Raw genomic sequence first — 56,944 nt, 5'->3', positions numbered from 1 at the left:
ACGACTCCTACCAGGACAGCTTCCACGACCTGGTGAGCCTGTTGCAGAACAATTCGCGCTATCAAGAAGCGGTCAAGTCGGCCGATAACCCAGAGCAGTTTGCACGCGAGTTGCAAAAGGCCGGTTACGCGACCGACCCGGGCTATGCGAAGAAAATCATCAGCATCGCCCAGCAAATGCAGAAGACACCGCAATACGCCATGGCTGGCAGCACCACGAACCTTTGAAAGGACTAAATCATGTCGAGCCTGATTTCGATCGGCCTGAGTGGCTTGAGTGCCAGCCAGGCGCACCTGTCGGTCACCAGTAACAACATCGCCAACGCCGCCACCGGCGGCTATTCGCGCCAGCAGGCCATGCAAGTGGCCGGTGCCTCGCAGTACATGGGCGCAGGTTTTCTGGGCAGTGGGACCACGCTGGCAGACGTGCGCCGTATCTACAGTGCCTACCTCGACAATCAGTTGCAGACGGCGACGTCCCTGCAAGCCGATTCCACGGCATTCCGGGACCAGGTGACCGGTGTCGACAAGCTGCTGGCTGACCGGGATACCGGCATCAGCTCGGTACTGACTGCGTTTTTCTCGGCCATGCAAACCGCAGCGGCCAAGCCCGGCGATGTGGCCTCGCGGCAACTGTTGCTGACCCAGGCGCAGACCTTGAGCAACCGTTTCAATGCTGTCAGCACCCAATTGACCCAGCAGAACGATGTCATCAACTCCCAGCTCGATACCTTGGCGGGGCAGGTCAACAAGCTCACCAGCAGCATCGCCGAATACAACAAGCAGATCGTAGCCGCCAGCGGCACCGGCAGCACGCCCAACAACCTGCTCGATGCCCGCAGCGAAGCCGTGCGCCAGCTGAACGAACTGGTGGGCGTGACCGTTCAGGAGCGTGAAGGCAACTACGATGTGATCCTGGGCAGCGGCCAGTCGCTGGTGACCGGGAGCAGGTCCAACCCGTTGTCGGTTCAGCCGGGGGTGGCCGACAAAAGCCAGGCGACCTTGCGCATCAATTACGAGTCGTTCAGCTCGGACGTGACCTCGGTGGCCACCGGCGGCACCATCGGTGGCCTGTTGCGCTACCGCCAGGACGTGCTGACGCCTTCGATGAACGAGTTGGGCCGCGTGGCGCTGGTCGTCGCCGACAGCATCAACAGCCAGCTGGGCCAGGGCCTGGACGCCAACGGGCAGTTCGGCAGCTCGCTGTTCTCCAGCATCAACAGCGCCAGTGCCATCGCCCAGCGCAGCCTGGCCTCGTCGAACAACAGCGCAGGCTCGGGCAACCTCGATGTCACCATTGCCAACAGCGGCGCCCTGAGCACCTACGACTACGAAGTGAAGTTCACCAGCGGCAATCAGTACAGTGTGCGCCGCTCCGACGGCACCGACATGGGCTCGTTCGACCTCAATGCCGACCCTGCGCCGGTCATCGATGGTTTTAGCCTGTCCCTCAAGGGTGGTGCGCTGGCCGCCGGCGACAGCTTCAAGGTGATTCCTACCCGCTCGGCCGCCACCGGTATTACCACAGTACTCACCGATGCCAACAAGCTGGCGTTCGCCGGCCCTGTGAGCGCTGCCGTTGGCAGCGGCAACAGCGGCACCGGCACTATCACCCAACCTAGCCTTGGACAAGCGCTGGATATCTATGGCGGTGCCGACACGGCCCTGACGCAGCAGGCGATCAAGGACGCCATGCCGGTGCGCGTGGTGTTCGACGCAGCCAGCGGTGGGTCCCAGGGCTACAAGCTGTTTGATGCCAAGGGCGCGCAGATCGGCACTGGGACCGTGGTGCCAGGCCAGGACAATAAGCTCTCGCTGTCGATACCGATGCGTGATGCATCGGGCAACCCGATTCTCGACCCCAGCGGCAATCCGCGCACTTTTGCGCTGGAAACCACCATCGGCGGCAGCCCAGCGACCAACGACAGCTTTACCTTGTCGTTCAATGTCGATGGCAAGGCGGATAACCGCAATGCCAATGCCCTGTTGAGCCTGCAGACCAAATCGACCGTGGGGACCAATTCCGGTGGCGGCACCAGTTTCACTTCCGCCTATGCCGCCTTGGTAGAGCGGGTGGGTGCCAAGGCCAGTCAAGCGTCTATCGATACCACTGCAACGGCCGCGGTGCTCAAGTCGGCAAGTGAAAGTCGCAGCGCCGTCTCTGGGGTGAACCTGGACGACGAAGCCGCCAACCTCGTCAAGTTCCAGCATTACTACACCGCGTCGTCGCAGATCATCAAGGCGGCGCAAGAAACGTTCTCGACCTTGATCAACGCGCTATAAGGAGGCTGATCGTGCGAATTTCAACTGCCCAGTTTTACGAAACCAGCTCCAACACCTACTCCAAGAACTATTCGGATTTGGCCAAGATCACGGCCCAGGTGACCTCCAAGTCCCGCATTCAGACCGCAGGCGACGACCCGGTGGGCGCTGCGCGCTTGCTGTTGTTGCAACAGCAAAGCGCGTTGCTCGATCAGTACAGTGGCAACATGACCACCGTCAAGAACACCCTGCTGCAGCAAGAGAGCGTGCTGTCTACCATCAACGATGCGCTGCAGCGGGCAAGCGAGCTGTCGATTCAGGCGGGTAACGGTGGTCTGAGCGACGCTGACCGCACCTCCATCGCCAGCGAAATCAAGGAAATCGAGGCCAACGTGTTCGGCCTGCTCAATTCCCGTGACGCCAACGGGGACTACATGTTTGGAGGGTCCAAGAATTCGACCCCGCCCTACGTACGCAATGCTGACGGCTCCTACAGCTATCAGGGCGATCAGACCCAGATGAGCCTGCAGGTATCCGATACCTTGCATTTGGCCATCAACGACAGTGGCTTCAGCGTTTTCGACCAGGCCACCAACAACAGCCGCACGCAGTCGACCTTGCAGGCGCCGACGCCCAACGATGGCAAGGTGCTGCTTTCGGGTGGGTTGCTGACATCGGCCAACACCTACAGCGACAAGTTCGCTGCGGGCCAGCCTTATACGGTTACCTTCACCAGCGCCACTGAATACAGCATCAAGGACGCCGCCGGTAACGACATCACCCACGAAACTGCCGGTAAGGGCAAGTTCGATGTCAATACCGAAGGCGGAAAGATGATCTCGCTGCGGGGTGTGGATTTCGAGGTCAACCTGAACCTTGCAGAGGGTGACGATCCTGATGCCGTGGTGGCAGGGCATGTCTTCACCCTCGAAGCCAAGCCAGACACCCTGACCGCTACTCGCAGTGCAGGTAACCCCTCGACCTCTCAGGTCGTGGGCTCAAGCGTTACCGACCCCGATGCCTATCGCAGTACCTTCCCCAGCAACGGCGCAGTGCTCAGGTTCACCAGCGACACCGAGTATCAGCTCTTTGCGCAGCCGTACGATGCCCAGAGCAAACCGATTGCCTCGGGCACCGTGGGGGCGGGTAATGCCGTGACGGTAGCGGGTGTGACCTATCAGTTCGACGGGGCGCCGGCCCAGGGCGATCAGTTCTCCATCAATGCCAACACCCACCGCACGCAGAACCCGCTGGACACCCTGGGGCAATTGCGAAGCGTGTTGGAGAAACCCCTTGATACGCCTGAAGCGCAGGCTGCTTTGAAGGCCGCAACGGACTCGGCGATTTCCAACTTGGCCAGTGCGCGTGATCGCATCGACATTACCCGAGGCTCGATCGGTGCCCGGGCCAATTCGCTTGAGATACAGGCTCAGGAAAACGAAAGCCTAGGTCTTGCCAACAAGAGCACGCAAAGCGCAATTGGCGACACCGACATGGCGACCGCCACGATCCAACTGACCCTGCAACAGGCGATGCTCGAAGCCTCTCAGCTGGCATTTGCGCGAATATCGCAGTTGAGCTTGTTCGATAAGCTCTAAGTGAATCAGCGGGCGCGGAGCCAGGCTTCGCGCTCTGCTTCGTTGCAACCGACCATGGCTGTGATTGAGTGGCCTTGCTGGGTTGGCGCGCTCAAATGATGGCGCTGGCAGCGACGGGCGCCTCAAAAGCGAGCTTGTTTGAAACCTGCGGCTTTGTCCCTCAATGACGGGATATCCCCATGCACGGCGCGTGATGAATTCAACGTGCCACGCCCTCGATACCTGCCTTTCGTTGCATTTCAATGTGACCAATGAGTCAAAACGGTCATCTTCCCTGTATTCTATGCAGCAGCTGTTGCAGCATTTTGTTACCGGTGCGCAGGCAGGCTCTGCTTTATCCCCTCCCCAGGCGGTGACGCTCCGGTTTTTGGCGCCCTCAATCGATCGAGTGGTGGTCTTTGGCTGTTTTCATTGGGAAGCCAGAATGATTGGCATCAAGAGTATCGCGAGTTACGTGCCCACCGCTGGCCTGGACAACTACGTCCAGGGTGCGAAGTTCGGCAAGGACGAAGAGTTCATGTTCGGCAAGATCGGTGCGTCCTTCTTGCCACGCAAGGCCCCGGAGCAGGAAACCTCCGACCTGTGCGTGGAGGCCGCCCGGGCACTGTTCGCCAACAACCCCGACCTCGATCCGCAGTCGATCGACGCGTTGATCGTGGTGACCCAGAATGGCGATGAAGAAGGCCTGCCGCACACGGCCGCCATCGTCCAGAGCAAGCTTGGATTGTCCACCCGTGTGGCAGCGTTCGATATTTCCCTGGGCTGCTCGGGGTATGTGTATGGGCTGTATGCGATCAAGGGCTTCATGGAGGCGGCGGGCCTGAAGAACGGGCTGCTGATCACCGCCGACCCGTATTCGAAGATCGTCGACCCGGAAGACCGCAATACCACCATGCTGTTCGGCGACGCGGCCACGGCCACCTGGATGGCCGATGGCGCGGTCTGGAAGCTGGGCGAAGCACGCTTTGGCACTGACGGTTCGGGTGCCGAGCACCTGAAGGTGTCCGATGGTACGTTCTTCATGAATGGCCGGCAGGTGTTCAATTTTGCTCTGGTCAAGGTGCCGGCGCATTTGCACGAGCTGCTTGATGCCAGCGGCCTGCAGTCTTCGGACATCGATGCGTTCTGCATCCACCAGGGCAGTGCGGCGATCGTCGATGCGGTGGCTCGGCGGTTCGAGGAGCATCATCCGGAGAAATTCGTGAAAGACATGCTCGAGACGGGCAATACCGTGTCGTCCAGCGTGCCGTTGCTGCTGCAAAAGCACATGCTCGACGGTAGCTGGAAGCGGGTGGCTGTGAGCGGGTTCGGGGTGGGGTTGTCCTGGGCTTCGGCGATTCTTTATCGGGATTGATGGATTTAGACCAAATTCCAGGATCGCCCTGCGGACCAACGCGGCCGGTGCCAACATAAGCGGCGAAGCTGGAATCTTTGGGGCTGCTGCGCAGCCCATCGCGGCGCAAGGCCGCTCCCACACGACTTGTGTGACGCCTGAGTTGAGACTATTGCAGACCCTGGTGGGAGCGGCCTTGCGCCGCGATGGGCCGCGCAGCGGCCCCAACAATTCCTGACGCGAAGCTGCACGCCTGAAACCTCCGCCCCATTCCCGTTCGGCCTCTCGTTCGCCACGTCATTCATCAACGCCCTCCAAGACAGCCCCATCCCCCCATCACCCACCTGATGTGCTTTTTGACGCCAAAATTTCGCGCTTAACCCCTTGATTTTCCAGGGCTGGCCGCATGCCAGCATTTTTTTTTGCAAAAACCCCTCAAGCAACCGGGCTATCCGACGATAACCATTACGAAGGTTCTCTAGGCCACACCCGGCTGTCGCCAGGGCCGGAAGCCGCAGTATCCATACCACGAGGAATTCGTCATGGCTTTGACCGTCAACACCAACATCACCTCCTTGGGCGTTCAGAAGAACCTGAACCGCGCTTCCGAAGCGCTGGGTACTTCGATGTCCCGCCTGTCCTCTGGCCTGAAAATCAACAGCGCCAAAGACGACGCCGCTGGCCTGCAGATCGCCAACCGTCTGACCAGCCAGATCAAAGGTCTGAGCGTGGCAATGAAGAACGCCAACGACGGTATCTCGATCGCCCAGACCGCTGAAGGCGCCATGCAGGAATCGACCAGCATTCTGCAGCGTATGCGCGAACTGTCCCTGCAGTCTGCCAACGGCTCGAACAGCGATGACGACCGTACTTCCCTGCAGCAGGAATTCACCGCACTTTCGGGTGAGCTTACCCGTATCGCTAAAACTACTACTTTTGGTGGTCGTAATATTCTGGATGGATCCTTCCAAAATATTGGTTTTCAGATCGGCGCAAGCGCTAACGAAACCATCTCGTTCGGCATGACTGATATCAGTGCCACTGGTTTGAAAGGTTCTTACAGCGATGCCACTATCGCTGGGAATAAAATGGGTGGCTTAACGGCTACCGCCCTCGGTGATAAGCTCACTACACCTTCGCCAGCCATAGGTGCGGCTGTTGTGAACAGTACGTCTGTGCCTGATAAGCTTAAAGCGGGCGGGGGTGGTCTAGGGACAGATTCCGGTTTTGCTATTGGTAATCAGTCAGTACTTGTTGAAGCGGCGGATGAAGGCGCTGCTATTGCGGCCAAGATGCAAACGGCACTTCGGGATGCCACTGGCGACGCAACCGCGACTGTGACTTTTAGCGACGCTAACGGCTTCGAAATGAAAGCCATGGCGGATATCGAGATTTCCGGTGCAGGCGCCTCTATGGTTGGGCTTGCTACGGGCAAGACAGAAGCTATACGTGCAGGTACTCCATCCCCAGCAACCGGAGCCACTACTCTTGCTGCTGGCGGCGCAATCAAGGTCAATGATAAGCAAGTAACTTGGGCTGCAGGTGATGACATTGATAAAGTTCTCGGTCAGATTAATGGTATCGCTACAATTGATCCGGCAAAGACAAAAATTGATGCTGATGGTCGGATAAATATTGTCTCAAAGGACGGCAGTGATGTTCGCTTGTCAAATGATCAAAAAGGATCTTTGGCGCAATTGGGTTTAACTGCTGGAACGACTGAGGCCAAAACTAGCGCTGATACTTCGATTACTTTGAATGGAGTAGAGGTTAAGTTCGCCAAAGGTTCCACTGCGCAAAATATCGTTTCGTCGATTAATAGCGCTAGCACTGGTGTAACTGCTAGTTTGACAAAAGACGGCGAGCTCTCGCTTTTCTCTGATAAGGATATTACGGTTGCCGACGGCAGTGCGGGTACTGGTCTCGATGCCCTTGGCTTGGCAGGGAAAACCGGAGCTAGCGCCGTTGCGATGGAAACGACAGTCTCTAACTTGAGCATTACCGACGCTAAATCGTCCCAAATCGCTATCCAAGCTCTTGACGCCGCTATCGCTCAAGTCGACAGCCAGCGCGCTCAGCTCGGTGCCGTGCAAAACCGCTTCGACAGCACCGTTGCCAACCTGAACAGCATCTCGGAAAACTCCACCGCTGCCCGCAGCCGTGTACAGGACGCCGACTTCGCTTCGGAAACCGCCGAACTGACCAAGCAGCAGACCCTGCAGCAGGCATCCACCGCGATCCTGTCCCAGGCCAACCAGCTGCCGTCCTCGGTACTGAAACTGCTGGGCTAATTGCCAAAGCAGGCTAAGTTTGACGAAGGGTACGTTCGCGTACCCTTTCGTCTTTTCGTCACTTGAGGGTGTAAGTCGTGGATATAAGCATGAAGCTGGGCCTGTCCCATCCCGCCGCCATCACGCCGGACGCGCCACCCAGCGCGCGGCCAACCAGCGAGCCGGTCACGGCCGAGCCCGCCGACAAGGTTTCCAAGCCCGTAGCCCGGCCTGACCTGGAAAGCGCCGTCAGTGCCATCCAGGACTTCGTCAAGGCTTCGGAGCGACAACTGGATTTTTCGATCGACGACTCCACCGGCCAGGTGGTGGTCAAGGTCATCGCCCGCCAAAGCGGTGAAGTCATCCGCCAGCTGCCTTCTGAAGCTGCGCTTAAGCTTGCGGAAAACCTAAAAGATGCCAACAGCCTGTTGTTCAGCACCCAGGTTTGAGTTGGCACGGCATTTGTTTACCAGCGCACGGATGCTTTTTCGTCGGAATACCGGCGATTACGATAAAGGAGATGTGATATGGCAAGCTCGACCATCAATGGGCTTGGCTCTGGCCTGGACATCAGCGGCATTGTGAAGGCCCTGGCGAGTGCCGAGAAGGCGCCCAAGCAAACCCAGATCAACAACCAGACCACCACCGCCACCACCTCGCTTTCGGCCATCGGCTCCGTCAAGAGCGCGCTCGAAACGTTCCGTGCCGCAGTCGCCAAGCTCAACACCGCTTCGAGTTTCTCTGGCCTGGCTTCTTCGTCCTCGGACGAAGCCATCGCCAAGATCAAGCTGGGCGACGGCGCTTCCTCGGGCAACTACGCGCTCGAAGTCACCCAGCTGGCGACCGCGTCGAAAATTTCCACCCAGATTTATGAAAAGACCTCGACAATCGTCAACGACTCGGGTGAAACCCAGACCCTGACCATCAACCAGGGCAATGCGACCCACAGCGTAAACATTGCCGCGGGCGCCACACTTCAGCAGGCGCGTGACACGATCAACGACCAGCTGCAGTCCAAGGGCATCACGGCCAACATCGTCACCGATGCCAGTGGGTCGCGGCTCATCTTCTCGTCGACCAAGATGGGCGAGGGTACCGAGTTGACGCTGGGGGGCGACGCGAGCATGGCGCAGGGTGTGTCTACCATTGCCAAGCCGCAGAACGCCAAGTACACCCTCGATGGGCTGGCGCTGGAGTCTGCGTCCAACACCGTGACCGGCGCGATCAGTGGTGTGGATATCACCCTGGTCAAGGAAGGCAAGTCCAACCTGGCAGTCACCAGCAACAGCGACACGCTCAAGACGTCGGTCAAGTCTTTCGTCACGGCGTACAACGCGCTAATGACCACCATCAATACCCAAACCAAGGTCACCACCGGGGCCGATGGCGCCGCTACAGGTTCGGCCGCATTGACCGGCGATGCCACCATGCGCTCGCTGGTCAATTCCGTGCGCAATGAAATCAGCCACAGCGTGGGTGCGACGGGCCTGCGAACGTTGTCGCAGCTCGGCATCAACACGGTGCAGAAAACCGGCCTGCTGGAGTTCAACGACACCAAGTGGGACGCGGCGGTCAAAACCTATGGTGCCGACATCAACAACCTGTTCACCGGCAAGGATGGGCTGTTGACGCGCATGACCAACGTCACCGAGGAGTACACCAAGGCCGGTGGCATCCTCGCCTCGCGCCAGACCAGCCTTACCAATCAGCTCAAGGAGCTCGAGGAATCGCAGCAGGCGTTGGATCGGCGCATCGAGTCACTCACCGACACCTTGACCAAGAAGTACAACGCGATGGACACCATGGTTGCGCAGCTCAAGGCGACCAGCGACAGCGTCATGACCACGCTCAACGCGTTGAATAAAGCCAAGAGCGACAGCTGACAGCGCTAAAGAAACCCCGCGGGGCGCCGATAAACAGGTTATACGGCCCCCGTCCAGCCTTGTTCACTGAGGATCCACCATGCACCCGATGAGAGCCCTTCGCCAATACCAGAAGGTCAATTCCCACGCCCAGATCTCCGAAGCCACGCCCCATCGCCTGGTGCAGTTGCTCATGGAGGGCGCGCTGGATCGCATGGCTCAAGCCAAGGGTGCCATCTCTCGCGGTGACGTGGCACAAAAAGGTGTCATGTTGGGCAAGGCTGTCGACATCATCGGCGGCCTGCGCGAAGGGCTGGACAAAGACAAGGCCGTCGACCCGGATGAACTGGATCGCCTGGACAGTTTGTATGAGTACATGGCACGCCGGCTGACCCAGGCCAACATACACAGTGATCCCGAAGTGATCGATGAAGTCGCACGACTCATGATCACCGTCAAGAGCGGCTGGGATGCTATCGCGACTGCCGAGTAACAACCCCTCTGCAAGGAGTCCCCTATGAGCGCATTGCATCAGATTGCAAATACCTGCCACGCCTTGAACGAAGCGCTGGAAGCTCGCGACTGGGTAACCATTGGTCAATTGGACTTGGGTTGCCGGGCGCTCGTCGACGAGGCGCTGCTAGCCGACCAGGAAGATGCGACCGCGCTCAAGGCCAACCTAGAGGCCCTCATGGCCGTTTATCGTCAGCTAATCGACGTTGCAAGTGATGAGCGTCAATCTCTGGTCGCGGAAATGTCGAATATCAACCAAGCCAAACAGGCGACAAAGGTATACCATCTGTTCAGCTGAGAATGCGTGAGGCCGTATTCAGCCCGCAGTTCTGCGGCGCCATATATTTGACTGCTCGGAAGTTTTTGACTTTACTAGTGCCTGTTCTCGTATTCCAGACGTCGAAACACTGACCATTCAGTCGGAATGATGTCGAGCACGCCCCCGGGCGCCGATATGACTAGGGAAGTTGCTATTGCATGTGGCGTGAAACCAAGATTCTCCTGATCGATGACGACAGCACCCGCCGCCGCGATCTGGCGGTGGTGCTCAACTTCCTGGGCGAAGAAAACCTGTCCTGCGCCAGCCATGAGTGGCAGCAGGTGGTAGAGCCCCTGTCTTCAAGTCGCGAGGTGCTGTGCGTGCTCGTGGGCGCTGTCAGCACGCCGGGCACACTGCTCGGGCTCCTTAAGACAGTGCTTTCATGGGATGAGTTCCTTCCTGTTCTGTTTTTAGGTGATATTTCTTCAAGCGAGCTGCCTGAAGAGCTGCGCCGCCGCGTGCTGTCGAACCTGGAAATGCCGCCCAGCTACAGCCAACTGCTCGATTCGCTGCACCGCGCACAGGTTTACCGCGAGATGTACGACCAGGCGCGTGAGCGCGGTCGCCAGCGCGAGCCGAACCTGTTCCGCAGCCTGGTGGGCACCAGTCGCGCCATTCAGCACGTACGCCAGATGATGCAGCAGGTAGCCGACACCGACGCCAGTGTGCTGATCCTGGGCGAATCTGGCACGGGCAAGGAGGTGGTGGCGCGCAACCTGCACTATCATTCAAAGCGCCGCGAAGCCCCGTTCGTGCCGGTCAACTGTGGCGCGATCCCGGCCGAGTTGCTGGAAAGCGAACTGTTTGGCCATGAAAAAGGCGCGTTCACCGGCGCCATCACCAGCCGCGCTGGCCGCTTCGAGCTGGCCAATGGCGGCACGCTGTTCCTCGATGAAATCGGCGACATGCCGCTGCCCATGCAGGTCAAGTTGTTGCGCGTGCTGCAGGAGCGTACGTTCGAGCGGGTGGGCAGCAACAAGACCCAGAGCATCGATGTGCGCATCATTGCCGCGACCCACAAGAACCTCGAGCACATGATCGAGGCCGGCACTTTCCGCGAAGACCTGTATTACCGGCTTAACGTCTTCCCCATCGAGATGGCGCCGCTGCGCGAGCGCGTCGAAGACATCCCGCTGCTGATGAACGAGCTGATCTCGCGCATGGAGCACGAAAAGCGCGGCTCCATTCGCTTCAATTCGGCGTCGATCATGTCCCTGTGCCGCCATGGTTGGCCGGGCAATGTGCGCGAGCTGGCCAACCTGGTCGAGCGCATGGCCATCATGCACCCCTACGGCGTGATCGGTGTATCGGAGCTGCCGAAGAAATTCCGCTACATCGATGACGAAGACGAGCAGATGGTCGATACCCTGCGCAACGACCTGGAAGAGCGCATCGCCATCAACGGGCACGCGCCCAACTTCAGCAACCCAGCCATGTTGCCGCCTGAAGGCCTGGACCTGAAGGACTACCTGGGCAGCCTGGAGCAGAGTCTGATCCAGCAAGCCCTGGACGACGCCAACGGCATCGTTGCACGTGCTGCCGAGCGCTTGCGAATTCGCCGCACCACGCTGGTCGAGAAAATGCGCAAGTATGGGATGAGCCGGCAGGGTGGTGAAGACCAGGCAGAGGAGTGATCGTCGTCGGTAGGCGGTAGATTCTCTGCCTGGAGTGCGAAGCCTCCGGCAAATGTTGTAAGCCCTTATCTCCGGCACGGGTATTGCTACGCACTGGCCACCACACCGTTTTTATGACGGTCAGCCACGCGAGAGAGCACGATGCCCCAGGCCGCCCATGTATCCCGAGCCCTTTCCCCCCAGGCGCATTCACTGGTCGAGCAGGAAAGCCGCCAGGGTGTCGAGCAGGCGTTCGCTTTGTTCGACCAGGTCTCCAGCCAGCTTAGCCAGTCCTACAGCCTGCTCGAAGCCCGGGTCAGTGAGCTCAAGGGTGAGCTGGCGGTGGTCAGCGCCCAGCGCATCGAGGAGCTGAACGAGAAAGAGCGTCTGGCCAACCGCTTGCAGCATTTGCTCGATTTGCTGCCCGGCGGGGTGATTGTCATCGACGGGCAGGGTAGCGTTCGCGAAGCCAACCCGGCCGCCTGTGATCTGTTGGGCGAGCCATTGATCGGGCAGCTGTGGCGTGAAGTCATTGCCCGCAGTTTTGCCCCGCGCCTGGACGACGGCCATGAAGTGTCCCTGCGCGACGGCCGTCGCCTCTCCATCGCCACCCGCTCGCTCGATGCCGAGCCGGGGCAGTTGGTGCTGCTCAACGACTTGACGGAAACTCGTCGCCTTCAAGACCAACTGGCACGCCACGAGCGATTGTCCTCACTCGGGCGCATGGTCGCCTCGCTGGCGCATCAGATCCGCACGCCGCTCTCTGCCGCCATGCTCTACGCCAGCCACCTGGCCGACCCTGAACAGGCGTTGACCACCCAGACCCGGCAGCGCTTCGCTGGCAGCCTCAAGGAGCGACTGCACGAGCTGGAACAACAGGTCCGCGACATGCTGGTGTTCGCCCGTGGCGAGTTGCCCCTCACGGACCGGATTTCTCCTAAAGCCTTGTTCCAGGCGTTGCAGCAGGCCGCGCAGACGCATGTTCAGGGGCACGCGGTGCGCTGGCAGTGTGACAGTCGCCTGGGTGAGCTGCTGTGCAACCGCGACACGCTGGTGGGTGCACTGCTGAACCTGATTGAAAACGCCACCCAGGCCAGCCAGGGCGCTGCGCGGCTCAAGGTGCACCTATGGCGGCGCCAGCAGACCTTGCACCTGTGCATCAGTGACGCTGGCACTGGCATTGCACCTGATCTGCTCGCCCGTATTGGCGAGCCATTCCTGACGACCAAGTCGACCGGCACGGGGCTCGGGCTGGCGGTGGTCAAGGCGGTGGTCAAGGCCCACCACGGCAGCGTGCAGATGCGCTCGAAGGTAGGGCGCGGCACCTGCGTACGAGTAGAGTTGCCCTTGATCGACGGGTCGTTGGCGGAGAGCCGGTGATGAGTGTGAACGTATTGCTGGTCGAGGATGACCGGGTGCTGCGCGAGGCGCTGGCCGATACCCTCGACCTGGGTGGTTTCGCTTTCAAGGCGGTGGACAGCGCCGAGCAGGCCTTGAAAGTGGTGCATGAAGAACCCTTCAACCTGGTCATCAGTGACGTGAACATGCCTGGCATGGACGGCCATCAATTGCTGGCCCAGTTGCGCCGCCAGCAGCCGCACTTGCCGGTATTGCTGATGACCGCTCACGCGGCCGTGGAACGGGCGGTGGAGGCCATTCGCCAAGGCGCGGTGGATTATCTGGTCAAGCCCTTCGAGCCCAAGGCGCTGCTCAAGCTTGTGCAGCGGCATGCCGCCGGGCGTGTGACGGACGAGGAGGGCCCGGTTGCGTGCGAGCCCTCCAGCCGGCAGTTGCTGGAGCTGGCCGCACGCGTGGCGCGCAGCAATTCGACGGTGCTGATTTCTGGTGAGTCGGGTACGGGCAAGGAAGTGCTGGCGCGCTACATCCACCAGCAGTCGCCCCGTGCCAGCCAGCCGTTCGTTGCGATCAACTGTGCCGCCATACCGGACAACATGCTCGAAGCCACGCTGTTCGGCCACGAGAAGGGGGCCTTCACCGGGGCGATCGCTGCCCAGCCTGGCAAGTTCGAGCAGGCCAACGGTGGCACCTTGCTGCTGGACGAGATCTCTGAAATGCCATTGGCCTTGCAGGCCAAGTTGCTGCGGGTGCTGCAGGAGCGTGAGGTCGAGCGGGTAGGGGGGCGCAAGCCCATCGCGCTGGATATCCGCGTGGTGGCCACCACCAACCGGGACTTGGCGGGCGAGGTGGCTGCCGGTCGTTTTCGCGAGGACCTGTTCTACCGGCTGTCCGTGTTTCCGCTGGCCTGGCGACCCCTGCGCGAGCGGCCGGGCGACATCGTTCAGTTGGCCGAGCGCTTGCTGGCACGTCACGTTGCCAAGATGCAGCATGCGCCGGTGCGCCTGTCCGCCGACGCGCAGGCCTGCCTGCAAGCCTGGACCTGGCCTGGCAACGTACGTGAGCTGGACAACGCATTGCAGCGCGCTCTGATTCTGCAGCAAGGCGGCGTGATCGAGGCGGCGGATTTTTGTCTTGATGGCGCCATTCCCTTGTCAGGTGGCACTGTGCCATTATCTGGGCAGCGTGAACAGTCCGTCGAGCAGGGCGACGACAAGCGACGTCACGAGTACCAGCAGATCATCGTCACCTTGCGGGCCGAGCGGGGCCGGCGCAAGGAAGCGGCCGAGCGTCTGGGCATCAGCCCGCGCACGCTGCGCTATAAGCTTGCCCAGATGCGCGACGCCGGTTTCGACGTCGAAGCCAGCCTGTTTGGCGAGTGAGACGGTCCCGTTTTAGCCTGCGGACGTCCTCTCGAGCCTGTGCAATGCAGCCCGCTTTTAGCCAGTGCTCGCCAGGCGGGACTGATCTTCACGGTGCCTCTTAGCCTGATATCCGCGGTTTTTCCCCGATGCATCCACCCTTTTTCAAGGCTGGCACCTTTGTTGCTTTACGAAGGCTATCCGCCGCATGACTGTCAAAAATATGCGGCCGCCGGAGAGAGAAGCCCATGACCCAAGGTGTTGAATTCAATCGTCTGATGCTGGACATGCGCGCCATGCAGGCCGATGCCATGTCGCTGCCGAAAGTATCAGCCGCCCCTGAGCTGGCCCCAGGGCAAAGTACCTTTGCCGATATGCTGGGCCAGGCCATCGGCAAGGTGAATGACACCCAGCAGGCCTCTTCGCAGCTGGCGAACGCCTTCGAAATCGGCAAGACCGGGGTCGATCTCACCGACGTGATGATTGCTTCGCAGAAAGCCAGCGTTTCGATGCAGGCCTTGACCCAGGTACGCAACAAGCTCGTTCAGGCGTACCAGGACATCATGCAAATGCCGGTTTGAGGGCAGACGTAGACCATGGCTGAAGCAGTCGTCGACAACGCGCCCGCCAAGGGCGGCGCGCCAGCGCCCAAGGCCCCCCTGGTGCGCCTGGCGTTCCTGGAAAACATTGCGCAGATGCCCATGCTGCGTCAGATCGGCCTGATGGTCGGCCTGGCGGCCAGCGTGGCGATCGGCTTTGCCGTGGTGCTGTGGTCGCAGCAGCCGGACTACCGTCCGCTGTACCCGAGCCTGTCGGGCATGGACACCAAGCAGGTCATGGACACCCTGGCGGCGGCCGACATTGCCTACAACGTGGAACCCAATTCCGGGGCCCTGCTGGTCAAGGCTGACGATATCTCCCGCGCGCGCCTGAAGCTGGCGGCAGCGGGCGTGGCGCCTACCGACGGCAACGTCGGTTTCGAGCTGCTCGACAAGGAGCAGGGCCTGGGCACCAGTCAGTTCATGGAAGCCACGCGCTACCGTCGCAGCCTGGAAGGTGAACTGGCGCGCACCGTGTCGAGCCTGAACAACGTCAAGGGTGCCCGCGTGCACCTGGCCATTCCCAAAAGCTCGGTGTTCGTGCGCGACGAGCGTCGGCCCAGCGCGTCGGTATTGGTCGAGCTTTATCCAGGTCGTGCGCTTGAGCCTGGTCAGGTGATGGCCATCGTCAACCTGGTTGCCACCAGTGTGCCGGAGCTGGACAAGTCCCAGGTCACCGTGGTCGACCAGAAAGGCAACCTGCTGTCCGAACAGATCCAGGATTCTGCCCTGACCCAGGCCGGCAAGCAGTTCGACTACAGTCGCCGGATGGAAAGCATGCTGACCCAGCGCGTGCACAATATCCTGCAACCGGTGCTGGGCAACGACCGGTACAAGGCCGAAGTGTCCGCCGACCTGGACTTCAGTGCGGTCGAGTCCACCTCCGAGCAGTTCAATCCGGACCAACCGGCGCTGCGCAGTGAGCAGTCGGTCGACGAGCAGCGCGCCAGCAGCCAGGGCCCGCAAGGTGTGCCGGGCGCGCTGAGCAACCAGCCGCCGGGTGCTGCGTCGGCGCCACAGACCACGGGTGGCACCGCGGGTGCAGCAGGCGCCATTCAGCCTGGCCAGCCCTTGGTCGATGCCAATGGCCAGCAGATCATGGACCCAGCCACTGGCCAGCCTATGCTCGCGCCGTATCCGTCGGATAAACGCCAGCAGAGCACCAAGAACTTCGAGCTTGACCGCTCCATCAGCCACACCCGCCAGCAGCAGGGGCGCATGACACGCCTGTCCGTGGCGGTCGTGGTGGACGATCAGGTCAAGGTGGACGCCGCCACCGGGGAGACTACCCATGTGCCGTGGGCTGCCGAGGACCTCACGCGCTTCACCCGGCTGGTCCAGGACGCCGTTGGCTTCGATGCCAGCCGGGGCGACAGCGTGACCGTGATCAACGTGCCGTTTGCGCCAGACCGTGGCGAAGAGATTGCCGATATCGCGTTTTACCAGCAGCCCTGGTTCTGGGATATCTTCAAGCAAGTGCTGGGTGTGCTGTTCATCCTGGTGCTGGTGTTCGGTGTATTGCGTCCTGTGCTCAACAACCTGACAGGGGGTGGCAAGCAGCCTGCCCTGGAAAACGACATGGAGCTGGGCGGCATGATCGGTCTGGATGGCGAACTGGCCAACGACCGCGTCAGCCTGGGTGGCCCGACAAGCATTCTGCTGCCTAGCCCGACCGAGGGTTACGAGGCACAGCTCAACGCAATCAAAGGCCTTGTGGCCGAAGACCCGGGCCGTGTGGCCCAGGTCGTGAAAGACTGGATCAACGCCGATGAGTGATAACCGAGCCGTTACCGCCAAGCTGAGCCGCGTCGACAAAGCAGCCATCCTGCTGCTCTCGCTGGGTGAAACCGATGCCGCGCAGGTACTGCGCCACATGGGGCCCAAGGAAGTGCAGCGCGTGGGCGTGGCCATGGCGCAGATGGGCAACGTGCACCGTGACCAGGTCGAACAGGTGATGAGCGAGTTCGTCGAGGTGGTTGGCGATCAGACCAGCCTGGGCGTGGGCTCCGATGCGTACATTCGCAAGATGCTCAACCAGGCACTGGGCGAGGACAAAGCCAACGGCCTGGTCGACCGCATCCTGCTCGGTGGCAACACCAGTGGCCTGGACAGCCTCAAGTGGATGGAACCACGCGCCGTGGCCGACGTGATCCGCTACGAGCACCCGCAGATCCAGGCCATTGTCGTGGCTTACCTGGACCCTGACCAGGCCGGTGAGGTGCTGAGCAACTTCGACCACAAGGTTCGGCTGGACATCGTATTGCGCGTCTCATCGCTCAATACCGTGCAACCTGCTGCCCTCAAGGAGCTGAACCAGATTCTGGAGAAGCAGTTCTCCGGCAATTCCAACGCCGCGCGCACCACCCTGGGTGGCATCAAGCGTGCCGCTGACATCATGAACTTCCTCGACAGCTCGGTGGAAGGCGCCCTGATGGATTCGATCCGTGAAATCGACAGCGACCTGTCCGAGCAGATCGAAGATCTGATGTTCGTCTTCAACAACCTGGCCGATGTGGATGACCGGGGTATCCAGGCGTTGCTGCGCGAAGTGTCCTCCGACGTGCTGGTGGTGTCGCTCAAGGGCGCGGACGAGCGGGTCAAGGACAAGGTCTTCAAGAACATGTCCAAGCGGGCCTCGGAACTGCTGCGCGACGACCTCGAGGCCAAGGGCCCGGTCCGTGTCAGCGATGTCGAGACGGCCCAGAAGGAAATCCTCACCATCGCCCGTCGCATGGCCGAAGCCGGCGAAATCGTGCTCGGTGGCAAAGGTGCCGAGGAAATGATCTAAGCGGCGAGCCGCCAATGGGTCCGCGCAAGGCGATTGCGTCGCGCACGCAATCTGCCTTAGCGTGCAGTCTTCGACAGGCGGCATGGCGCCTGGCACCCTGACAGACAGGTTTTTGAATGTCGACCAAAGAACACCACCCCAGTGACCTGATCCGGGCCCGCGACCTTGAGGGCGTGGATGTCTGGACATTGCCCAGCTTCGACCCCCAGCCCGCGCCCGAGCCTGAGCCCGAACCGGTCGAGGTGGAGGAAGAAGTCGAGGAAGTGCCACTGGAGGAAGTCCATCCGCTGACCCTCGAAGAGCTGGAAGCCATTCGCCAGGAAGCCTATAACGAAGGCTTCGCCACAGGTGAGCGTGATGGTTTTCACAGCACCCAGCTCAAAGTGCGCCAAGAGGCCGACGAGGCCCTGAAGGCCAAGCTGGCCAGCCTGGAAAAGCTGATGACCCATTTGATGGAGCCTATCGCCGAGCAGGACACCCAGATCGAGAGAACCCTGGTGCACCTGGTGTCGCACATGGCGCGCCAGGTGATCGGCCGGGAACTCACGAGCGATTCCAGCCAGATCACCCAGGTGCTGCGCGAAGCCCTCAAGCGCCTGCCCATGGGTGCCGACAACATCCGTATCCACTTGAACCCGCAGGATTTCGAACTGGCCAAGGCCTTGCGCGAGCGCCACGAAGAACAATGGCGCCTGCTCGAAGACAGCACCCTGCTTCCCGGTGGCTGCCGTATCGAGACCGCCCATAGCCGTATCGATGCGACCATGGAAACCCGCATCGAGAAGACCGTCGCGCAGTTGTTCGACCAGATGCATGATCATGCGCTGCACCCGGCAGCGCCGGATGTGAGTGTTGACCTGGACGCGCCGGTGGAGAACCCCGATGCGCCTTGACCGTACCAGCTTCGCCAAGCGCCTGGGCAGCTATGCCGAGGCCATTGAGGTGCCGGCGCAACCGGTGGTCGAGGGGCGACTGCTGCGCATGGTGGGCCTGACCCTGGAAGCCGAGGGGCTCAGGGCGGCTGTGGGTAGCCGCTGCCTGGTGGTCAACGACGACAGCTACCACCCGGTACAGGTCGAGGCGGAGGTGATGGGGTTCTCCGGGTCGAAGGTGTTCCTCATGCCGGTTGGCAGCATTGTCGGCATCGCCCCCGGTGCCCGCGTGGTGCCGCTCGACGACGGTGGTCGGCTGCCCATGGGCATGAGCATGCTGGGGCGGGTGCTGGACGGCGCGGGCCGCGCGCTGGACGGCAAGGGCGGCATGAAGGCCGAGGACTGGGTGCCGATGGACGGGCCGGTGATCAACCCGCTCAACCGCGACCCGATCAGCAAGCCGCTGGACGTGGGCATTCGCAGTATCAACGGCCTGCTCACCGTCGGACGCGGCCAGCGCCTGGGCCTGTTCGCCGGTACCGGTGTGGGCAAGTCGGTGCTGCTAGGCATGATGACCCGCTTCACCGAAGCCGAAATCATCGTGGTCGGCCTGATTGGCGAACGGGGCCGCGAAGTGAAGGAATTCATCGAGCACATTCTCGGCGAGGAGGGGCTCAAGCGTTCTGTGGTGGTGGCTTCACCCGCGGACGATGCGCCCCTGATGCGCTTGCGGGCGGCCATGTACTGCACCCGTATTGCCGAGTACTTTCGCGACAAGGGCAAGAACGTGCTGCTGTTGATGGATTCGCTGACCCGCTTTGCCCAGGCGCAGCGGGAAATTGCCCTGGCCATCGGTGAGCCGCCCGCCACGCGCGGCTATCCGCCTTCGGTGTTCGCCAAGCTGCCCAAGCTGGTGGAGCGAGCTGGCAATGGTGAGCCGGGTGGCGGCTCGATCACGGCGTTTTATACGGTGCTGTCCGAGGGGGACGATCAGCAGGACCCGATCGCCGACTCGGCGCGGGGGGTGCTGGACGGCCACTTCGTGCTGTCGCGACGGCTGGCCGAGGAGGGCCATTACCCGGCAATCGACATCGAAGCGTCCATCAGCCGGGTGATGCCCCAGGTGGTCGATGCCGACCACCTTCGCCAGGCGCAGAAATTCAAGCAGCTCTGGTCTCGGCTGTCCCAGAGCCGCGACCTGATCAGCGTGGGTGCCTACGTGGCGGGCGGGGACCCCGAGACCGACCTTGCCATCGCGCTGCAGGCCAGGCTGGTGGAATTTCTGCGTCAAGGGCTGCGTGAAAACGTGAGCATGGCGCAAAGCCGCGACCAACTGGGGGCGATCTTCACGCCCCCGGCGGGCTGATAGGCCATGGCACTGCCCGGACGTGCGGCGCGCCTGGCTCCCGTGGTGGACATGGCCGAGGAAGCCGAGCGCAAGGCGGCCCAGCGTCTGGGCCATTTCCAGCAGCAGGTGGTCACGGCCCAGGCCAAGCTGACGGAACTGGAGCGCTTTCGCGAGGATTATCAACAGCAGTGGCTCAACCGGGGCGGCCAGGGTGTCGACGGGAACTGGCTGGTCAACTACCAGCGCTTTCTCGGCCAGTTGGAAACGGCCATGACCCAACAGCGCCAGAGCCTCACCTGGCACCAGAACAACCTCGCCAACGCCCGCGACACCTGGCAGCAGGCGTATGCGCGGGTAGAGGGCCTGCGCAAGCTGGTGCAACGCTATATGGACGAGGCTCGGCGCGCCGAGGACAAGCGCGAGCAGCGCTTGCTCGACGAATTGTCCCAGCGGCTGCCGCGGCAGGGGCCGTTGTAGCGGGGAAGTCTTGGGGCCGCTGTGCGGCCCATCGCGGCACAAGACCGCTCCTACAAGGCCCTGTGAACCTACTGACCCAGGCGCTACGCGGTCAGGGTAGGAGCGGCCTAGCGCCGCGATGGGCCGCACGGCGGCCCCAGCGATCTATGCTGAGCGCCTAAGATCCGCGGGGGCTAAGCACCCAACACGGCCCTGCGCCATGCCTGTCAATCTACACCACTTCCCTCACCCGCTTGCCCCCTCGCCCCATGACTGCTACACCTTCATGGAGCCGCATCCGCCATCATCGAAGGAATCGCTAGCATGGCAGTGGAAACCGATGTCTCGCAGGACGGTAAAAAGCTGACGATCAAGATCAAGGGACGTTTCGATTTCGGCAAGCACCAGGCCTTTCGCGAGGCCTACGAACGCCAGCCAAGCCGCCCTGACGCGGTCATCGTCGACTTGCAGGAGGTGACCTACCTCGACAGCTCGGCATTGGGCATGCTCCTGCTGTTGCGCGATCATGTCGGCGGGGACGCGGCGGATGTGCGGGTCGTCCATGCCAATTGCGATGTACGCAAGATCCTCGCCATCTCCAATTTCGACAAGCTCTTCGACATCAGTTGAGCGCGCCGATGGCTGATGAGCTTGGGTTGACCGTGCTGGTGGCTGAAGATGGCGCGGCCGATCGTCTGCTGTTGGCACAGATCGTCAGGCGCCAAGGGCATCAAGTGTTCACGGTGGAAAATGGCCAGCAAGCCGTGGACGTGTTCAAGGCACAACGCCCACAGCTGGTGCTGCTCGATGCGCTGATGCCGGTCATGGACGTCTTCGAGGCGGCGCGGCAGATCAAGGCCTTGGCTGGCGAAGCCCTGGTGCCCATCATTTTTCTCACGGCACTCAACGAAGAGCAGGCCCTGGTGCGGTGCTTGGAAGCCGGTGGTGATGATTTTCTGCCCAAGCCCTACAGCGCAGTCATTCTGGCAGCCAAGATTCGGGCCATGGACCGGCTGAGGCGGCTTCAGGCCACAGTGCTGGACCAGCGCGACCAGATAGCACGGCACCACCACCACTTGCTCAATGAACAGCGGGTGGCCAAAGCCGTGTTCGACAAGGTTGCCCATTCCGGCTGTCTGGATGCACCGAACATCCGCTTTTTACAATCGCCGTACGCGCTGTTCAACGGCGACCTGATGCTGGCCGCGCTCACGCCGTCCGGGGACATGCGCGTGCTGCTGGGGGATTTCACCGGGCACGGGCTGCCGGCTGCCGTGGGAGCCATGCCATTGGCTGAAGTGTTCTACGGCATGACGGCCAAGGGTTATGGCATGGCGCAAGTTTTGCGAGAGATGAATGCCAAGCTCAAGCGCATCCTGCCTGGCGACATGTTCTGCTGCGCACTGCTGGTCAACCTGAGCATGCAGCGCGGCGCAGTGGAGGTGTGGAATGGTGGCATGCCTGATGGCTTCGTGCTGGCTGCTGAGGGCCAGGTGTTGTCTGCGTTGAGTTCCCGGCACTTGCCGCTGGGGGTTCTGAGTGCCGAGCAATTCGACGACCAGACCGAAGTCTGGCCGCTGGCGCCGGGCGAGCGCCTGCTGTTGATGTCCGATGGGGTGCTGGAAACCGCCGACGATCAGGAGCGTTTGTTCGGGGAGCAACGCCTGCGGGCAGTACTGGCAGACAATCGCGATCCCGCGCTGTTGTTCGACGAGCTGCTCGACGCGCTGCAACGCTTCGGTGGGCCGGCGCGTGACGATGTCAGCTTGTGTGAGATACGCATGCTGGGTGCGCAGTTGCCGCAGCCCATGCCGGTGTTGCCTCCGGACCTGGGCCGCTGTAGCGCCATGGACTGGTCGCTCAGTTTCGATGTGAGGGGCGAAAGTCTGCGCCGTTTCAACCCGGTGCCCTACCTGGTGCAGTTGTTGCAGGAAATACACGACCTGCGTTCATCGGCCGGCACCCTCTACAGTGTGCTGAGCGAACTGTATTCCAATGCGCTTGAACATGGCGTGCTGGGGCTGGACGCTCGGCTCAAATGCGACGCGCCAGGCTTTGCCGATTACTATCAGGAGCGAGCCAGGCGCTTGCAGGTGATCGAGGAAGGTTACGTGCGCATCGATCTTGCAGTTGAACCGCTTGCCGCTGGTGGGCGTCTGAAAGTGGAGGTCAGGGACAGCGGCGATGGGTTCGACGTGCAGCAGGTGCTTGCGCAGCCGTTGCCAGAGCGAGGCCTCAGTGGCCGAGGACTGGCATTGGTCAGGCGCCTGTCTACGGTGGCGCGCTGGACAGAGGGCGGGCGCTGTGCGCACGTTGAGTTCATCTGGTGAGTCCGCGTCGGGCTCTGCCATAATCTGACTTGATCAAGGAGCGAACAAGTGGCTGACATGCATATCGACCACAAGGTACTCAGTGACCTGCGTGAAATCATGGAAGACGGCTATCTGCAGCTAGTGCAGACCTTCCTGGACGATTCTGAAAGGCGCCTTGGCCAACTTCACGCTGCCCGCAGCGCAGTTGAACTCGGCGCCGCCGCCCACAGTTTCAAAGGTAGCAGCAGCAACATGGGTGCCGTTGCGTTGGCAACCCTTTGCCAGGAACTCGAGGACAAGGCCCGCCATCCTCCGCTGCTGGGGATCGAAGACCTCATCAGCCGTATTGATGTGGAGTTTGCCGAAGTGCAGCGCTTCTACCGGGCCGAACATCGTCGTATATCGGCCGGTTAGCCCATGCGCTTACCGCCTCTGTATTAGTTGGCGCGAGTTTTGCTGAGTAATACCCGTGATCATTTTGTTTATGGCGCGGAGACTGCTCAATGCCTGTTGCATCCAACCCTTTGCTGCAAGCCAACATCAAGGCCGACGCATCCCGCTCTGCTAGCGCCACAGCCGGCAAACCCCAGCAGACACTGGGCGAGCAGGGCGATGGCTTCGGTCAGGTGATGGCCAAGCAGGGGCGTGACAAGGTTGCCGGTGCTGCAGACAAGCCTGCTGCGAGCAAGGCCGCTGACAAGGCTGAGGGGACCTCAAGCGGCAAAAGCAAGCCCGTTGACAAGCGCGCCGTTGCCGATGACGGCAATGGCTCGCCAACCGAGCAAGCTAGCCAGGCCGATACCGGCATGCGCGATGCCAGCCTGGTTGCCGGGCAGGTCACTGACGCGCAGCCTGGCGCCCAGTTGATCCAGGCCCAGGCCGAGGCAGTAGCGCCTGTCTTGCAGGCTGCCAATGACCAGCCGCCTTCCGAAAAAGCGCCTGACTTCGACCCTGCTGCCGATGCCCTGGCGAACCTGCCTACCCTGCGCCTGGCGCTGGAGCACAGTGCCCAGGCCAAGGGGGCCACCTCGGCCCATGCCGTAGACCCTGGCCAGCAGCAGGCTCAAGCTGCATCCGTCAATACCTTGGCGCAGGCGGGTCAGGTGGCCGAGGAAGCCTCCACCGACACCGGTGAAAAGGCCTTCGGCGCATTGCTCGAAGAAGGGTTGAAAGACACCAAGGGCGCCAGCAGCGATACCCGTATCGATGACTTCGCCAGCCGCCTGGCCAACCTCACCCAGGCCGCAACGGCCAAGACGGCCAACGCGGTGCCGGTGAACCCCAACCCGTTGCAGCAGCCGTTGTCGATGAACCAGAACGCGTGGACCGAGGGGCTGGTGAACCGGGTCATGTACCTGTCCAGCCAGAACCTCAAGTCGGCCGATATACAGCTCGAGCCTGCCGAGCTGGGGCGCTTGAACATCCGCGTCAACGTCGCCGCCGACCAGGCCACCCAGGTGACCTTCATCAGCGGCCACGTCGGTGTGCGCGATACGCTGGACAGCCAGGTGCACCGGCTGCGCGAACTCTTTGCCCAGCAGGGCCTGGCCCAGCCGGATGTCAATGTGGCCGACCAGTCGCGTGGTCAGCAGCAACACGGGCAGGCGGCGCAGGGGCAGGGGGGTAGTAGCCTGTCCGGCGTTGCTGCGCGGGCGGGTGAGGGTTCGGTCGACGCTGCCGAGCGGGAACGGCCTGCGGAGCAGCAGGTGGTGATCGGGGACAGCGCTGTGGATTATTACGCCTGAGGCGCATGTAGGGGCAGGGGCTACTAAACGGCCCCTCTGTTTTGTTCGTACGGCACTGCTGTAAGTCCCGGCATGCCTTGACGCACGCGTATTTGGCATAACACTTGCTCACCCCAAGCCATCTTCCCAGTTACTCCCGATGGACGACGGAATATTGGCATGGCGAATACCGAAGCAGTCAAAGACCCTGCCCCAAAAGGCAAACTCAAACTGATCCTCCTGGCCGTGGGTGGCCTGCTGGTGGCCGTGGGCATTTCCGTGGGCGCCACGTGGTTCATCATGCACAAGAGCGAGCCCGCCCCTGCTGAACAAGAAGGCGCCAGCACCACCAAGCCAGCGGCCATCTACGAAGCGCTTACGCCCGCGTTCGTGGTGAACTTCAACCAGAATGGTCGCCAGCGCTACATGCAGGTCAGCATCACCTTGCAGGGGCGCAATCAGGCTGACCTCGATGCCCTTAAAGTGCACATGCCGGTCATACGTAACAACCTGGTGATGATGTTCTCCGGGGTCGGCTTCGAGACCCTGGCCAGCAGCTCGGTCGGCCAGGAAATGCTGCGCCAGAAAGCGACCGTCGTGGTGCAGGAAGTGGCCCAGAAAGAAGTCGGCAAGCCTGTGATTGACCAGTTGCTGTTCACCAATTTCGTATTGCAGTAGGAGCACGCAATGGCCGTACAGGACCTGCTGTCCCAGGATGAGATCGATGCCCTGCTGCATGGTGTCGACGATGGCCTGGTGCAGACTGAAAGTGTATCCGAGCCCGGCAGTATCAAAAGCTATGACCTGACCAGTCAGGACCGTATTGTCCGGGGCCGCATGCCGACCTTGGAGATGATCAACGAGCGATTTGCCCGTTACACCCGCATCAGCATGTTCAACTTGCTGCGCCGCTCGGCCGATGTGGCCGTGGGCGGCGTGCAGGTGATGAAGTTCGGTGAGTACGTGCATTCGCTGTACGTGCCCACCAGCCTCAACCTGGTCAAGATCAAGCCGCTGCGCGGCACCTCGCTGTTCATCCTCGACGCCAAGCTGGTGTTCAAGCTGGTGGACAACTTTTTCGGCGGGGACGGCCGGCACGCCAAGATCGAAGGCCGCGAGTTCACCCCGACCGAGTTGCGCGTAGTGCGCATGGTGCTGGATCAGTGCTTCATCGACCTGAAGGAAGCCTGGCAGGCGATTATGGAGGTGAACTTCGAGTACATGAACTCCGAGGTCAACCCGGCCATGGCCAACATCGTCGGCCCCAGCGAGGCGGTGGTGGTGTCCACGTTCCATATCGAGCTCGACGGCGGCGGGGGCGACCTGCACGTGACCATGCCGTACTCGATGATCGAGCCGGTACGTGAAATGCTCGACGCCGGCTTCCAGTCCGACCTGGACGACCAGGACGAACGCTGGGTCAAGGCGCTGCGTGAGGACGTGCTTGATGTTGCCGTGCCGGTAACGGCCACGGTAGCCAGGCGTCAGCTCAAACTGCGGGATATCCTGCACATGCAGCCCGGGGACGTCATCCCGGTCGAGCTGCCCGAGCACCTTGTGCTGCGCGCCAACGGCGTGCCGGCATTCAAGGCGCGCCTGGGCTCGCACAAGGGCAACCTGGCGCTGCAGATCATCGACCCGGTCGAACGCCGCTGATGGCGGCCGCTCCCAACGAATTGAATGCCTGTCGAGGAAATCATGGCTAACGAAAACGAGATCACCTCTCCAGAGGACCAGGCGCTCGCCGATGAGTGGGCTGCTGCGCTGGAAGAAACCGGTGCGGCCGGCCAGGCCGACATCGATGCGCTGCTGGGCGATACCAGCCAGAATCAGGGGCCCGGTCGCTTGCCGATGGAAGAGTTCGCCAGCTCGCCCAAGCCCAATGCCAATGTCAGCCTCGAAGGCCCGAACCTGGATGTGATTCTCGACATCCCGGTGAGCATCTCGATGGAAGTGGGCAGCACCGAAATCAACATCCGCAACCTGCTGCAGCTCAACCAGGGTTCGGTGATCGAGCTGGACCGCCTGGCAGGCGAGCCCCTGGATGTGCTGGTCAATGGCACGCTGATCGCCCATGGCGAAGTGGTGGTGGTCAACGAGAAGTTCGGCATCCGCCTGACGGACGTGATCAGCCCCAGCGAACGCATCAAGAAGCTGCGTTGATGAAGGCCAGGGTGCGCGTCATCGCAGCGGCGGCCGCGGCACTGGCCAGCCAGGTATGCCTGGCCGCCGCCACGCCTGCCGCGACACCGGCCAACCCGCCAGGAAGCCTGGGCGGGCAACTGGCCCAGATGGTCTTCGGCCTGCTGCTGGTGGTCGGGCTGATCTTCCTGCTCGCCTGGCTGCTGCGCCGGATGCAAGGCTCGGCGGTCAAGGGCAGTCAGGTGATCGACATCATCGGCAGCCGCGCCATCGGGCCGCGTGATCGGCTGCTATTGGTGCAGGTGGGCAAGGAACAGATCCTCATTGGTCATACACCCGGCAGCATCGAAGCGTTGCACGTGCTGGCCGAGCCTGTGGATGTACCCCAGGGGGCTCGCCAGGCGACGCCTGAGTTCGCCCAGCGGCTAATGGAACTGATGGGCAAGGACCCTAAGGACAAGACCCGATGAGCGCAGCGCTGCGACTGTTGTTCACCCTCGCGCTGCTGTTGGCGGCGCCGTTGGCACTGGCTGCCGACCCGCTGTCGATTCCAGCCATCACCCTGTCCAACGGTACCGATGGGCAGCAGGAGTATTCGGTCAGCCTGCAGATCCTGTTGATCATGACGGCGCTGAGCTTCATTCCAGCGTTCGTCATCCTGATGACCAGCTTCACCCGGATCATCATCGTCTTTTCCATCCTGCGCCAGGCGCTGGGGCTGCAGCAGACGCCGTCGAACCAGATTCTGACCGGCATGGCGCTGTTCCTGACCCTGTTCATCATGGCGCCGGTGTTCGACCGCATCAACCAGACGGCCTTGCAGCCTTACCTGAACGAGCAGTTGACCGCCCAGCAGGCCATCGACCGTGCGCAGGGTCCGCTCAAGGACTTCATGCTGGCCCAGACTCGGCAGAGCGATCTGGACCTGTTCATGCGCCTGTCCAAGCGCACCGACATCGCCAGCCCCGACCAGGTGCCGCTGAGTATCCTGGTGCCGTCCTTCGTCACCTCGGAGCTCAAGACGGCCTTTCAGATCGGCTTCATGATCTTCATTCCGTTTCTGATCATCGACATGGTGGTGGCCAGCGTGCTCATGGCCATGGGCATGATGATGCTGTCGCCGCTGATCATCTCGTTGCCGTTCAAGATCATGCTGTTCGTGCTGGTCGATGGCTGGGCCTTGATCATGGGCACGCTGGCCAGCAGTTTCGGTGGTGTGTGACTTTGCCTGGGAGGGCCGTGCATGACGCCTGAAGTAGCCGTCGACCTGTTCCGCGACGCCCTGTGGCTGACCACGCTGATGGTCGCCGTGCTGGTGGTCCCCAGCCTGCTGGTGGGCCTGATCGTGGCCATGTTCCAGGCCGCCACCCAGATCAACGAGCAGACCCTGAGCTTTCTGCCGCGCCTGCTGGTGATGCTGATCACGCTGATCGTGGCCGGGCCGTGGCTGGTACAGAAGTTCATGGAGTACATCACTACCCTGTACACCAACATCCCCCAGCTCATCGGTTGATGCGCCGATGCTTGAGCTGACCGACACGCAAATCGGCACCTGGGTGGCCACCTTCATCCTGCCGCTGTTCAGGGTGACGGCGGTGCTGATGACCATGCCCATCTTCGGCACGCGCATGTTGCCGGCGCGGGTGCGCCTGTACGTTGCCGTGGCGATCACCGTGGTCATTGTGCCGGCGCTCCCGCCACTGCCGCCGTTCGATCCGTTGAGCCTCAAAGGGGCGCTGCTGTGTGCCGAGCAGATCATCGTCGGCACTATGTTCGGTCTGGCGTTGCAGTTGCTGTTCCAGGCCTTCGTGATCGCCGGGCAGATCGTGGCGGTACAGATGGGGATGGCATTCGCCTCGATGGTCGACCCTGGCAACGGGGTCAACGTCACGGTGATCAGTCAGTTCATGACCATGCTGGTGAGCGTGCTGTTTCTGCTGATGAACGGCCATCTGGTGGTGTTCGAAGTGTTGACCGAGAGCTTTACCACGCTCCCGGTGGGCAATGCCCTGGTGGTCACTCATTTTTGGGAGTTGGTGGGGCGCATGGCGTGGGTGTTCGGCGCCGGGCTGATATTGATCCTGCCGGTGATCGCAGCCTTGTTGGTCGTCAATATTGCCTTTGGCGTGATGACCCGTGCAGCGCCGCAGTTGAATATTTTTTCCATTGGTTTCCCGCTGACCTTGGTCATGGGCATGCTCATTTTCTGGATCGGCCTTGCCGATGTGTTGTCCCATTACCAGGCGTTGGCCAGCGAAACGCTGCTGTGGCTACGCGATTTGGCGAGGGCCGGTTGAATGGCGGAAAGCGAAAGCGGTCAGGACAAGACAGAGGAACCCACCGAGAAGCGCAAGCGCGATGCGCGGGAAAAAGGGGAGATCGCGCGCTCCAAGGAGCTGAACACTGTGTCGGTAACCCTGGCCGGTGCCGGTGGCGTCCTAGCCTTCGGCGGGTATCTGGCCGAGACCCTGCTGGAAATGATGCGCATGAACTTCAGCCTGACCCGCGAGATCATCGTCGATGAGCGGTCCATGGGGGCGTTCTTGCTCACCTCCGGTAAAATGGCCATCTGGGCCGTACAGCCGATTCTGATCCTTCTTTTCGTGATGTCTTTCGTTGCGCCGATCGTACTGGGCGGTTTCGTCTTCTCCGGCAGCTTGCTGCAACCTAAATTCAGCCGAATGAACCCGCTTTCTGGCATCAAGCGCATGTTCTCGATGCATGCCCTGACCGAGTTGCTCAAGGCGCTGGCCAAGTTCTTCGTGATCCTGGTGGTGGCCGTGGCGGTGCTCGCCAGCGACCGTCAAGCCCTGCTGTCAATCGCCAACGAACCGCTGGAGCAGGCGATCATCCACAGCTTGCAAGTGGTGGGGTGGAGCGCCCTGTGGATGTCGGCCGGGCTGTTGCTGATCGCCGCCGCCGACGCCCCGTTCCAGCTGTGGCAAACGCACAAGAAAATGAAGATGACCAAGCAGGAAGTGCGCGACGAGTACAAGGACAGCGAGGGCAAGCCCGAGGTCAAGCAGCGTATCCGGCAGTTGCAACGCGAGGTGTCGCAGCGGCGAATGATGGCGGCTGTGCCCCAGGCCGATGTGATCATCACCAACCCGACCCATTACGCCGTCGCGCTGCAGTACGATCCGGAAAACGGGAATTCGGCCCCCTTGCTGCTGGCCAAGGGCAGCGACTTCATGGCCTTGAAGATTCGCGAGATTGGCGCTGAGCACAACATCCAGATTCTTGAATCCGCCGCCTTGGCCCGGGCGATCTACTACTCCACCGAGGTGGAGCATGAAATTCCTGCCGGCCTGTACCTGGCGGTGGCCCAGGTGTTGGCGTACGTCTTTCAGATACGTCAGTACCACGCAGGGAAGGGCAAGCGGCCAGATCCGCTGAAGACCGACTTGCCCATTCCACCCGATCTGCGCCGTGACAGCTGACCTTGCGTAGCATGGTGAGTCCTTTTGCTGATACGCCTGCAAAAGGGGCGATACAAGCAATATAAATCCCCCACCAGACAAAGTTGGAAAGCTTCTTGCAATGGCAGCGCCAGTCGCCTGACAGGCGTCAAAGTTTTGCAAGAAGAGGACTCGCGGTGGATCGCACTCAGTTAATCAGCAACGCTCGCCATAACCTGGCCGGTCTCGGACGGGGCAACCTCGGCGTGCCGCTGTTGCTGCTGGTGATGCTGGCAATGATGATGTTGCCAATACCACCGTTCCTGCTCGACGTTTTCTTCACCTTCAACATCGCCTTGTCCATCGTGGTGCTGCTGGTCAGCGTGTACGCCTTGCGCCCGTTGGACTTTGCCGCATTCCCCACCATCCTGCTGGTGGCGACCTTGCTGCGACTGGCGCTGAACGTGGCGTCCACCCGCGTGGTCATGCTGCATGGCCAGGAAGGCCACGGCGCCGCGGGCATGGTGATCCAGGCCTTCGGCGATGTGGTCATCGGTGGCAACTACGTGGTCGGTGCGGTGGTCTTCGCCATCCTCATGATCATCAACTTCGTGGTGGTGACCAAGGGTGCGGGGCGTATCTCCGAGGTCAGCGCACGCTTCACCCTCGATGCAATGCCGGGCAAGCAGATGGCCATCGACGCCGACCTGAACGCCGGCCTGATCGACCAGGCGCAAGCCAAGGCGCGCCGCAGCGAAGTCGCCCAGGAGGCTGAGTTCTACGGTTCGATGGACGGTGCCAGCAAGTTCGTGCGCGGTGACGCCATCGCTGGCCTGCTGATCCTGTTCATCAACCTGATCGGTGGCATGCTGATCGGTATGTTGCAGCATGGCATGAGCTTCGGCGACGCCGGCAAGGTGTATGCCCTGTTGACCATTGGTGACGGTCTGGTGGCGCAGCTGCCCTCGCTGCTGCTCTCCACCGCCGCAGCCATCATGGTCACCCGTGCCTCGGGCTCGGAGGACATGGGCAAGCTGATCAACCGTCAGATGTTCGACTCGCCCCGGGCCCTGGCCGTGTCCGGCGCCATCATGATCGTCATGGGGCTGGTGCCGGGCATGCCGCACCTGGCGTTCCTGAGCCTGGGCCTGATGGCGGGCGGCGGCGCCTACCTGGTATGGAAGAAACAGCAAAGGACCAAGGTACAGGCCCGGCAGGAAGCGCAGCGCCAGCAAGAGCTGCTGCCGTCCCCGCAGCGGGCGGCCGAAACCAAGGAGCTGGGCTGGGACGACGTCACCCCGATCGACATGATCGGCCTGGAGGTCGGTTATCGCTTGATCCCATTGGTCGATCGCAACCAGGGCGGGCAGCTACTGGCGCGGATCAAGGGCGTGCGCAAGAAGCTGTCCCAGGACTTGGGCTTTCTCATGCCCACCGTGCATATCCGCGACAATCTCGACCTGCAGCCCAGTGCTTATCGCCTGACGTTGATGGGGGTAATCCTGGCTGAAGCAGAGATCTATCCGGACCGCGAGCTTGCCATCAACCCCGGGCAGGTGTTCGGCAGCCTCAACGGCATCGCGGCCCGCGACCCGGCCTTTGGCCTGGAGGCTGTGTGGATCGACGTCGGTCAGCGCTCGCAGGCGCAGTCGCTGGGCTATACGGTCGTAGACGCCAGTACGGTGGTAGCCACTCACCTCAACCAGATCCTGCAGAAGCATTGCCACGAGCTGATCGGTCACGAAGAAGTGCAGCAACTGTTGCAAGTCTTGTCCAAGGCGTCGCCTAAGCTGGCAGAAGAGTTGGTGCCGGGTGTCATTTCGCTGTCAGGCCTTCTCAAAGTCCTACAGGCTTTGTTGTCAGAACAGGTGCCAGTGCGCGATATTCGTAGCATTGCCGAATCCATCGCCAACAACGCGGCAAAGAGTCAAGATACCGCCGCTCTGGTCGCGGCGGTGCGCGTCGGATTGTGTCGCGCCATCGTGCAAAGCATTGTTGGCGTTGAGTCCGAGCTGCCTGTGATTACCTTGGAGCCCAGGTTGGAACAGATCTTGCTAAATAGTCTGCAGAGGGCCGGGCAAGGTCAGGAAGACGGAGTGCTTCTTGAACCAAGCATGGCCGAAAAGCTGCAGCGTTCACTGATCGAAGCCGCACAGCGCCAGGAGATTCAAGGCCAGCCGGCCATCCTCCTGGTGGCCGGCCCGATCCGCGCCATGCTGTCGCGTTTCGGTCGGCTGGCCGTACCGAATTTGCATGTGCTGGCGTATCAGGAAATACCGGACAACAAGCAAGTCACCATCGTTGCCACCGTGGGCCCTAATGGCTGAGGTAGTGGATAATGCAAGTTAAGCGATTCTTCGCCGCTGATATGCGTCAGGCCATGAAGCTGGTCCGCGATGAGCTGGGCGCTGATGCGGCCATCATCGGCAATCGCCGTATCGCAGGCGGCGTTGAACTGACCGCCGCGCTGGACTACAAGCTGTCCGCCCTGGCGCCTCGGGTACCGAACGTCGAACTCGAAGAAGAGCTGCGCAAGACCCACACGCGCATCGCCACGGCCAAGGCCGAGCTCGAACAGCGCCCGGACAGCAGTGACAGCAATCGCCAACTGTTCGCCGGTCAGTCGCTCACGGCGGCCGAGCCTTTGGTCGAGCCGCACGTTGACGCCCCGCAGCCGGCCACCACCGCAAGCAGCCAGGCCTCGGTGGACCCGCGCCTGTTCGATGCCATGCGCTCTGAGCTGTCCGGCTTGCGCGAGCTGCTGGAAGTGCAACTGGGGTCGCTGGCCTGGACCCAGTTGCAAGGTAGCAAGCCGCAGCAGGCCACGTTGTGGCGCCGGCTGCAGCGCATTGGCCTGTCTGGCCCCATCGCCCGTGAATTGCTCGAGCTGACCAAGGACATCGAGGAGCCTCGCCACGCCTGGCGTATGCTGCTGGCGCACCTGGCGCGCATGATCCGTACGCCCGACGTGGAACCGATCGAGGACGGCGGTGTGATTGCCGTCGTCGGCCCGGCCGGCATGGGCAAGACCACCACCCTGGCCAAGCTCGCGGCGCGCTATGTGCTCAAGTACGGCGCCCACAACCTGGCGCTGGTGAGCATGGACAGTTTCCGTATCGGGGCGCAGGAGCAGCTCAAGACCCTGGGCCGAATCCTGAATGTGCCGGTGACCTATGTCGACCCCGGCCAGTCGTTGGCGGCGGCGCTCGAGCCTCTGCTGCGCAAGCGCGTGGTGCTGATCGATACGGCGGGCCTGCAAGCCAGCGACCCGGCGTTACGCATGCAGCTCGATACCCTGGCCGGTCGCGGCATCGCGGCGAAGAATTACCTGGTCCTGGCCACCACCAGCCAGAAGCAGGTGCTGACCGCGGCCTACCACAGCTACAAGCGCTGCGGGCTGGCCGGCTGCATCCTGACCAAACTCGACGAGTCGGCAAGCCTGGGCGATGTCCTGAGCCTTGCCATCAGTTTCCGACTGCCCGTGGCCTACCTTACCGATGGGCCGCGTATCCCGGACGATCTGCACCTGCCCCGTGGGCACCAGCTGGTCACCCGCGCGGTCAATGTGCAGCAGCAGGACGAGCCCAGCGAGGAGGCCATGGCCGACATGTTCGCTGATCTCTACCACAACCCACGGCGAGCGGGTTGAAAATGAAATGTGTGCAAGGTAGCTATGCCGAGGGATACGCAGCATTGCCCTTCGTGTGGCCTGAGTCCCAGCGAGACAAGGTAAAGAACAGACATGGGTAGCATGCATCCCGTACAGGTAATCGCCGTGACCGGTGGCAAAGGTGGCGTCGGCAAGACAAATGTTTCAGTGAACCTGTCTCTTGCGCTGGCCGAGCTGGGCCGCAGGGTCATGCTGCTCGACGCCGACCTTGGGCTGGCCAATGTTGATGTGTTGCTGGGCCTTGCGCCCAAGCGCACGCTGGCAGATGTCATCGAAGGGCGTTGCGAACTGCGCGATGTGATGCTGCAGGGCCCAGGCGGTGTGCGCATCGTCCCGGCCGCTTCGGGTACCCAGAGCATGGTGCACCTGGCGCCTGCCCAGCATGCGGGCTTGATCCAGGCGTTCAGCGAAGTCGGCGACAACCTTGACGTGCTGGTGATCGATACCGCTGCCGGCATCGGTGATTCGGTGGTCAGCTTCGTGCGCGCGGCCCAGGAAGTGCTGCTGGTGGTCTGCGATGAGCCGACCTCGATCACCGACGCCTATGCGCTGATCAAGCTGCTTAACCGTGATTACGGCATGAACCGCTTCCGGGTGCTGGCCAATATGGCCCAGAGCCCTCAGGAGGGGCGTAACTTGTTCGCCAAGCTGACCAAGGTCACCGACCGCTTCCTGGATGTGGCGCTTCAGTACGTGGGCGCCGTGCCTTACGACGAGTGCGTGCGCAAGGCGGTCCAGAAGCAACGCGCCGTGTACGAAGCGTTCCCGCGCTCCAAATGCGCCCTGGCCTTCAAGGCCATCGCGCAGAAGGTCGACAGCTGGCCGCTGCCCGCCAACCCCCGTGGCCATCTGGAGTTCTTCGTCGAACGCCTGGTGCAGCCGACCAGTGCAGGTTCGATGTCATGAGCGCCAGCGGCTTCAAGATGTACAGCCGCGCCTCGAAAGACGCGCAGTATGAGCTGATCGAGCGTTATGCGCCGCTGGTCAAGCGCATTGCCTACCACCTGTTGGCGCGACTGCCGGCCAACGTGCAGGTCGAGGACCTGATCCAGGCGGGCATGATCGGTCTGCTCGAGGTTGCCAACAAGTATGACGCCAGCAAGGGCGCCAGTTTCGAGACCTATGCCGGCATCCGCATTCGCGGGGCCATGCTCGACGAGGTGCGCAAAGGCGATTGGGCACCGCGTTCGGTGCACCGCAATACCCGCATGGTCAGCGATGCCATGCGTGCGGTCGAAGCCAAAACTGGCCGCGACGCTAAAGATCATGAAGTTGCTGCCGAACTCAAGTTGAGCCTCGATGATTATTACGGGATTCTCAACGACACACTGGGCAGCCGCCTGTTCAGCTTCGACGACCTGTTGCAGGACGGCGAGCACGAAGGCTTGCATGAGGATGGCGTCAGCGGCCAGGCCGAACCTGCCCGTGGGTTGGAGGAAGAGCGGTTCCAGGTCGCGTTGACCGAGGCCATCGCCAACCTGCCGGAGCGCGAGCGCCTGGTGCTGGCGCTGTACTACGACGAGGAACTGAACCTCAAGGAGATCGGTGAGGTCTTGGGGGTCAGCGAGTCGCGGGTCAGCCAGTTGCACAGCCAATGCGCCGCGCGCCTGCGCAGCCGCCTGGGGGAATGGCGGGCCCGTTGAGCCCGCCGTCGTCGTTGCCGTTTTCCACGTTGTACCGAATCGATTGAGTGCGCGCTCGGGGCCGAGCGCGTTTGAGACTGCTTGGAGGTCTAATTGGACAAGAACATGAAAATCCTCATCGTCGACGACTTTTCGACGATGCGGCGCATCATCAAGAACCTGCTGCGTGACCTGGGCTTCGCCAACACCGACGAAGCCGATGACGGCACGACGGCGCTGCCGATGCTCGAAAGTGGCCATTACGACTTCCTGGTAACCGACTGGAACATGCCAGGCATGTCCGGTATCGACCTGCTGCGCAAAGTCCGCGCCAGCGACAAGCTCAAGACCTTGCCGGTGTTGATGGTGACCGCTGAAGCCAAGCGCGACCAGATCATCGAGGCCGCCCAGGCAGGCGTGAATGGCTATGTGGTCAAGCCGTTCACCGCCCAGGTGCTCAAAGAAAAGATCGAGAAGATCTTCGAACGCGTCAACGGCTGAGTCACGTCAGGGGGGCGCGCCATGAGTTCATCACACACGTCATTGGGCGAGTTCGAATCGACCCTCAAGAAGCATGCCCAGGAGTTGGTCGAAAGCCTGGAGCGCGGACGGTTCGGCGAGGCGGTGCAACTCATTCACGAGTTGAACCAGACCCGCGATCGGGGGCTGTACCAGGAAGTGGGCAAGCTGACCCGCGAACTGCACAGCGCCATCGTCAGTTTTCAGATCGACCCGACCATACCCCAGGCCGAGGAGGTGTCGCAGATTACCGACGCCACCGAACGCCTGTCCTATGTGGTCAAGCTCACCGAAGGGGCGGCAAACCGCACCATGGACCTGGTCGAGGAAAGCACGCCTGTGCTCAACGACCTGGCCAGCGAGGCCAAAGCGCTGAGTGCCGATTGGCAGCGCTTCATGCGCCGCGAAGTGAACGCCACGGAGTTTCGTGACCTGGCCAAGCGCGTCGACGGTTTCCTGGCACACAGCGCTGAGGGTAACCGCAAGGTGGCCGGCCATCTCAACGACATCCTGCTGGCCCAGGATTACCAGGACCTGACCGGGCAGGTGATCAAGCGCGTCACGGCGTTGGTGACCGAGGTGGAAAGCAACCTGCTGAAATTGGTGATGATGGCCAGCCAGGTCGACCGCTTTGCGGGCATCCAGCATGACCAGGATCAATTGCGCGCAGAAAAAGATCGAGAAAAACATCCGACTCGGGGTGAAGGTCCGCAGATTCATGCCGATAAGCGTGAAGACGTCGTGTCCGGTCAGGACGATGTCGATGATCTGCTATCCAGCCTGGGTTTTTAAGGAGCACCTTTGATGAGCTTCGGCGCCGATGAAGAAATCCTTCAGGATTTCCTGGTAGAAGCCGGTGAAATACTTGAGCAATTGTCCGAGCAGCTGGTCGAGCTTGAAAGCCGCCCTGACGATGCCGACTTGCTCAATGCGATTTTTCGCGGTTTCCACACTGTAAAAGGGGGCGCCGGCTTCCTCCAGCTCAATGAGCTGGTGGAGTGCTGCCATATCGCCGAGAACGTGTTCGACGTGCTGCGCAAAGGTGAGCGCCGGGTCGATGCAGAGCTGATGGATGTGGTGCTCGAAGCACTGGATGCCGTCAACGGCATGTTTGCCCAAGTGCGTGAGCGCAGCGAAGTGACCCCGGCCACGGCAGAACTGCTGGCAGCCCTGGCGCGTCTGGCAGAGCCTGGCAGCGCCGACGCGGCCCCGGCCCCGGCGGCGCCCGTGCCGGTTGAGCCCGCGCCTGTGCAGCAGGCGCCGCAAGCGACCGAGGCGGACATCACTGACAGCGAATTCGAGCAGCTGCTCGATTCGCTCGACGCGGTGAAGGCCCAGGCCGCAGCGGCCGAGCAGATGCCTGCCGAGCCCGTCAGCGGCCAGGGTGACGACATCACCGATGCCGAATTCGAGTCGCTGCTCGACCAGTTGCATGGCAAAGGCCAGTTCAGTGCCGAAGTGACCGCCCAGCCGGTGGCTGCCGCGGCCGAGCCGGTCAGTGACGAAATCACCGACGCCGAGTTCGAGTCGCTGCTGGACCAGTTGCATGGCAAAGGCACGTTCCAGGCTGATGCCTTGCCCGCAGCCAAGGCTGCGACGCCTGTCGAGCCAGCGCCTGCCACCACGGGCGACGACATCAGCGAACAGGAGTTCGAAGCGTTGCTGGACCAGCTGCATGGCAAGGGCAAGTTCAATGGCGACGTGGCTGGCGTCGAAGCACCTGCCAGTGTTCAGGCCGCAGCCCCAGCCAGGGTCGAAGCGCCGGCAGTCAGCCGTCCTGCTGGCGCGGCGCCACCTGCTGCAGCGCCCAAGCCTGCTGCTGCCCCACGGGCGCCGGCGTCGAGCGCCGACAAGCACGCGGTCAGCGAAGCGGAAACGACCGTCAGGGTCGACACCGCGCGCCTGGACGAGATCATGAACATGGTCGGCGAACTGGTGCTGGTGCGTAACCGTCTGGTCCGCCTGGGCCTGAACAGCGGCGATGAAGCCATGTCCAAGGCCGTGTCGAACCTCGATGTGGTCACCGCCGACTTGCAGACGGCGGTGATGAAGACGCGCATGCAGCCGATCAAGAAAGTGTTCGGCCGCTTCCCGCGCCTGGTGCGTGACCTGGCGCGGCAGTTGAAGAAAGAGATCAACCTTGAACTGGTGGGCGAAGAAACCGACCTGGACAAGAACCTGGTCGAGGCGCTGGCCGACCCGCTGGTGCACTTGGTGCGCAATGCCGTGGACCATGGGGTGGAAATGCCCGATGAGCGCGAGGCCGCGGGCAAGGCGCGCACAGGGCGCGTCGTATTGTCTGCCGAGCAGGAGGGTGACCATATCCTGCTGTCGATTTCCGACGACGGCAAAGGTATGGACCCGAACGTGCTGCGTGTCAAGGCCGTGGAAAAGGGCCTGATGGACAAGGACGCCGCCGACCGTTTGAGCGAGTCGGACTGCTACAACCTGATCTTCGCGCCAGGCTTTTCCACCAAGACCGAGATTTCCGACGTCTCTGGGCGGGGCGTGGGCATGGACGTGGTCAAGACCAAGATTTCCCAGCTCAACGGCTCGATCAACATCTACTCGGCCAAGGGGCAGGGCTCGAAGATCGTCATCAAGGTCCCGCTGACCCTGGCGATCATGCCGACCTTGATGGTGATGCTGGGCAACCAGGCGTTCGCCTTCCCGCTGGTCAACGTCAACGAGATCTTCCACCTGGACTTGTCGCGCACCAACGTGGTCGATGGTCAGGAAGTGGTGATCGTACGGGACAAGGCGTTACCGCTGTTCTACCTCAAGCGCTGGCTGGTCCAGGGCCAGGTGCATGAAGAACAGCACGAAGGTCACGTGGTGATCCTGTCGGTCGGCACCCAGCGCATCGGCTTTGTCGTCGATCAACTGGTGGGCCAGGAAGAAGTGGTAATCAAGCCACTGGGCAAGATGTTGCAAGGCACCCCGGGCATGTCCGGGGCCACCATCACCGGCGACGGTCGCATTGCGCTGATTCTCGACGTCCCGAGCATGCTCAAGCGTTACGCCGCGCGGCGTATTTGATCTCGGTGGCGTCCCCCTGGCCGGGGGCGTCACCTAACGGAGTGTTTATGGCAGTCAAGGTCCTGGTGGTGGATGATTCCGGTTTCTTCCGCCGCCGCGTCTCGGAAATCCTCTCGGGGGACTCGACGATCCAGGTGGTGGGCACTGCAACCAACGGCAAGGAAGCGATCGACCAGGCGCTTGCGCTCAAGCCCGATGTGATCACCATGGACTACGAGATGCCCATGATGGATGGCATCACGGCGGTGCGGCACATCATGCAACGGTGCCCGACGCCTGTGCTGATGTTCTCGTCGCTCACCCATGAAGGTGCTCGGGTCACGCTCGATGCGCTCGATGCCGGGGCGGTAGACTACCTGCCGAAGAATTTCGAAGACATTTCGCGCAACCCCGAGAAGGTCAAGCAGATGCTGTGCGAGAAGGTGCATACCCTGTCGCGTAGCAACCGCCGCATGACCAGTTACGCCCGCCCGGCGCCCGCGCCCGCTGCGGCCTCCGCGCCGACACCCACAACGGCCACGAGCGCTGCAGGGCCGGCCCCGGTGCGAAGCGCCGCCGCGCCCGTCAGGCCAGCCGCTGCGCATTCACCAGCGCCCAAGCGCAAGCCGTACAAGTTGGTGGCCATCGGCACCTCGACTGGGGGGCCGGTGGCCTTGCAGCGGGTGCTGACGCAGTTGCCAGGCAATTTCCCGGCGCCGATCGTGCTCGTTCAGCACATGCCGGCAGCCTTCACCAAAGCCTTTGCAGAACGCCTGGACAAGCTGTGCCGCATCAGCGTCAAGGAAGCCGAAGATGGCGACATCCTGCGTCCCGGGCTTGCGCTGTTGGCGCCCGGCGGCAAGCAGATGATGATCGATGGCCGTGGCACCGTGAAGATTCTGCCCGGTGACGAGCGGCTCAACTACAAGCCCTGCGTGGATATCACCTTCGGCTCGGCAGCCAAGTCCTATGGCGACAAGGTGCTGTCCGTGGTGCTGACCGGCATGGGCGCGGACGGCCGGGAAGGGGCGCGCTTGCTCAAGCAGGCGGGCAGCACGGTGTGGGCACAGGATGAAGCCAGCTGCGTGATCTATGGCATGCCCATGGCGATCGTCAAGGCCAACCTGGCCGATGCGGTGTACAGCCTGGACGATATCGGCCGGCACCTGGTGGAGGCGTGCGTCTGATGGACGTGCTCAGCCTGATCGGCCTGATCCTGGCTTTTGTCGCTATCGTGGGCGGCAATTTCCTCGAAGGCGGCCACGTGGGCGCCCTGATCAACGGGCCGGCAGCGCTGATCGTATTGGGCGGTACCCTGGCGGCCGCCTTGCTGCAATCGCCGCTCTCCTCGTTCAAGCGCGCCTTGCAGATCCTGCGCTGGATCCTGTTTCCACCGCGGGTCGATCTGCCGGGTGGGGTCGATCGGGTCGTGAACTGGAGCCTGACGGCGCGCAAGGAAGGCCTGCTCGGGCTGGAAGGGGTGGCCGATGGCGAGCCCGATCCCTACGCGCGCAAGGGCTTGCAGTTGCTGGTAGACGGTGCCGAGCCCGAAGCCATTCGCAGTATTCTCGAAGTGGATTTCCTGACCCAGGAGGGCCGTGACCTGCAGGCCGCCAAAGTCTTCGAGAGCATGGGCGGCTACGCGCCGACCATCGGGATTATCGGCGCGGTGATGGGCCTGATCCACGTCATGGGCAACCTGGCCGACCCGGCGCAGCTGGGCAACGGCATTGCCGTTGCGTTCGTGGCGACCATCTACGGCGTTGCCAGTGCCAACCTGATCCTGTTGCCCATTGCCAACAAGCTCAAGGCGCTGGTACTGCGCCAGTCGCGCTACCGGGAAATGCTCCTCGAAGGCCTCTTGTCCATTGCCGAAGGCGAGAACCCGCGCTCAATCGAGCTGAAGCTGCAAGGCTTCATGGAGTAGCCATGCGTCGTCGCCGTCATGCCGAGGAGCCGGAAAACCACGAGCGCTGGCTTGTGTCCTACGCGGACTTCATCACCTTGCTGTTCGCCTTTTTCGTGGTGATGTATTCGATTTCCTCGGTCAACGAGGGTAAGTACAAGGTGGTGTCCCAAGCCCTGCTGGGGGTGTTCAATGACCCTGAGCGCAGCATGAGGCCCATTCCCATCGGGGATGAGCGCCCGTTGACCGTGCGACCTGCGCAGCCCTTGGTCAAGGACAGCGAGCAGCCTGATGCTGGCGTGTCGACCGCCAGCAACGACCCGCTCAAGACCATCGCCGAGGAGGTGCGCGACGCTTTTGGCGACCTTATCAGGGGTGATCAGATGACGATCCGGGGTAACGAGCTGTGGATCGAGATCGAGCTCAATTCCTCGTTGCTGTTCGGCAGTGGCGATGCCATGCCCAGTGACAATGCGTTTGCCATCATCGACAAGGTGGCGGCCATACTCAAGCCGTTCGCCAACCCGGTGCACGTCGAAGGCTTCACTGATAACCAGCCTATCCGTACCGCGCAGTACCCGACCAACTGGGAGCTATCCTCGGCCCGCGCCGCCAGTATCGTCCGGCTGTTGGCCATGGGCGGCGTGAACCCCGGGCGCATGGCATCGGTGGGCTATGGCGAGTATCAGCCTGTGACGGGCAACGATACCCCCGAAGGGCGGGCCCGCAACCGGCGCGTGGTCCTGGTGATATCCCGCAACCTCGAGGTGCGCCGCAGCCTGACCAGCACCGGTGCTGCCAATGCCACGCCCGATGCTGCACTGCGCCGGGCTGGCACACAAAGTGCACCGGCAAGCTCAGCAGCGGTGGCAGGGCAGTGACTCGTCAATTCTCTGTCGCCCCATTGGCGGATGTCCACGCGCGGCGCTTGACCGACAGCCATCCAAGCCCTTCATTTTCCAGCAAGGCAGCGGGCACACCATGCTCCCTGCCTCACCCACGGATAGAGTTTGCCTGATGAGAGTCTGGGCAGTAGCCAATCAAAAAGGTGGCGTCGGCAAGACCACCACCACCATCGCCCTGGCTGGCCTGCTGGCCGACGCCGGCAAGCGCGTGATCGTCGTCGATCTTGATCCACATGGGTCGATGACCAGCTATTTCGGGCATAACCCCGATGCGCTGGAACATAGCTGCTACGACCTGTTCCTGCACAAGGGCAGCGTTCCGGATGGGCTGCCGGGGCAGTTGCTGTTGCCCACCAGTGACGAGCGCATATCATTGCTCCCCTCCAGCACCGCCCTTGCCGTACTGGAGCGGCAATCGCCCGGCCAGAACGGTTTGGGGCTGGTCATCGCCAAGAGTCTGGCGCAGCTGTGGCAGGACTTCGACTTCGCACTGATCGACAGTCCCCCTTTGCTGGGGGTGTTGATGGTCAATGCGCTGGCGGCCAGCCAGCAACTGGTCATCCCGGTGCAGACAGAGTTTTTGGCCGTCAAGGGCCTTGAACGCATGGTCGGCACCCTGGCCATGATCAACCGCTCCCGGCGCCAGGCGCTGCCGTACCAGATCGTGCCGACGTTGTTCGACCGGCGTACCCAGGCCTCCCTGGGAACGCTCAAGTTGCTGCGCGATGCCTACGGCGAACAGGTATGGCAGGGCTATATTCCCGTGGACACGCGGCTGCGCGATGCGAGCCGCCAGGGCGTCACGCCGTCGCAATTCGACAACAAGAGCCGCGGGCTGGTGGCCTACCGGGCGCTGCTCAAGCACTTGTTGACCTACACGCCCGCGGCGCAGGTGGCCTGATGACACAAACACGGCAAGTGAGCAGCAAGCCTCAGTTGGCGCTGCAGTCGTATCTCGACGGTCTGCTCCAGGAAGCCACCGAGCCCCTGGAGGCGCTGCCAGCGTCAGACACGGCAGATGACTTCGCCCAGGCGGTGCGCCAAGAGCAGGCCCGCGATGGGCGCGAGCCAGGCCAGGCCACCCAGGCAAAACCGGCACCTGCCGCACCTGAACGGCCGTTCGCCGAGCCCAGGCTTGCGGTATTGCCTAGCGTGATACCGGTGCAGCCGCCGGTGGTGGCGGTAGTAGAACAGGCAGTAGTGGCAGAGGCCAGCATCCCGGTCCTGATCGATACGCCGACTGTAGCGCCGGCAATGCCTCTGGTGGACGTCCACCTGCCCGCACCGGACGTGCCCGTACCGCCGGCCACCGTCGATGGACGTCCGGCCTGGGCTGCCGAGCCGTTCGAGTGCCTGCTGTTCGATGTGGCCGGCCTGACCCTGGCCGTGCCGCTGGTGTGCCTGGGCTCGATCTATACCTTGGCCGATCGCGAGCTGACGCCGCTGTTCGGGCAGCCCGAGTGGTTCCTGGGCATCCTCACGTGCCAGGCTGGCAACCTCAAGGTGCTCGACACCGCGCGCTGGGTCATGCCCGACCGCTACCGCGACGATTTCCGGCAGGGCCTGCAATACGTCATTTCTGTCCAGGGCTATGAATGGGGGCTGGCTGTGCATCAGGTCAGCCGCTCGCTGCGCCTGGACCCGTCCGAGATCAAGTGGCGTAGCCAGCGGGGCCAGCGGCCGTGGCTGGCCGGCACGGTCATTGAACACATGTGTGCACTGCTGGACGTGGCGGAGCTGGCCGAGTTGATCGCCAGCGGCGCCGTCAAGCAGCTGCACGCCAAACCGCACATCACACCGAACACACCGCCAAAGGCGGATTTCAAGGGGTAGGGGAATGAAAAAGTCGTCCGCACAAGGTTCTGAAGATCCGATCCTGCAGTGGGTTACCTTCCGTCTGGACAACGAGTCCTACGGCATCAACGTGATGCAGGTGCAGGAAGTGCTGCGCTACACGGAAATCGCCCCGGTGCCGGGTGCGCCCAGCTATGTGCTGGGTATCATCAACCTGCGCGGCAACGTGGTGACCGTGATCGACACGCGCCAGCGCTTCGGGCTGATGCCAACCGAGGTCACCGACAACACCCGCATCGTCATCATCGAGGCAGACAAGCAAGTGGTCGGCATTCTGGTCGATAGCGTTGCCGAGGTGGTGTACCTGCGCCAGTCCGAGATTGAAACCGCGCCCAACGTGGGCAACGAAGAATCGGCCAAGTTTATCCAGGGTGTGTGCAACAAGAATGGCGAACTGCTGATTCTGGTCGAACTGGACAAGATGATGACCGAGGAAGAGTGGTCGGAACTGGAGAACATCTGACTTGATTTTCGAGGTCGGCGTCATTTTACTGGCCCTGCTGTGGGCCTTGAGCCTGTGGTTCTTCCTGAACTACACCAAGCGTCAGCGCGAGCTGGCTGCTCAGCAGGCCATTGGCGATGCCCTGCGCGACCAGCGTATCAAGGACCTCGGCAAGCGGCTCGATGATTACCAGAACGTCACCGTGCGCATGGGCGAGGCCATCCATGAGCTGCGCGGTGCAGTGGCCACGCTGCCCGACCGGTTGGAGCGGCTTGAGCAGCGTGACCCGAGCAGCGTCACCTTCACCCAGGCTGCACGGCTGGTCGGCATGGGTGCCAGCGTGTCGGAGCTTACCGAAACCTGCGGTCTAACCCAGGCCGAGGCTGAGCTGATGAGCAAACTGCACCGCAACAACTGAATATCAGGGCGACGCAAGTCGCCCTGTGCATTTCAGGGTTTGCTCCAGGAATGGTAGTTGCCTACGCGGGCAACACGGTTCAAGGCCAGGTCGTGTTCTACGGCTGATTTGATTTGCGCTTCTTTGCCTGCAAGCAAAAACAATGGCTTGCTCTGCGGCAAGCTCTGCAGATTGCAGAGCTGGCGCAAGCGTTGAAGCCTGGGGAGGTGTTGATCGATCACGTCGTTGAGCACTCCTGGGCCTGTGAGGTGGTTCAGGCGTCTGGCGTAGGCCTTGAAACCTGGCATGTCGGTCGTTGGCCGATGCTGATAGAAGTCCCCATTGGCCTGGTAGCGTGCATGCATGGCCTCGCTGATCGCTTGCAGGTTGGGGTTGCCTGGATGGCTGGCAATCATGTTGCTGTTGTAGTGGCAATGCATGCCGAGGGTGTCGTTGTTTGCCGGGTCCCCCAGAATGAAACCGTCCGGGGTCGTGGCCAGGTCCACAGCCTCTATGGCTGCACGCGCGGGATCCTCCGGCGCCTCGGGATGGGCAAGCAACGTATCGTCCACATCCATGTAGATCCCGCCCTGCGCGTGTAGCATCGGGTAGCGCAAAATGTCCGATGCCGAGGAGAAATTGGCCCCGGGGGCGTTTACGGCATCCCGGTATTGCTCGAAATGGGGGCTTTCACTGAAACGGGCATAGAAGGGCTGGTCCTCTAATGGCAGCACCTGCAGATTGGGCGCGCGCTGACCGAGTAACTGGCGGTTGGTCTCGAACGCCTCGGGGTCTGCCTTGGAAAGGTACAAGCGGTAACTGAACGAGCTGTTGCTCAGGCGCTCGGCGTTGGCCGCCAGGTTATCCACCAGCTCAGGCGCTATAACTTTGTTGCCAACCCAAAGGCTGGAGATGGTTTTAGGAATCGGGTGCACTGTATCCTGCGCGACGGGGGGCATTTCAATCGGTAGCGGCAGATCGACACCAAGCCCCTTGAGGGTCGCCGAGCGCATCTGATCGGTCACTGGGCGTGTCGTGACATCGATTCGGATCAAACTGCGTCGCCCGGGCATGGCCTGGTAGTAGGGCGGGTTGAGATCATTCGAGGCCTGTTCGGTGATGAAAGCGTCATGCTCACTGTCGTAAAGCACCGTTATGTTGTAGCCGCCCACTTCGGTCTGCAGCTCCGCAGGCCCTTCCTCGCTGACCGGTATTCGTATGACTGAACGCGCCACAGGGCTGTCATCAGCCTGTACTGGCTCGATGGCGTTGTCGAAGAAAGCGCCTATCTCGGGTTCTGCAAAATGGGGTGGGTTGATCGGGCTCAGCGGGTAACCCAGCTGATCGTTCAAACGGACAGGCGTAAAGAATCGCACGCGCTTGAGGGAAAATAGCTCGGTGGCGCGCGTCGCCGCTTCGCTAGCCAGAGGCAGGGCGTTCAGCAGACCGAAGACCGTGTTGGAAACGCCTTCAGCCTGGTCTTCGAGCGTTTTGCCATCAATTGCCTGGTCCAGGCCAAGCCCGAATTGCGCCACGCCTGCCAGGGCGAGCATGGGCGCCAGTGCCGGCATAACGATAGCCAAGGGCGCCAACAAATTGATTGAGGTAGCCAGATACCCGCGCCATTTCGCCTTGGTTACGGCCTGGTCACTGGTGATGATGAAGTCGGCATCGGCATAGCTGCGCTTGCGTTGGCGCTCGGTAAGCGCCGTGAATAGGTCGCCCTCGATCAACGGGCTGTATTTTTTTAGTTTGTAGTACACGTATTTCTTCGGCGGCCAGGGGCCGTCGGTAGTGAAACCCGGTCGGTTGGGTGATCGGTAATGGATCGCAGGATAGGCGCCCAACCCCTCAAGCGCAGTGTCCAAGCCGCTGAAGTCGAGCCCATCCGGCGTGTCGGCCAGCCGAAAATAGCGGCGCAGGGCCTGACGCTTTTCCGGATCGCGGCACTGTTCACCGACCCAGTCCTTCATGGCGCCCAGGCTGCCGAACTCATGGAAGGGTGAGGCATTGCCTGGCAGGTAGAGCAGGACCTTGCGCCGCTTCTGGTCGGCAATGCCAATCAGGTCGGTAGCCGCGTAGCCATACACATTCAGCGCTCTGATCCTCAGGCTGTCAGCGCGCGGCGCCAGGCCTGCGGCTTCCCAGAGCATCTGTCGGCCTGCCTCGCTGAGCGAACCTTCCTGGACTTGCTTGTTACAGGCTGCCACGAAGCCGATCTGCAGCGCTTGTCGGTGGCTGTCGCTGGCCTCGTGCCAATACGCGTCGAGCATGGCGACGAAACGGGCATGGAAGTCCAGCTCCCAGACGAAGCGCTGCATGGCCTCGACGTCGATGGGTAAATGGGTGGTGATGTCATAGCGTCTAGGTTCGGTGCGGCGAAACAGCCCGTTGAACACAGAATAGGCGCCACCCTGCGCCCATGGCCCCAGGTCGGGCAAGCGCTCGACAATGCGTAGTGGGTGGGCAGGGAGATGGCCGGCCCAGCCGCCAGGGAAAAGCTGGCCGACCAGATCCTTGCTGTTTTCCCCTTGCCAGTTGGACAGCACCGCTTCGGTCAGGGACAGGCGCTGAACCACGACGGCTTGATCGCCCCTGTAGTGCAGGGTGACCACGTCGGTCTGATCCGGGTCCAGGTCATGGCCTTGGCGGCAGGCCCAATCGCGTATGTCGCTGGCGGCCTGGCGGTCGGGGCGGGGGATGTGTTGCAGGTGGCCGCGCACGTAGCGCAGGCCAACCGAATTGACACGTGTATCAGCCATGGTCATCGACTCATGCAGTAAAAGGAGCCGATACAGTGTCGGCCCCATCGTCGCATGGGGCCTTAGCCGATTACTACCCTTCGGGCAGGCGCAAGTGCCTGGGCGTAACGTCGCGTGGTTGGGCCGGAGCATCGTCGAAGCCCGCTGGCACTTTGCCGCGTAACTGCCAGGCGAACGCGATGATTTCGGCGATGGTCAGGTACAGCGCTTCGGGAATCTGCTCGCCCAGCTCAAGGCGTGCCAGCAGGCGCACCAGCTCCGGGTTTTCGTAGATGGGTACTTCATGTTCGCGCGCCAGGGCCAGGATGGCTTCGGCCAGTTCATCGTCGCCTTTGGCGCTGAGTGTGGGCGCCTGTTGTCCATCGTAGCTCAGTGCTACGGCCTGGCGGGGGGTAGGGGTACTCATGCGTTTTCGTCCACCCAGCGTTGTTCGACCCGTGTCCGGGGGCCCTGCGCAGGTGCGCCGGGGAAGCAGTGCAGCTCATCGACCTCCAGGCCACGCGCCAGCAGGCGTTCACGCAGTGCACCAAGCTGGCGCTCGATCAGGCGAGCGGTCGGTTCGCGCTCGGCCCACAGCTGGCCGTTGAGACGGCCTTGGGTCAATTGGGCCTGGACCTGCAGCGGGCCGAGCGGCGCCAGATCGAAAGCCAGTTCGATCCGCCACAACGGTTGCAACGCATCAGGGGCCTGATGCTCGCGGTCGGCCTGCTGTTGAGGGGGTTCTTCGCGCTGAAGCTTGACCTGCAGGGGCACGAATTCCTGCCCGTGGCGAATGGGCACTTCGGTCTGCCAAGTGGTCTGCAGGTTGCCGTTTTCCAGTGTGCCGCTTTGCTGCAGGCTGCTCATGGCGTGGCTCTGCAGGCGCGAAACGGCAGCTGCGGCCAAGCGCAGCAATTGCTCCAGATCACCTTCGTCCTCCAAGGCCTGCAACAGTCTTGAGGGCAGCGGGAATGCGCCCGGCTGGGGCTTGGGACTTACCCGTTCGAGCGTGCCCAGCGCGTTTCGAACCAGCGCCGGCACGGCCGCTGCCAGGCTGGCCGGTGGTGGGCCAAGGGCGGCGTTAGTGCTGATCTGGGTAATGAGTTGAAGCATGTTGGCCTTGAGGTCGGCGCCCAGCCCCGCCGTGGCCCCGGTCATCAGTTTTGCCTCCAGAAAGGCGCCGCTGTTGAGCAGCGCCTGCGCAACGGCTTTTGCATCACCCAGTTGCTGGGCCGTCGGCAGCGCGCCAAGCAGGCGCTCGATCGTCGTGCGCAGCGGGCTGTCAGCCTCCGGGTCGCGCGCCAACTGTTGCAGGCCGGCCAACAGGCTCGGGAGCGAGGCCTGGCGATTTTGCTGGCTGCCCAGATGCTGGGCGATACCCAGTTGATCCTGCCTGCCGGCCAAGGGGACGAACTGCAAGGACTGGTCACCCTGCACGCGCGCACTGAGCAGGCTGCCGATCGCCAACGGCCTGGGGCTGTCCACGGCCAGCACGGCACCTGCCTGGGCGGTATTCAGAAGGCTCACCAGCGCCCGGTAGCTGGCAGGCTGGCCAGGGGGGCCGGGAAGCACCTGATTGGTCAACACCTTGCCCTGCAACAGGCTACCGACCGGTACCCGGGCGGTGTCTAGGCGCGTCAGGGTCGAGACCTGGCTGGTACTTGCCTGCTGCAGCAAAATGGCCAGCCGGCCGGCTTCGGGCTGGCTCACGGTCACCTGACTGCCCTGGGGCAAAGGCTGGCTGGCGCTGGCTTGCAGTTGGGTCTGCAGGCCGTTGGCTTGCAGCAGACGCAAAACCAGCTGAAACTCCTGGCCGGTCTGGCGCATGGCAACTACTTCAGCCTGCGCGGTCTCGCCAGGGCCAAGCAAACCGGGCTGGGCCTGGGTAAGGCGCAGCAGTTCACCGGTCATCGCCGCCTTGATTGCCTGGGCGCCGTTCAGGGTTTGCAGGCCGAGACTATTGATTTCAGTCATGATTGTATACAACCTTAGGTACCCAGCCTCTTGGCAGCCTGGCTGTGCATGTAATAATGCCGCCCGCCCGTGATTGCCAGTATAACGGCAGCGCACCGGGTGACTTGAGTGGTAGGGGTCCGGGTAGCGTCATCCGAACCCTAGAACGATAAGGCAGAACCGTGACTCTTCATCTTCAAGCCGTGGGCCTGGCCTGCGAGCGCGACTGGCGCCTGCTGTTCGAGCACCTTGCCTTCGAACTGCGGCCAGGCGACATGCTACAGATCAGCGGCCCCAACGGCAGCGGCAAGACCAGCCTGTTGCGCCTGCTGGCTGGCCTGATGCAGCCGACCGCCGGTCAGATCCTGCTCGGTGGACGTCCGTTGGACGAACAGCAGCATGCGTTGGCCAGCATCCTGGTGTGGATTGGCCATGCCGCGGGCATCAAGGAACTGCTCACAGCCGAAGAGAACCTGACCTGGCTGTGCGCGCTGCACCGTTCAGCCAGCCGCGAACAGATCTGGCAGGCCCTGGCTGCCGTCGGGCTGCGCGGTTTCGAGGACGTGCCTTGCCATACCTTGTCGGCCGGGCAGCAACGCCGCGTGGCCCTGGCGCGCCTGCATCTGGCAGCCGCACCGTTGTGGATTCTGGACGAGCCGTTCACTGCCCTGGACAAACAGGGCGTCGCGGACCTGGAGACCCATCTGGCCGCCCATTGCGAGCACGGTGGCACCGTGGTGCTGACCACCCACCACACCCTGTCCCACACGCCTGCGGGCTACCGAGAACTCAACCTGGGGCAGTGGGCAGCATGAGCGTCTTTACCCTGTTGTTGCGACGCGAAGCGCGGTTGCTGTTTCGCCGGCCTGCGGAGCTTGCCAACCCGCTGGTATTCTTCGCCATCGTGGTGGCCTTGTTCCCCTTGGCCGTCGGGGCGCAGACCCAGATGCTGCAGAACCTGTCCCCGGGGCTTGTATGGGTGGCTGCACTGCTGGCGGTGCTGTTGTCCCTGGACGGGCTGTTTCGCAGCGATTTCGAAGATGGTTCGCTGGAGCAGTGGGTGCTCTCGCCGCATCCGCTGGCACTGATGGTGTTGGCCAAAGTGCTGGCGCATTGGCTGTTCTCCGGGCTTGCGCTGGTGTTGCTGGCACCGTTGCTGGCGTTGATGCTCGGCCTGCCAGGGCACTGTCTGCCGGTGCTGCTGGGCTCGCTGCTGCTGGGCACGCCCGTGTTGAGCCTGTTGGGCGCGGTGGGCGCTGCGCTGACGGTCGGCCTCAAGCGCGGCGGTTTGTTGCTGGCGTTGCTGATTCTGCCGTTGTATATCCCTGTATTGATCCTGGGCAGTGGTGCATTGCAGGCGGCGTTGCAGAATATGCCCGCCACCGGCCACCTGCTCTGGCTCGCCAGCCTGACGGCCCTGGCCGTGACCCTGGCACCCTTTGCGATCGCCGCCGGCCTGAAAATCAGCGTCGGCGAATAACGAGCCTGGGCTTTGAAGCCTGGCCAATACCCTGGATGCACCCTGATGAAAATGAGCTGGACGTGGTTTCACAAGCTGGGCTCTCCGAAATGGTTCTATGCCATTAGCGGGCGCATGTTGCCGTGGCTGTCCATCGCTGCCGTGCTCTTGTTAGTGGTCGGCGTGGTCTGGGGGCTGGTCTTCGCGCCCCAGGACTACCAGCAGGGCAACAGCTTTCGCATCATCTACATCCATGTCCCGGCCGCGATGTTGGCCCAGTCCTGTTACGTTCTGCTGGCGGTGGCCGGTGTGGTGGGGCTGGTGTGGAAGATGAAGCTGGCCGATGTCGCCCTGCAATGCGCTGCCCCCATCGGCGCCTGGATGACCGCCGTGGCGCTGGTGACCGGGGCCATCTGGGGTAAGCCAACCTGGGGCAGCTGGTGGGTGTGGGATGCGCGCCTCACCTCGATGCTCATCCTGTTGTTCCTGTACTTCGGCATCATTGCGCTGGGCCAGGCAATCAGTAATCGTGACAGCTCGGCAAAAGCCTGCGCCGTGCTGGCCATCGTTGGCGTGGTGAACATTCCCATCATCAAGTATTCGGTCCAGTGGTGGAACACGCTGCATCAGGGCGCCACCTTTACCCTGACCGAAAAGCCTGCGATGCCCGCCGATATGTGGTTGCCGCTGTTGTGCACGGCGCTGGGCTTCTACTGCTTCTTTGGCGCGGTGCTCTTGATGCGCATGCGCCTTGAGGTACTCAAGCGCGAGGCACGCGCCAGTTGGGTGAAGGAAGAAATATCGAGCAGCCTGGCTGGGAGGGTCGTGCCATGAGTTTCGCCAGTTTCGGTGATTTCATCGCCATGGGTCACCACGGCCTTTATGTGTGGTCGGCCTACGGCATCTGCGCCGCGGTGCTGGCGCTTAACGTCGCCGTGCCGGTGTTGGCCCGGCGCCGCTACCTGCAAGAAGAGGCGCGCCGCTTGCGCCGGGAGAAAACGCAGTGAATCCGCAGCGCAAGAAACGCCTGTTGCTCATCGTCGGTCTGCTGGTCGGCGTCGGGGTTGCCGTGGGCTTTGCCCTCACTGCCTTGCAACAGAACATCAACCTGTTCTACACCCCCACCCAGATCGCCAATGGCGAGGCACCGCTGGACACGCGCATCCGCGCCGGCGGCATGGTCGAACAGGGCTCGGTGCAACGCTCCTCCGACTCGCTGGACGTGCGCTTCGTGGTCACCGATTTCAACAAGTCCGTACCCATCACTTACCGCGGCATCCTGCCGGACCTGTTCCGTGAAGGGCAGGGCATCGTGGCCTTGGGCAAGCTCAACGGCGACGGCGTGGTGGTGGCCGACGAAGTGCTGGCCAAGCATGACGAAAAGTACATGCCCCCTGAAGTCAGCAAGGCGCTGAAAGAAAGCGGCCAGGCGGCAACCCAGACGGGGGCGCGGCCATGAACGCAGCCTTGGTGATACCCGAACTGGGCCAACTGTCGATGATTCTGGCCATCTGCTTCGCGGCTGTGCAGGCCAGCCTGCCGCTGATTGGGGCGTGGCGTGGTGACAGCTTGTGGATGAGCCTGGCGCGGCCCGCAGCCTGGGGGCAGTTCGCCTTTCTGACGTTCGCGTTCGCGTGCCTGACCCATGCCTTCATGACCGACAACTTTTCGGTTGCCTACGTGGCCAGCAACTCGAACAGTGCACTCCCGTGGTACTACAAGTTCAGCGCGGTCTGGGGGGCGCATGAGGGCTCACTGCTGCTCTGGGCGCTGATTCTGGGGGGCTGGACCTTCGCCGTGTCGGTGTTCTCGCGGCAATTGCCCCAGGTGATGCTCGCCCGCGTGCTGGCGGTCATGGGCATGATCAGCGTGGGCTTTCTGAGCTTTTTGATCATCACCTCCAACCCGTTTCAGCGCCTGCTGCCACAGGTGCCTGTCGATGGCCGGGACCTCAACCCGCTGCTGCAGGACATTGGCCTGATCGTGCATCCGCCAATGCTGTACATGGGCTACGTCGGTTTTTCGGTCGCCTTCGCCTTCGCCATCGCCGCCCTGCTCGGCGGGCGTCTAGACGCCGCCTGGGCCCGGTGGTCGCGGCCCTGGACCCTGGTGGCCTGGGCGTTCTTGGGCGTGGGCATCACCCTGGGTTCCTGGTGGGCCTACTATGAACTGGGCTGGGGTGGCTGGTGGTTCTGGGACCCGGTGGAAAACGCATCGTTCATGCCCTGGCTGGTAGGGACGGCGCTGATCCATTCCCTGGCAGTGACGGAGAAGCGTGGGGTGTTCAAGAGCTGGACCGTCCTGCTGGCCATCGCCGCGTTCTCACTGAGCCTGCTGGGGACGTTCCTGGTGCGTTCCGGGGTGCTCACCTCCGTGCATGCCTTCGCCGCCGACCCGTCGCGTGGCATTTTCATCCTGTTCTTCCTGCTGTTCGTGGTCGGCGGCTCGCTGACCCTGTTCGCCTTGCGTGCGCCGGTGGTCAAGAGCCAGGTGGGGTTTGCCCTGTGGTCGCGCGAAACCCTGCTGCTGGCGAACAATCTGGTGTTGGTGGTCGCGGCATCGATGATTTTACTGGGCACCTTGTACCCGCTGGTGCTCGATGCCCTGACCGGCGCCAAGCTCTCGGTAGGCCCGCCCTATTTCGACGCCCTGTTCCTGCCGCTTATGGCACTGCTGATGCTGGTGCTGGGAGTAGGGGTGGTGGTGCGGTGGAAAGATACGCCTGGCAAGTGGCTACTGGGCATGATGACGCCGGTCCTGGTCGGCAGCGCCGTGCTGGCGCCGGTGGCGGGCCTGATCGTCGACGATTTCGACTGGCAGGTGCTGGCCACGTTCGCCCTGGCCGCCTGGGTAGTGCTCGGGGGGTTGCGCGATGTGCTCGACAAGACGCGCCACAAGGGGCTGCTCAGGGGGCTGCTCGGTCTTGGGCGCAGCTATTGGGGCATGCAGGTCGCTCACCTGGGGCTTGCGGTGTGTGCCCTTGGGGTGGTGCTGTCGAGCAACAATAGCGCCGAGCGTGATTTGCGCATGGCCCCCGGCGAAAGCGTGGAGCTGGGCGGATATCATTTCCTGTTCCAGGGCGCCAGGCACTTCGAAGGGCCCAACTTCATTTCCGACAAGGGCACGGTGGTGGTCAGCCGCGAGGGTCGCCTTGTGGCCACCCTGCACCCGGAGAAGCGCCTGTACACCGTGCAGCAGTCGATGATGACCGAGGCCGGGATCGACGCAGGGTTTACCCGCGACCTGTACGTGGCCCTCGGGGAGCCTTTGGAAAACGGTGCCTGGGCGGTGCGTGTGCACATCAAGCCCTTTGTCCGCTGGATCTGGCTGGGCGGTCTGTTGACTGGCCTTGGCGGATTGCTGGCGGCCCTCGACCGGCGCTACCGCGTCAAGGTCAAGTCCCGGGTGCGCGAGGCCCTGGGTGTGTCTGGAGCAGTTGCATGAAACGTTGGTTGATGGTCATGCCCCTGGCGGTGTTCCTGCTGGTGGCGGTGTTCCTGTACAAAGGTTTGTTTCTCAAGCCCGATGAATTGCCCTCGGCCATGATCGGCAAACCGTTCCCGGTCTTTTCGCTGGCTTCCACCCAAGGCGACCGTACGCTTACCCAGGCAGACCTGCAGGGCCGGCCTGCGCTGGTCAACGTCTGGGCCACCTGGTGCGCGTCGTGCAAGGTCGAGCATCCTTATCTCAACCAGCTGGCTTCCCAGGGTGTGGTCATCTATGGGGTGAACTACAAGGACGACAACGCCGCAGCGCAGAAGTGGTTGACCGAGTTCCACAACCCCTACCTGCTGGACATCAGTGACGAGCAGGGCAGCCTGGGGCTGGACCTGGGTGTCTACGGTGCGCCGGAGACGTTCCTGATCGATGGCGATGGCGTGATTCGCTACAAGCATGTGGGCGTGGTCGACGCCAGTGTCTGGCGCGAGCAGTTGGCGCCACGCTACCAGGCGCTGCTCGACGAGGCGACGCCATGAAGCGCTGGTTCGCAGCCCTGACCTTGAGCCTGTGCGTCGGTGGGGTGGCCAAGGCCGCCATCGATACCTACCAGTTTCGTGACCAGGCCGAGCGTGAGCGCTACCAGCAACTGACCAAGGAATTGCGCTGCCCCAAGTGTCAGAACCAGGATATCGCCGACTCCAATGCCCCCATTGCGGCTGACCTGCGCCGGGAAATATTCCGTATGCTGGGTGAGGGCAAGAGCAACCAGCAGATCGTCGACTTCATGGTCGACCGTTACGGTGATTTCGTGCGCTATAAGCCTGCGCTGAGCGGCCGGACCTGGTTGCTCTGGTTTGGCCCGGGCATTCTGCTGGTCGGCGGGTTCGCCGTATTGGCGGTGATTGTGCGGCGTCGTCGCCTGGCGGCCGTGCAAGGCACTGATGAATTGTCAGCCGAGGAGCGCGCACGGCTGGCCAACCTGCTGGAAAAAAGAACGCACCCATGACTGAATTCTGGCTTAGCGCGGGCTTGTTGCTGCTCGCGGCCCTCAGCTTTCTGCTGATCCCGATCCTGCGTGGCCGTCGCCACCAGCAGGAGCAAGACCGCACGGCGCTCAACGTGGTGCTCTATCAGGAACGCATCGCCGCGCTGGCCGCGCAGCAAGCGTCGGGTGTGCTCGATGACCTGCAATTGAGTCAGGGCCGTGACGAAGCCGCCCGTGAACTGCTGGCCGACACCGAGGGCGCCGAACCCGCCAGGCAGCGTCAATTGGGCAGGGCCTTGCCGTTGCTGGCAGCGGTTCTGGTGCCGCTGCTGGCGTTGGGGCTGTACCTGCACTTCGGTGCGGCGGACAAAGTGGCCCTTACCCAGGAATTTGCCCAGGCACCTAAGTCGATGGAAGAAATGACGGCACGCCTGGAGCGAGTGGTTCAGGCACAACCTGATTCGGCCGAGGCGGTGTACTTCCTGGGCCGTGCCTACATGGCCGAACAACGCCCTGCCGAGGCGGCCCGCACGTTCGAGCGCGCAGTAGTCCTGGCCGGTCGCCAGCCCGAGTTGCTGGGCCAGTGGGCCCAAGCCCTGTATTTCGCGGCCGACAAGCGCTGGAGTGGGCAACTGCAGGCATTGACTGACGAGGCGCTGAAAGCCGATCCCAATGAGGTCACCAGCTTGGGGCTGCGTGGCATTGCGGCATTTGAAGGTGAGCGCTATCAGGAGGCTATCGAGTACTGGAAGCGGCTGTTGGCGCAGTTGCCGCAAGGGGATGCGTCGCGCGCGGCATTGCAGGGCGGCATTGACCGTGCGGCTGAGCGGTTGGGCACTCAGTCTGCTCAGGTGCCGGCACCTGCTGCGGTGCGTTTGAAGGTGCGGGTGGAATTGGCCCCGGCTTTGCGGGACAAGGTCAAGGCACAGGACACCGTCTTCATTTTCGCCCGCGCCAGCAGCGGCCCGCCCATGCCACTTGCCGCCAAGCGGGTGACGGTGGCGCAGTTGCCCATCGAGGTCGAGCTTTCAGATGCGGATGCGATGATGGCGCAGATGAAACTGTCCGATTTCGCCGAAGTCCAACTGGTTGCGCGCGTTTCCAAGGATGGGCAGCCGACCCGCGGCGAGTGGGTTGGCCAGAGCGCGCCTTTGCCCAACACGACCCAGGCCCAGCAGCGCCTGATCATCGACAGCCCTGATTCGTAAGAGAGTTCCCTATGCACGCGACGGTACGCCTTAGCCTGATCACCCTGGCACTGGGTTTGTCGGCCTGTACGGTGCATGGCCCTGCTTCGCAGCCTGAGCCCGAACCGCCGATCGAACGGCTCCCGCCCAAAGGGCCGGTGGTCAAGCCGCTGCCAGGTGGACAGCCTGCTGGACCTGGGAGCAAGCCTGCACCCCCAGCCAAACCATTGCCGCGCACCTCGGCAAGCTTTGCCCCGCCGCCGGGCGGGGCGAGCCACTGGGACCCCAAGTTGGGCGTGTATGTGCTGGACAAAAAACCCAACACGTTCTACCGCCAGCGGACGTATTACCGGTTCGACAACGGCTGGAGCTGGTCGGTGAGCCCGGATGGGCCTTGGCAGCAGACCGATAGCAGTGGTGTGCCTGGAGGGCTGGGGCGGGCGTTTGGGCAGTAGATTTTTAGGCACCGCACCGGCCGCGATGGGCCGCACAACGGCGTTAATTGTGTAAGTGGTACAGCCAAACAACCGGGGCCGCTGCGCGGCCCATCGCGGTACAAGACCGCTCCTACACGAAATGGGGTAGCCCTGTAATGTTGTACAAGGCAGCTGCACCGCAAAGAGCAAGATGAATTCTTAGTACTTAAGACACTTCATACAAAAGAGCCTCAGTGCCATCGAGACCGTCAATCTTGATCTTGATCTTGCTTCTAAGCGCGCG

The 56,944-nt window shown here is 62.2% G+C and carries 56 protein-coding genes and 1 pseudogene (1 of these 57 cut by a window edge); 54 read left to right on the top strand and 3 right to left on the bottom strand.

Going from position 1 to position 56,944, the window contains the following annotated elements:
* From flgJ to ACF8E5_RS09890, 44 genes are all read left to right on the top strand, one after another.
* Positions 1–227, top strand: the 3' end of a protein-coding gene (gene flgJ / locus ACF8E5_RS10105) for a flagellar assembly peptidoglycan hydrolase FlgJ (protein ID WP_196121940.1). The gene continues 934 nt to the left of window position 1, outside the view; only the last 227 of its 1,161 coding nucleotides appear in the window; its start codon lies off the left edge, out of view; its stop codon occupies positions 225–227.
* A gap of 12 nt (positions 228–239) precedes the next feature.
* Positions 240–2,282 carry a flagellar hook-associated protein FlgK gene (gene flgK / locus ACF8E5_RS10100; protein WP_392475224.1) on the top strand — a complete coding sequence of 681 codons (2,043 nt, stop codon included), beginning with the start codon at positions 240–242 and terminating at the stop codon, positions 2,280–2,282.
* An 11-nt stretch (positions 2,283–2,293) separates the two neighbouring features.
* Positions 2,294–3,859: a flagellar hook-associated protein 3 gene (locus ACF8E5_RS10095; RefSeq protein WP_392475223.1), complete on the top strand. Its 1,566-nt coding sequence runs from the start codon at positions 2,294–2,296 to the stop codon at positions 3,857–3,859.
* A 424-nt stretch (positions 3,860–4,283) separates the two neighbouring features.
* Positions 4,284–5,213 (top strand): ketoacyl-ACP synthase III, encoded by a 930-nt coding sequence (locus tag ACF8E5_RS10090; RefSeq protein WP_058606129.1) that lies wholly within the window; start codon positions 4,284–4,286, stop codon positions 5,211–5,213.
* 521 nt (positions 5,214–5,734) lie between these two features.
* Complete coding sequence (locus ACF8E5_RS10085; RefSeq protein ID WP_392475222.1) at positions 5,735–7,483, top strand: flagellin; 1,749 nt, start codon at positions 5,735–5,737, stop codon at positions 7,481–7,483.
* A 77-nt stretch (positions 7,484–7,560) separates the two neighbouring features.
* Positions 7,561–7,911, top strand: coding sequence for a flagellar protein FlaG (locus tag ACF8E5_RS10080; protein WP_392475221.1), 351 nt, complete (start codon positions 7,561–7,563; stop codon positions 7,909–7,911).
* Between the two features lie 78 nt (positions 7,912–7,989).
* Positions 7,990–9,345 carry a flagellar filament capping protein FliD gene (gene fliD, locus ACF8E5_RS10075; protein WP_196135360.1) on the top strand — a complete coding sequence of 452 codons (1,356 nt, stop codon included), beginning with the start codon at positions 7,990–7,992 and terminating at the stop codon, positions 9,343–9,345.
* 79 nt (positions 9,346–9,424) lie between these two features.
* Positions 9,425–9,817 carry a flagellar export chaperone FliS gene (gene fliS, locus ACF8E5_RS10070; RefSeq protein ID WP_144964635.1) on the top strand — a complete coding sequence of 131 codons (393 nt, stop codon included), beginning with the start codon at positions 9,425–9,427 and terminating at the stop codon, positions 9,815–9,817.
* Positions 9,818–9,841: 24 nt separating this feature from the next.
* Entirely contained in the window at positions 9,842–10,135 is a 294-nt protein-coding gene (locus tag ACF8E5_RS10065) for a flagellar protein FliT (protein WP_196126975.1), read from the top strand.
* A 179-nt stretch (positions 10,136–10,314) separates the two neighbouring features.
* Positions 10,315–11,790: a transcriptional regulator FleQ gene (fleQ, locus tag ACF8E5_RS10060; protein ID WP_326384422.1), complete on the top strand. Its 1,476-nt coding sequence runs from the start codon at positions 10,315–10,317 to the stop codon at positions 11,788–11,790.
* 141 nt (positions 11,791–11,931) lie between these two features.
* Positions 11,932–13,149: a PAS domain-containing sensor histidine kinase gene (locus tag ACF8E5_RS10055; RefSeq protein ID WP_196126976.1), complete on the top strand. Its 1,218-nt coding sequence runs from the start codon at positions 11,932–11,934 to the stop codon at positions 13,147–13,149.
* Positions 13,149–14,507 (top strand): sigma-54-dependent transcriptional regulator, encoded by a 1,359-nt coding sequence (locus tag ACF8E5_RS10050; protein WP_392475220.1) that lies wholly within the window; start codon positions 13,149–13,151, stop codon positions 14,505–14,507. The genes ACF8E5_RS10055 and ACF8E5_RS10050 overlap by 1 nt, the downstream gene beginning before the upstream one ends.
* A 227-nt stretch (positions 14,508–14,734) precedes the next feature.
* Positions 14,735–15,067, top strand: a complete 333-nt coding sequence (fliE, locus tag ACF8E5_RS10045; RefSeq protein WP_023533916.1) for a flagellar hook-basal body complex protein FliE — start codon at positions 14,735–14,737, stop codon at positions 15,065–15,067.
* Positions 15,068–15,082: 15 nt separating this feature from the next.
* Complete coding sequence (gene fliF / locus ACF8E5_RS10040) at positions 15,083–16,861, top strand: flagellar basal-body MS-ring/collar protein FliF (protein WP_058639129.1); 1,779 nt, start codon at positions 15,083–15,085, stop codon at positions 16,859–16,861.
* Positions 16,854–17,873, top strand: coding sequence for a flagellar motor switch protein FliG (gene fliG, locus ACF8E5_RS10035; RefSeq protein ID WP_023533955.1), 1,020 nt, complete (start codon positions 16,854–16,856; stop codon positions 17,871–17,873). Before fliF ends, fliG begins: the two co-directional genes overlap by 8 nt.
* 116 nt (positions 17,874–17,989) lie before the next feature.
* Entirely contained in the window at positions 17,990–18,766 is a 777-nt protein-coding gene (gene fliH / locus ACF8E5_RS10030) for a flagellar assembly protein FliH (protein ID WP_078478885.1), read from the top strand.
* Complete coding sequence (gene fliI, locus ACF8E5_RS10025; protein ID WP_058606068.1) at positions 18,756–20,111, top strand: flagellar protein export ATPase FliI; 1,356 nt, start codon at positions 18,756–18,758, stop codon at positions 20,109–20,111. The genes fliH and fliI overlap by 11 nt, the downstream gene beginning before the upstream one ends.
* Positions 20,112–20,117: 6 nt before the next feature.
* Positions 20,118–20,570, top strand: a complete 453-nt coding sequence (gene fliJ / locus ACF8E5_RS10020; protein WP_058606069.1) for a flagellar export protein FliJ — start codon at positions 20,118–20,120, stop codon at positions 20,568–20,570.
* A 303-nt stretch (positions 20,571–20,873) separates the two neighbouring features.
* A complete protein-coding gene (locus ACF8E5_RS10015; protein WP_058606070.1) occupies positions 20,874–21,179 on the top strand; it encodes an STAS domain-containing protein in 306 nt (101 codons plus the stop codon).
* An 8-nt stretch (positions 21,180–21,187) separates the two neighbouring features.
* Complete coding sequence (locus tag ACF8E5_RS10010) at positions 21,188–22,879, top strand: SpoIIE family protein phosphatase (RefSeq protein ID WP_392475219.1); 1,692 nt, start codon at positions 21,188–21,190, stop codon at positions 22,877–22,879.
* 48 nt (positions 22,880–22,927) lie between these two features.
* Entirely contained in the window at positions 22,928–23,275 is a 348-nt protein-coding gene (locus ACF8E5_RS10005) for an Hpt domain-containing protein (protein WP_058639124.1), read from the top strand.
* A gap of 89 nt (positions 23,276–23,364) precedes the next feature.
* The gene (locus ACF8E5_RS10000) at positions 23,365–24,606 is read left to right on the top strand and encodes a flagellar hook-length control protein FliK (protein ID WP_078478883.1); all 1,242 of its coding nucleotides are present in this window, start codon (positions 23,365–23,367) and stop codon (positions 24,604–24,606) included.
* 159 nt (positions 24,607–24,765) lie between these two features.
* On the top strand, positions 24,766–25,263 hold the full coding sequence (fliL, locus tag ACF8E5_RS09995; RefSeq protein WP_058606074.1) for a flagellar basal body-associated protein FliL: 498 nt from the start codon (positions 24,766–24,768) through the stop codon (positions 25,261–25,263).
* A 9-nt stretch (positions 25,264–25,272) separates the two neighbouring features.
* Positions 25,273–26,241 (top strand): flagellar motor switch protein FliM, encoded by a 969-nt coding sequence (gene fliM, locus ACF8E5_RS09990; RefSeq protein ID WP_058639122.1) that lies wholly within the window; start codon positions 25,273–25,275, stop codon positions 26,239–26,241.
* Between the two features lie 42 nt (positions 26,242–26,283).
* Complete coding sequence (gene fliN / locus ACF8E5_RS09985; protein ID WP_023533974.1) at positions 26,284–26,748, top strand: flagellar motor switch protein FliN; 465 nt, start codon at positions 26,284–26,286, stop codon at positions 26,746–26,748.
* Positions 26,748–27,197 carry a flagellar biosynthetic protein FliO gene (gene fliO / locus ACF8E5_RS09980; RefSeq protein WP_058639121.1) on the top strand — a complete coding sequence of 150 codons (450 nt, stop codon included), beginning with the start codon at positions 26,748–26,750 and terminating at the stop codon, positions 27,195–27,197. The genes fliN and fliO overlap by 1 nt, the downstream gene beginning before the upstream one ends.
* A complete protein-coding gene (gene fliP / locus ACF8E5_RS09975; protein ID WP_023533994.1) occupies positions 27,194–27,949 on the top strand; it encodes a flagellar type III secretion system pore protein FliP in 756 nt (251 codons plus the stop codon). Before fliO ends, fliP begins: the two co-directional genes overlap by 4 nt.
* Positions 27,950–27,970: 21 nt before the next feature.
* Entirely contained in the window at positions 27,971–28,240 is a 270-nt protein-coding gene (gene fliQ, locus ACF8E5_RS09970; RefSeq protein WP_023533926.1) for a flagellar biosynthesis protein FliQ, read from the top strand.
* Positions 28,241–28,247: 7 nt separating this feature from the next.
* The gene (fliR, locus tag ACF8E5_RS09965) at positions 28,248–29,024 is read left to right on the top strand and encodes a flagellar biosynthetic protein FliR (RefSeq protein WP_058606076.1); all 777 of its coding nucleotides are present in this window, start codon (positions 28,248–28,250) and stop codon (positions 29,022–29,024) included.
* On the top strand, positions 29,025–30,167 hold the full coding sequence (gene flhB, locus ACF8E5_RS09960; RefSeq protein WP_196186550.1) for a flagellar biosynthesis protein FlhB: 1,143 nt from the start codon (positions 29,025–29,027) through the stop codon (positions 30,165–30,167). It abuts the gene before it with no gap.
* A 155-nt stretch (positions 30,168–30,322) separates the two neighbouring features.
* Positions 30,323–32,452, top strand: a complete 2,130-nt coding sequence (flhA, locus tag ACF8E5_RS09955) for a flagellar biosynthesis protein FlhA (protein WP_392475218.1) — start codon at positions 30,323–30,325, stop codon at positions 32,450–32,452.
* Positions 32,453–32,463: 11 nt separating this feature from the next.
* Positions 32,464–33,774 carry a flagellar biosynthesis protein FlhF gene (flhF, locus tag ACF8E5_RS09950; RefSeq protein WP_058606081.1) on the top strand — a complete coding sequence of 437 codons (1,311 nt, stop codon included), beginning with the start codon at positions 32,464–32,466 and terminating at the stop codon, positions 33,772–33,774.
* A 93-nt stretch (positions 33,775–33,867) separates the two neighbouring features.
* Positions 33,868–34,701, top strand: a complete 834-nt coding sequence (gene fleN / locus ACF8E5_RS09945) for a flagellar synthesis regulator FleN (RefSeq protein ID WP_023533996.1) — start codon at positions 33,868–33,870, stop codon at positions 34,699–34,701.
* The gene (gene fliA / locus ACF8E5_RS09940; protein ID WP_023533945.1) at positions 34,698–35,438 is read left to right on the top strand and encodes an RNA polymerase sigma factor FliA; all 741 of its coding nucleotides are present in this window, start codon (positions 34,698–34,700) and stop codon (positions 35,436–35,438) included. The genes fleN and fliA overlap by 4 nt, the downstream gene beginning before the upstream one ends.
* Positions 35,439–35,543: 105 nt before the next feature.
* The gene (locus ACF8E5_RS09935; RefSeq protein WP_167339335.1) at positions 35,544–35,918 is read left to right on the top strand and encodes a chemotaxis response regulator CheY; all 375 of its coding nucleotides are present in this window, start codon (positions 35,544–35,546) and stop codon (positions 35,916–35,918) included.
* A gap of 21 nt (positions 35,919–35,939) precedes the next feature.
* Positions 35,940–36,728: a protein phosphatase CheZ gene (locus ACF8E5_RS09930; protein ID WP_023533920.1), complete on the top strand. Its 789-nt coding sequence runs from the start codon at positions 35,940–35,942 to the stop codon at positions 36,726–36,728.
* A 12-nt stretch (positions 36,729–36,740) separates the two neighbouring features.
* Positions 36,741–38,975 carry a chemotaxis protein CheA gene (locus ACF8E5_RS09925; protein WP_326384315.1) on the top strand — a complete coding sequence of 745 codons (2,235 nt, stop codon included), beginning with the start codon at positions 36,741–36,743 and terminating at the stop codon, positions 38,973–38,975.
* A gap of 47 nt (positions 38,976–39,022) precedes the next feature.
* Positions 39,023–40,141: a chemotaxis response regulator protein-glutamate methylesterase gene (locus tag ACF8E5_RS09920; protein WP_058639117.1), complete on the top strand. Its 1,119-nt coding sequence runs from the start codon at positions 39,023–39,025 to the stop codon at positions 40,139–40,141.
* Entirely contained in the window at positions 40,141–40,881 is a 741-nt protein-coding gene (locus ACF8E5_RS09915) for a flagellar motor protein (RefSeq protein ID WP_027915963.1), read from the top strand. Before ACF8E5_RS09920 ends, ACF8E5_RS09915 begins: the two co-directional genes overlap by 1 nt.
* 2 nt (positions 40,882–40,883) lie before the next feature.
* On the top strand, positions 40,884–41,741 hold the full coding sequence (motD, locus tag ACF8E5_RS09910) for a flagellar motor protein MotD (protein WP_196121932.1): 858 nt from the start codon (positions 40,884–40,886) through the stop codon (positions 41,739–41,741).
* Positions 41,742–41,877: 136 nt separating this feature from the next.
* The gene (locus ACF8E5_RS09905) at positions 41,878–42,666 is read left to right on the top strand and encodes a ParA family protein (RefSeq protein WP_058639115.1); all 789 of its coding nucleotides are present in this window, start codon (positions 41,878–41,880) and stop codon (positions 42,664–42,666) included.
* A complete protein-coding gene (locus ACF8E5_RS09900) occupies positions 42,666–43,598 on the top strand; it encodes a CheW domain-containing protein (RefSeq protein ID WP_058606086.1) in 933 nt (310 codons plus the stop codon). The genes ACF8E5_RS09905 and ACF8E5_RS09900 overlap by 1 nt, the downstream gene beginning before the upstream one ends.
* A 4-nt stretch (positions 43,599–43,602) precedes the next feature.
* On the top strand, positions 43,603–44,082 hold the full coding sequence (locus ACF8E5_RS09895) for a chemotaxis protein CheW (protein WP_003254393.1): 480 nt from the start codon (positions 43,603–43,605) through the stop codon (positions 44,080–44,082).
* Between the two features lies 1 nt (position 44,083).
* Positions 44,084–44,479: a DUF2802 domain-containing protein gene (locus ACF8E5_RS09890; RefSeq protein ID WP_058639114.1), complete on the top strand. Its 396-nt coding sequence runs from the start codon at positions 44,084–44,086 to the stop codon at positions 44,477–44,479.
* A 32-nt stretch (positions 44,480–44,511) separates the two neighbouring features.
* Here the strand turns inward: ACF8E5_RS09890 and ACF8E5_RS09885 are convergent, their stop codons facing one another.
* The 3 genes from ACF8E5_RS09885 to ACF8E5_RS09875 form a co-directional block, all read right to left on the bottom strand.
* The gene (locus ACF8E5_RS09885) at positions 44,512–47,220 is read right to left on the bottom strand and encodes a dermonecrotic toxin domain-containing protein (protein ID WP_058639149.1); all 2,709 of its coding nucleotides are present in this window, start codon (positions 47,218–47,220) and stop codon (positions 44,512–44,514) included.
* Between the two features lie 73 nt (positions 47,221–47,293).
* Positions 47,294–47,626, bottom strand: a complete 333-nt coding sequence (locus ACF8E5_RS09880; protein WP_078478879.1) for an EscU/YscU/HrcU family type III secretion system export apparatus switch protein — start codon at positions 47,624–47,626, stop codon at positions 47,294–47,296.
* Positions 47,623–49,173 carry a flagellar hook-length control protein FliK gene (locus tag ACF8E5_RS09875; protein WP_392475217.1) on the bottom strand — a complete coding sequence of 517 codons (1,551 nt, stop codon included), beginning with the start codon at positions 49,171–49,173 and terminating at the stop codon, positions 47,623–47,625. The genes ACF8E5_RS09880 and ACF8E5_RS09875 overlap by 4 nt, the downstream gene beginning before the upstream one ends.
* A gap of 161 nt (positions 49,174–49,334) precedes the next feature.
* On the opposite strand from ACF8E5_RS09875, the gene ccmA reads away from it, so the two are divergent.
* The 10 genes and pseudogenes from ccmA to ACF8E5_RS09825 all read left to right on the top strand — a co-directional run bounded on the left by ccmA (position 49,335) and on the right by ACF8E5_RS09825 (position 56,679).
* Entirely contained in the window at positions 49,335–49,967 is a 633-nt protein-coding gene (ccmA, locus tag ACF8E5_RS09870) for a cytochrome c biogenesis heme-transporting ATPase CcmA (RefSeq protein ID WP_392475216.1), read from the top strand.
* The gene (ccmB, locus tag ACF8E5_RS09865) at positions 49,964–50,632 is read left to right on the top strand and encodes a heme exporter protein CcmB (RefSeq protein WP_058606092.1); all 669 of its coding nucleotides are present in this window, start codon (positions 49,964–49,966) and stop codon (positions 50,630–50,632) included. Before ccmA ends, ccmB begins: the two co-directional genes overlap by 4 nt.
* A gap of 45 nt (positions 50,633–50,677) precedes the next feature.
* Complete coding sequence (locus ACF8E5_RS09860) at positions 50,678–51,445, top strand: heme ABC transporter permease (protein WP_196127593.1); 768 nt, start codon at positions 50,678–50,680, stop codon at positions 51,443–51,445.
* Positions 51,442–51,618: a heme exporter protein CcmD gene (ccmD, locus tag ACF8E5_RS09855; protein ID WP_023533952.1), complete on the top strand. Its 177-nt coding sequence runs from the start codon at positions 51,442–51,444 to the stop codon at positions 51,616–51,618. The genes ACF8E5_RS09860 and ccmD overlap by 4 nt, the downstream gene beginning before the upstream one ends.
* Positions 51,615–52,070: a cytochrome c maturation protein CcmE gene (gene ccmE, locus ACF8E5_RS09850; protein ID WP_058606094.1), complete on the top strand. Its 456-nt coding sequence runs from the start codon at positions 51,615–51,617 to the stop codon at positions 52,068–52,070. Before ccmD ends, ccmE begins: the two co-directional genes overlap by 4 nt.
* Before the next feature lie 11 nt (positions 52,071–52,081).
* A complete protein-coding gene (locus tag ACF8E5_RS09845; RefSeq protein ID WP_178091263.1) occupies positions 52,082–54,055 on the top strand; it encodes a heme lyase CcmF/NrfE family subunit in 1,974 nt (657 codons plus the stop codon).
* Positions 54,052–54,588, top strand: coding sequence for a DsbE family thiol:disulfide interchange protein (locus ACF8E5_RS09840; protein ID WP_078478876.1), 537 nt, complete (start codon positions 54,052–54,054; stop codon positions 54,586–54,588). Before ACF8E5_RS09845 ends, ACF8E5_RS09840 begins: the two co-directional genes overlap by 4 nt.
* Positions 54,585–55,062: pseudogene (locus ACF8E5_RS09835) on the top strand (cytochrome c-type biogenesis protein). Before ACF8E5_RS09840 ends, ACF8E5_RS09835 begins: the two are co-directional and overlap by 4 nt.
* Positions 55,055–56,245, top strand: coding sequence for a c-type cytochrome biogenesis protein CcmI (gene ccmI / locus ACF8E5_RS09830; RefSeq protein WP_197844587.1), 1,191 nt, complete (start codon positions 55,055–55,057; stop codon positions 56,243–56,245). Before ACF8E5_RS09835 ends, ccmI begins: the two are co-directional and overlap by 8 nt.
* Before the next feature lie 11 nt (positions 56,246–56,256).
* Entirely contained in the window at positions 56,257–56,679 is a 423-nt protein-coding gene (locus ACF8E5_RS09825; RefSeq protein WP_392475215.1) for a hypothetical protein, read from the top strand.
* The last annotated feature ends 265 nt before the right edge of the window (positions 56,680–56,944 follow it).

Origin of the sequence: Pseudomonas sp. WSY_20, from assembly GCF_043104335.1 — a bacterium.
GTDB lineage: Bacteria > Pseudomonadota > Gammaproteobacteria > Pseudomonadales > Pseudomonadaceae > Aquipseudomonas > Aquipseudomonas parafulva_B.
The sequence above is the reverse complement of the archived record's forward strand: the minus strand, read 5'-3'. Positions and strand labels throughout refer to the sequence as shown.

Bases quoted from the DNA above. Each gene is read 5' to 3' on its own strand.
- fliH (WP_078478885.1), top strand. From the start codon at position 17,990: ATGTCGACCAAAGAACACCACCCCAGTGACCTGATCCGGGCCCGCGAC.
- ACF8E5_RS09875 (WP_392475217.1), bottom strand. From the start codon at position 49,173: ATGACTGAAATCAATAGTCTCGGCCTGCAAACCCTGAACGGCGCCCAG.
- ACF8E5_RS09935 (WP_167339335.1), top strand. From the start codon at position 35,544: ATGAAAATCCTCATCGTCGACGACTTTTCGACGATGCGGCGCATCATC.
- ACF8E5_RS09915 (WP_027915963.1), top strand. From the start codon at position 40,141: ATGGACGTGCTCAGCCTGATCGGCCTGATCCTGGCTTTTGTCGCTATC.
- fliM (WP_058639122.1), top strand. From the start codon at position 25,273: ATGGCCGTACAGGACCTGCTGTCCCAGGATGAGATCGATGCCCTGCTG.
- fliF (WP_058639129.1), top strand. From the start codon at position 15,083: ATGGCTGAAGCAGTCGTCGACAACGCGCCCGCCAAGGGCGGCGCGCCA.
- fliL (WP_058606074.1), top strand. From the start codon at position 24,766: ATGGCGAATACCGAAGCAGTCAAAGACCCTGCCCCAAAAGGCAAACTC.
- flhF (WP_058606081.1), top strand. From the start codon at position 32,464: ATGCAAGTTAAGCGATTCTTCGCCGCTGATATGCGTCAGGCCATGAAG.
- flgK (WP_392475224.1), top strand. From the start codon at position 240: ATGTCGAGCCTGATTTCGATCGGCCTGAGTGGCTTGAGTGCCAGCCAG.
- fliI (WP_058606068.1), top strand. From the start codon at position 18,756: ATGCGCCTTGACCGTACCAGCTTCGCCAAGCGCCTGGGCAGCTATGCC.
- ccmI (WP_197844587.1), top strand. From the start codon at position 55,055: ATGACTGAATTCTGGCTTAGCGCGGGCTTGTTGCTGCTCGCGGCCCTC.
- flhB (WP_196186550.1), top strand. From the start codon at position 29,025: ATGGCGGAAAGCGAAAGCGGTCAGGACAAGACAGAGGAACCCACCGAG.
- fleQ (WP_326384422.1), top strand. From the start codon at position 10,315: ATGTGGCGTGAAACCAAGATTCTCCTGATCGATGACGACAGCACCCGC.
- fliO (WP_058639121.1), top strand. From the start codon at position 26,748: ATGAAGGCCAGGGTGCGCGTCATCGCAGCGGCGGCCGCGGCACTGGCC.
- motD (WP_196121932.1), top strand. From the start codon at position 40,884: ATGCGTCGTCGCCGTCATGCCGAGGAGCCGGAAAACCACGAGCGCTGG.
- fliR (WP_058606076.1), top strand. From the start codon at position 28,248: ATGCTTGAGCTGACCGACACGCAAATCGGCACCTGGGTGGCCACCTTC.
- ACF8E5_RS09930 (WP_023533920.1), top strand. From the start codon at position 35,940: ATGAGTTCATCACACACGTCATTGGGCGAGTTCGAATCGACCCTCAAG.
- fliP (WP_023533994.1), top strand. From the start codon at position 27,194: ATGAGCGCAGCGCTGCGACTGTTGTTCACCCTCGCGCTGCTGTTGGCG.
- ACF8E5_RS10010 (WP_392475219.1), top strand. From the start codon at position 21,188: ATGGCTGATGAGCTTGGGTTGACCGTGCTGGTGGCTGAAGATGGCGCG.
- ACF8E5_RS10090 (WP_058606129.1), top strand. From the start codon at position 4,284: ATGATTGGCATCAAGAGTATCGCGAGTTACGTGCCCACCGCTGGCCTG.
- fliE (WP_023533916.1), top strand. From the start codon at position 14,735: ATGACCCAAGGTGTTGAATTCAATCGTCTGATGCTGGACATGCGCGCC.
- fleN (WP_023533996.1), top strand. From the start codon at position 33,868: ATGGGTAGCATGCATCCCGTACAGGTAATCGCCGTGACCGGTGGCAAA.
- ACF8E5_RS10000 (WP_078478883.1), top strand. From the start codon at position 23,365: ATGCCTGTTGCATCCAACCCTTTGCTGCAAGCCAACATCAAGGCCGAC.
- fliA (WP_023533945.1), top strand. From the start codon at position 34,698: ATGAGCGCCAGCGGCTTCAAGATGTACAGCCGCGCCTCGAAAGACGCG.
- ACF8E5_RS09860 (WP_196127593.1), top strand. From the start codon at position 50,678: ATGAAAATGAGCTGGACGTGGTTTCACAAGCTGGGCTCTCCGAAATGG.
- fliN (WP_023533974.1), top strand. From the start codon at position 26,284: ATGGCTAACGAAAACGAGATCACCTCTCCAGAGGACCAGGCGCTCGCC.
- ACF8E5_RS09885 (WP_058639149.1), bottom strand. From the start codon at position 47,220: ATGGCTGATACACGTGTCAATTCGGTTGGCCTGCGCTACGTGCGCGGC.
- ACF8E5_RS09905 (WP_058639115.1), top strand. From the start codon at position 41,878: ATGAGAGTCTGGGCAGTAGCCAATCAAAAAGGTGGCGTCGGCAAGACC.
- ACF8E5_RS09880 (WP_078478879.1), bottom strand. From the start codon at position 47,626: ATGAGTACCCCTACCCCCCGCCAGGCCGTAGCACTGAGCTACGATGGA.
- ACF8E5_RS10055 (WP_196126976.1), top strand. From the start codon at position 11,932: ATGCCCCAGGCCGCCCATGTATCCCGAGCCCTTTCCCCCCAGGCGCAT.
- ACF8E5_RS10085 (WP_392475222.1), top strand. From the start codon at position 5,735: ATGGCTTTGACCGTCAACACCAACATCACCTCCTTGGGCGTTCAGAAG.
- fliS (WP_144964635.1), top strand. From the start codon at position 9,425: ATGCACCCGATGAGAGCCCTTCGCCAATACCAGAAGGTCAATTCCCAC.
- ACF8E5_RS09920 (WP_058639117.1), top strand. From the start codon at position 39,023: ATGGCAGTCAAGGTCCTGGTGGTGGATGATTCCGGTTTCTTCCGCCGC.
- ACF8E5_RS10015 (WP_058606070.1), top strand. From the start codon at position 20,874: ATGGCAGTGGAAACCGATGTCTCGCAGGACGGTAAAAAGCTGACGATC.
- fliD (WP_196135360.1), top strand. From the start codon at position 7,990: ATGGCAAGCTCGACCATCAATGGGCTTGGCTCTGGCCTGGACATCAGC.
- ccmB (WP_058606092.1), top strand. From the start codon at position 49,964: ATGAGCGTCTTTACCCTGTTGTTGCGACGCGAAGCGCGGTTGCTGTTT.
- ACF8E5_RS10065 (WP_196126975.1), top strand. From the start codon at position 9,842: ATGAGCGCATTGCATCAGATTGCAAATACCTGCCACGCCTTGAACGAA.
- ACF8E5_RS10050 (WP_392475220.1), top strand. From the start codon at position 13,149: ATGAGTGTGAACGTATTGCTGGTCGAGGATGACCGGGTGCTGCGCGAG.
- ccmD (WP_023533952.1), top strand. From the start codon at position 51,442: ATGAGTTTCGCCAGTTTCGGTGATTTCATCGCCATGGGTCACCACGGC.
- fliQ (WP_023533926.1), top strand. From the start codon at position 27,971: ATGACGCCTGAAGTAGCCGTCGACCTGTTCCGCGACGCCCTGTGGCTG.
- fliG (WP_023533955.1), top strand. From the start codon at position 16,854: ATGAGTGATAACCGAGCCGTTACCGCCAAGCTGAGCCGCGTCGACAAA.
- ACF8E5_RS09900 (WP_058606086.1), top strand. From the start codon at position 42,666: ATGACACAAACACGGCAAGTGAGCAGCAAGCCTCAGTTGGCGCTGCAG.
- ACF8E5_RS09895 (WP_003254393.1), top strand. From the start codon at position 43,603: ATGAAAAAGTCGTCCGCACAAGGTTCTGAAGATCCGATCCTGCAGTGG.
- ACF8E5_RS09825 (WP_392475215.1), top strand. From the start codon at position 56,257: ATGCACGCGACGGTACGCCTTAGCCTGATCACCCTGGCACTGGGTTTG.
- ACF8E5_RS09925 (WP_326384315.1), top strand. From the start codon at position 36,741: ATGAGCTTCGGCGCCGATGAAGAAATCCTTCAGGATTTCCTGGTAGAA.
- ACF8E5_RS09840 (WP_078478876.1), top strand. From the start codon at position 54,052: ATGAAACGTTGGTTGATGGTCATGCCCCTGGCGGTGTTCCTGCTGGTG.
- fliJ (WP_058606069.1), top strand. From the start codon at position 20,118: ATGGCACTGCCCGGACGTGCGGCGCGCCTGGCTCCCGTGGTGGACATG.